Origin of the sequence: Variovorax sp. UC74_104 (genome assembly GCF_044055375.1) — a bacterium.
Classification (GTDB): domain Bacteria; phylum Pseudomonadota; class Gammaproteobacteria; order Burkholderiales; family Burkholderiaceae_C; genus Variovorax.
Map to the genome: position 1 here is coordinate 2,709,218 of NZ_CP171978.1, position 56,760 is coordinate 2,765,977.

Genomic DNA, 56,760 nt, shown 5'->3' on the forward strand with positions numbered 1-56,760 from the left:
GGAATCACCGGAATTTCCCGAGTTGCGCGAAGAGTTCTTCGTGGCTTATGAGCGCCGCATGCTGCTCAACACCCAGGTGTTCGACGGTATCCAGGCGCTGATCGAGGCGCTGCGCGAGCGCGGGCTGCTGTGGGGAGTCGTCACCAACAAGTCGATGCGCTTCACCGATCCGCTCACGCGGGCCATTCCGCTCTTCGGGAGTGCGGGTGCGGTGGTGAGCGGCGACACCACGCCGTTCGCCAAGCCCCATCCCGAGCCCCTGCATGAGGCTGCGCGTCGGCTCGGGGTGTCGTCCGAGGCCTGCATCTATGTCGGCGACGACGAGCGCGACATCATCGCGGGCCGCGCGGCGGGCATGCGCACGGTCGCGGCGACATACGGCTACATGGGCACCCAGGCCGATTCGACGCTCTGGGAAGCCGATGCTTCGATAACTTCACCCCTCGAACTCTTGAAGTTGCTCGATAGCGCCTAAAATACTCTCCCTTGGGGCTGCACTGGTTTCGACGTGGGTTCGGAGTCGCAGCGGGGCATGTCGAGCTGAATGCGCTCGTAAAACAGATTCAAACAAACTAACTGCAAACGACGAACGTTTCGCACTCGCTGCTTAATTGCCAGTGAGCCTTGCAACAGTTGGCCGATGGGCTGGGCAAGGGGGTCTGGAGCAATCCTGACCTCCCGGCTGCAAGGATAACTACATGGGCTGGCTCCGATCCGGGTACCTTGGGTCGGGGCGAGAAAATAGGGTGCTGGCGTCCGGTTTAGCGTGTGACTGCGCGACTCCGGAAGCGAGACTCAAAACAGATCACTAAACATGTAGAACTGCGCGATGAAGGCTTGCGGACGGGGGTTCAAATCCCCCCAGCTCCACCAACATAACGTCCGAGGGCGTTCACTGAAGTCCGGTGAACGCCCTTTTTCATTGGGAAATCGCCAGTCCACCAGTCGGGAGCCCAGTGATTTCGACGGAGTCCACTGGCAGCCAACGCACAGCCGGGGAACGCCCGGCTTCAACTCAATAGCACTGGAACAGCACGCCTTGTTCCGCAGGAGCCCTGCCAAGCCAGCGCGGCGTCTTGTCGCGCGCATCGCAATAGTCGGAGGCTTGGACATAGGTCGTGGCGCGCAGCACGCCTTCGCGGACTTGCATCACTTCGTTGGGTGGGGTCGAACAGCCGGCCAGGACCAGGAGAGCAAGCGGAAGCAGTGTGCGCCAAATCATCGGGGCATTCTAAGACTGCGGATCGTTGGAGCTGCGCCCGCGCTCGGGGTAGAGATACTTGAAGTACTCGCCTGACCGCCCGAACAATTGGCGCGCCAGCTGGACCGGGTCTTCGCCCTTGTGCTTCTCGTAGAGCACGGGTCCCCAGATGATGAAGCCGTCGATGCTGAGGCTCTTGGGGGAGGGCTCGATCGCCTTCCAGGCATGCGCGAACTTCGAGATCCAGGCCAGCGCATCCTTGAGCGCATGATTGGGTGGGGCGGGTGTTTCTTCGGTTGGGGACATGGCGGGCATCCTTGCTGAAAAGACTGTACAAATATACAGTAAACTATGCCCGTGGAAAACAAGCCGTGCACGAGCGGGCCCCGCGGCTCGATGACTGTCCGGCCTGTCCATCCGGTTTTCTGATTTCTCCTTGACGGGTAAACCGTCCCCCGCTGGTCAACCTGTGCGGGGGCCTTGATGCATTGCCAAGCAGATAGGCTTTTCAAGCCCAGCCTCGTGCTGGGCTTTTTTTATGCATGCGGTTGTCGCGATGCCGCCCCGTGCAGCCGCGCTTCTTTTTGCCTGGGGGCAAGGCTATAGTCGGCGGGCACTGTCACATTGCAGTCACTGCAATCTCCCGCTCTTGCCGCCTGCCCAGATCCCGAAAAGGACGCCCGTGCCGGATTCCCTGACCTCCGAGTTGACGAATTACTACGACGCGGTGCCCTATGACTCGCATCCGTTCCCTCAGTCGGCGATGGAGCACCTGGAAGCGCTGGCTTTTCTCTTCGGTCTCGACGTTCCTCCTCCCGCAACAGCCCGTGTGCTGGAGCTCGGCTGCGCGGCCGGCGGCAACCTGATTCCCTTTGCGGCACGCCACCCTGACGCGCGCGCGATCGGCGTCGACCTGTCGACGGTGCAGGTGGCCCAGGGAATGGCGGCCATCGGGCGCGCCGGCCTGTCGAACATCGAGCTCAAGGCCTTCAATCTCGCCGACATCGACGCCTCGTTCGGCGAGTTCGACTACATCGTGTGCCACGGCGTCTACAGCTGGGTGCCGGGGCCGGTGCAGGACGCGATCCTGCGCATCTGCCGCGAGAACCTCGCGCCGAACGGCGTGGCCTACGTGAGCTACAACGTGTACCCCGGCTGGAAGGCGCGCGAGATCGTGCGCGACGCGATGATCCTGCGCGGCGGCCCGCGCGACACGCCGGAAGAAAAGCTCTCCTACGCGCGCGGCATGCTCGACTTCCTCGAGCAGTCGGCCCGCGCCGACAGCGTGCTCAAGAAGACGCTCGAAGAGGCGATGCCCATCGTGCGCAGCGCCAACAGTTCGTATCTGCTGCACGAGTTCCTCGAGCCCTGCAACGCGCCTTGCTACTTCAAGGAATTCGTCGCACGCGCGGAGGCCCGTGGCCTGGTCTACCTGTGCGACGCCGAACCGTCGACGATGTTCGTGCAGAACTACGGCGACAAGGTGCGCGACCCGCTGCTGCGCGAATGCGGCGGCAGCCAGGTGATGATGGAGCAGTACCTCGATTTCCTGGTCAACCGCACCTTTCGCCAGACCCTGCTCGTCAGGCAGCCGCTGGCCGGGAGCATCCGCTACAAGCTCGACCCCGTGCGCATCCGGCAGCTCGAATTCGCCGGCATGTTCAAGACCGACGATGGCGCCGCGTTCACGCTCGATGCCCGCGAGCAGCCCTGCACCGCGATCCGGAACCTGAAGGTCACGATGCGCCTGCCCGTGCAGAAGGCCGTGGCGCACCTGCTCGACACGCGCTATCCCGCCTCGATGTCCGTATCGGCCCTCGTCGAGGCCGCCGCCGGGCTGACAGGGCAGCCGCTCGCGGCCGCCGAACAGGTGGTGATGGGGATGGTCGAGGAACTGCTGATCCTCGGCGCCCTGCGCATCAGGCGCTCGCCGGTGCCCGCTGCCGATGCGGTTTCCGGCCTGCCTCGGGCGCTGCCCGCGGTGCGCAACACGGTGGGCCTGGTGCAGGGTTCCGCCGCCACCGTCAGCACCTGCAACCAGTGGCACGAGCACGTGACGGTGTCGCTGCTCGAGCGAAGCCTGCTGCCGCTGCTCGATGGAAGGCACTCGCACGAGGCACTGGCCGAGCACCTCGAGGCCGAAGTGCGCAGCGACCGCCTGCGCTTCGTCAAGGACGACAAGCCGCTGACCGAGCCGTCGGCGATCAGGGAATTCGCTCGCGGGCAGGTCGCCCTGGCGCTCGACGCCCTGCGCCGCAAGGCACTGCTCACGGCCTGAACCGCGGTCGCCTGTCGGTCTTTCTTTCATTCATTCGTTCGTCCGCTCACCTTCACTTCATCACGTTCTAGAGGAGACTCTTACATGCAACAAATCCACTGGACTCCCAAGCTGCGCACCGCCGTCGCGGCAGTGCTCGCGCTGGCGGCCGCCGGCGCGTCGACCGCGGCGTCGGTGGCGCCCGTCGCCGCCGAGAACGGCATGGTCGTGAGCGCCCAGCACCTGGCCACCAAGGTGGGCGTCGACGTGCTCAAGCGCGGCGGCAACGCGGTCGACGCGGCGGTGGCCGTGGGCTATGCGCTGGCGGTGGTCTACCCTGCGGCGGGCAACCTCGGCGGCGGCGGCTTCATGACCGTGCAGCTGGCCGACGGCCGAAAGACCTTCCTCGACTTCCGCGAGAAGGCCCCGCTGGCCGCCACGGCCAACATGTACCTCGACAAGGACGGCAACGTCATCAAGGGCCTGAGCACCAAGGGCCACCTCGCCGTGGGCGTGCCGGGCAGCGTCTCGGGCATGGAATACGCGCGCGAGAAGTACGGCACCATGAAGCGCGGCGAGCTGCTCGCCCCCTCGATCCAGCTGGCGGAGAAGGGCTTCGCGCTGCAGCAGGGCGACGTCGACCTGCTCGCCACCGCCACGGCCGACTTCAAGGAAGACCCGGCCACGGCGGCCATCTTCCTGAACAAGGGCGAGCCCTACAAGGTGGGCGACAAGCTGGTGCAGAAGGACCTGGCCAAGACCCTGCGCGAGATCAGCGCCAAGGGCACCGACGGCTTCTACAAGGGCTGGGTCGGCAGCGCCCTCGTGGCCTCCAGCCAGGCCGGCAAGGGCCTGATCACGCAGGCCGACCTCGATCAGTACAAGACGCGCGAAATGGCCCCCGTGGAATGCGACTACCGCGGCTACCGCGTGGTGTCGGCGCCCCCGCCGAGCTCGGGCGGCGTGATCATCTGCGAGATGCTCAACATCCTCGAGGGCTATCCGCTCAAGGACCTGGGCTACCGCTCGGCACAGGCCGTGCACTACCAGATCGAGGCCATGCGCCACGCCTACGTGGACCGCAACAGCTACCTGGGTGACCCCGACTTCGTGAAGAACCCGCTCGACCGGCTGCTCGACAAGGGCTACGCCGAGAAGATCCGCGCCGCCATCGACCCGAAGAAGGCCGGCGTCTCCAAGGACATCAAGCCCGGCGTCGCGCCGCATGAGGGCAGCAACACCACCCACTACTCGATCGCCGACAAGTGGGGCAACGCGGTGTCGGTGACCTACACGCTGAACGACTGGTTCGGCGCCAAGGTCACGGCCGCCAAGACCGGCGTGCTGCTGAACGACGAGATGGACGACTTCACCTCGAAGGTGGGCGTGCCCAACCTCTACGGCCTGGTGCAGGGCGAGGCCAACAAGATCGAGCCGGGCAAGCGCCCGCTGAGCTCGATGAGCCCCACCATCGTGTCCAAGGACGGCAAACCGGTGATGGTGGTCGGCACGCCGGGCGGCAGCCGCATCATCACCGCGGTGATGCTGACCATGATCAACGCCATCGACTACGGCATGACCGTGCAGGAAGCCGTCGACGCGCCGCGCTTCCACCAGCAGTGGCTGCCCGACGTCACCAACGTCGAAACCTATGCACTGAGCCCCGACACCCGCAAGATCCTGACCGACATGGGCCACAACCTGGGCGTGCCGCAGCCGGCCAACCACCTGGCGGTGATCATCGTCGGCGCGCCTTCGCTGGGCGGCAAGCCGGTGGGCAACAATCGCTTCTACGGCGCCAACGATCCGCGCCGCAACACGGGCCTGGCGGCAGGGTACTGATCCTGCGGCAAACTCGAAGGCGGCCGTGCCCCTGGCGGCGCGGCCGCTTTTTTCTTTTCCCATGCATCTGCAAGACATCCTCTATACCCAGGGCTTCGGCACGCGACGCGTGTGCGCGGGGCTGGTCCAGCAGGGCCACGTGGTCATCGGCGGCAAGGCGGTGGACGACCCGTTCGCCGACATCGACCCCGAAGGCCTTCAATACACGGTGCAGGGCACCCCGTGGGCGTACCACGAGAAGGCCTACCTGATGCTGCACAAGCCCGCCGGCACCGAGTGCTCGCAGAAGCCCTCGACCTATCCGAGCATCTACACGCTGCTGCCGTCGCCGCTGCGGCTGCGGCCCAACAAGGGCGCGGTGCAGGGCGTTCAGGCCATCGGCCGGCTCGACCAGGACACCACCGGCCTGCTGCTCCTGACCGACGACGGCCAGTTCATCCACAAGATGGGCTCGCCCAAGCACCACGTGCCCAAGGTCTACGAGGTGACGGCCAAGCACCCGGTGGACGAGGCGCAGATCGCGAAACTGCTGGCCGGCGTGGTGCTCGACGACGATCCGAAGCCGGTACGCGCCGCCGCCTGCGAATCCGACGGCCCGCTGCACTTGCGGCTGACGCTCACCGAGGGCAAGTACCACCAGGTCAAGCGCATGCTGGCGGCGGTCGGGAATCGGGTGGAGGGGCTGCACCGCTCGCGCATCGGCGACCTGGCGCTGCCCGCCGACCTCGCGCCCGGGAAGTGGCGCTGGCTGACGGCCGACGAGGTCGCGGGCCTTCGCGCCCCGGCCAAACCCGCCAAGGCCTTGAAATAGAAGGGAAAAACGCAGGGAAACGAGGGAAAAGGGCACGACTCCGGTCAGCCAGTCTTAAGGGCCGGCCGTTAACATTCCGAACTCTCTCCCGGAATCTTCACTTGCGACTCCCTGCCCGACCGAACGGCCGCATCGCGGCTTTCCTGCTTGCCTGCATGACGGCCTTCGCGGCCCATACCGCCGTCGCGGCGCCGGCCGAACCCCCACCGATCTTCGTGCTCAACTCGCTGGACGCGAACGTGAGCGTGATCAATCCCGTCGACTGGACGGAAAAGCTGCGCATTCCCACCGGCAAGGAGCCGCACCACATCTACATGACGCCCGACGAAAAGTCGGTCATCGTGGCCAATTCGGCGGGCGACTCCCTGACCTTCCTGAACCCCCGCACGGCGGAAGTCCAGCGCGTGGTCTACGGGATCATCGATCCGTACCAGCTGCAGTTCTCGCGCGACATGAAGTGGTTCGTCACGGCCGGCAACCGGCTGAACCACGTCGACGTCTACCGCTGGGACGGCAAGGACCTGAAGCTGGCCAAGCGCATCGCCAGCGGCAAGACGCCCAGCCACATCTGGATCGACAACACCAGCACCATCGCCTACGTGACGATGCAGGACAGCGACGAGATGATCGCCGTCGACCTGCCCACCCAGACCATCAAGTGGCGCACCGCCACCGGCCCCATGCCGGCCGACATCTTCGGCGTGCACAACGACAAGACCCTGCTCGTGGGCCTCACCGGCAGCGATGGCGTGCAGGTGTTCGACGTGGCCGGCGCCGAGCCCAAGCTGGTCGGCAAGATCCCCCACCGGCAAGGGCGCCCACGCCTTCCGCTCCGCCGGCGACGGCAAGACCGTGTTCGTGAGCAACCGCGTGGCCAACTCCATCAGCCGCATCGACCTGACGACGCTGAAGGTGGTCGCGACCTACCCGGTGCCCGGCGGCCCCGACTGCATGGACGTGTCGGCCGACGGCAAGACGCTCTACGTGACCTCGCGCTGGGCCAAGAAGCTCAGCGTGGTCGACCTGGCCAGCAACAAGGTCGTGCGCCAGGTCAACGTCGGCCGTTCGCCGCACGGCGTGTGGACCCTGGACCATGCGAAGCGCATCTAGGCGCGCCGGCCTGGCCGCCGCGGCCTCCATGGTCGTTCTGGCGGCGGCGCTCGCGCCCGGCGCCTGGGCGGCGCGGGAGCCGGCCGCCTGCGAGAAGCCTGTTTACCTGACCTTCGACACCGGCCACATGGGCATCGCGCCCCTGGTGGCAGACGTGCTCAAGCGGCAGGACGTGCGCGTCACCTTCTTCGCCGCCGCCGAACGCACCCAGACCGACGGCGACAGCCTCGACGACCATTGGGCGCCCTGGTGGAAGGCGAGGGCGGCCGAAGGCAACGAATTCGGCTCCCACACCTACGACCACGCCTATTGGCGCGGCGACGTGAAGGGCACGCCGCCCAGCTTCCGCATCAAGCCCTCCGCCGGCCCCCAGAACGGCAAGGAATCGACCTGGAGCGCGGCCGAGTACTGCGCCAACATCAGGAAGGCTTCCGACCGGCTGGCGGCGGTCACCGGCAAGAAGCCGCTGCCGCTGTACCGCGCGCCGGGCGGCAAGACCTCGCCCGTGCTGCTGGCGGCGGCCGAAGGCTGCGGCTACAAGTACGTGGGCTGGGCGAGCGCCGGCTTCCTCGGCGACGAACTGCCGAGCGAGAAATTCAGCAACGCGAAGCTGCTGACGCAGGCGCTGGACACCATCCGCCCCGGCGACATCCTGCTCGCGCACCTGGGCATCTGGTCGCGCAAGGACCCGTGGGCGCCCGCCAACCTCGAGCCGCTGATCGTCGGCCTGAAGGCCAAGGGCTTCTGTTTCCGCACGCTGCGCCAGCATCCGGACTTCAAGGCCTGGATCGCATCCCACCCCTGAACGACTGAACGACGAGTTTCCCGATCGTGATCGACTGGCTGACAGACGCCTTTTCCGCCTTGCAGGGCTGGTTCTTCGAAACCGCCGTGCAGCCGCTCGTCTATGCCGTGGGCCTGGGCGGCTGGACCGAGGACGCCTTCGACGCCACCGGCTGGCTGCTGGTGGGCGTCATCCAGATCCTGGTGCTGATCGCGGTGATCGGCCCGCTGCAGCGCTGGCGCTCGGTGGAGCCGGTGGTCGACCGCCACGCGATCCGCATCGACGTGCTCTACACGCTCATCCACCGGCTGGGGCTGTTCCGGCTGGCGATTTTCTTCACGCTGCAGCCCTTCTTCGACGACGCCATGGGTGCGCTGAGAACAGCGGGGTGGAGCACTTTCCACCTCGACGAGGTCTGGCCCGGCGTCACGGACATCCCGTGGGTGGCCTTCGCCATCTACCTGGTGGTGCTCGATTTCGTGGGCTACTGGATCCACCGCGGCCAGCACCAGTTCAACTGGTGGTGGGGCCTGCATTCGCTGCACCACTCGCAGCGCCAGATGACCATGTGGAGCGACGACCGCAACCACCTGCTCGACGACATCGTCCACGACACGCTGATCGTCATCGTGGCGCAGCTCATCGGCGTGGCGCCGGGGCAGTTCATCGCCTTCGTCGCCTTCACCCAGCTCAGCGAGAGCCTGCAGCACGCCAACTTGCGGCTGAGCTTCGGCGCCATCGGCGAGCGGCTGTGGATCAGCCCGCGCTTCCACCGGCTGCACCACAGCATCGGGCTGGGCCACGAATCGAACGGCCGCAGCACGCTCGGCGGCCACAACTTCGGCGTGCTGCTGCCCTGGTGGGACATGCTCTTTCGCACCGCCAACTTCGAGGACCGCTACGACCCGACCGGCATCCGCGACCAGGTCGAGCCCGGCGCCGACGGCCGCGTGCGCGAGTACGGCCGGGGCTTCTGGGCCCAGCAGTGGCTGGGTCTGAAGCGGATGGTCGGCCGCGGCTGAGGGGTTACGGGCCCTGGACGGCCCGCCCGAGGCGTTATCCTCGCTGCTTCATGCGCCTGCTCCTCGACTCCTTCTGGCGCGCGGTCGCCTACTGCATGCTGCCGCGCGTGATCGTGCTGTCGCTGCTCCCGCTGGCGCTGATGATCGTGCTGGCCTCGGTGCTGGGCTACTTCTACTGGGATGCGGCCGTGGTCTGGACGCGCGGCGCGCTGGACGCCTGGCCGCTGCTGTCGAGCTTCTGGTCCTGGCTCGGCCGGCTTTTCTCCGGTGACGTCACTTCCGTGCTGGCTTCGCTGGTCGTGGTGTTCGCGGCCACGCCGGTGATCGTGGTGGTTTGCCTGCTGATCGTCGCCGGATTCATGGCGCCCGCGCTCACCAAGCTGGTGGGCGAGCGGCGCTTTCCGGGGCTCGAGCAGAAGAAGGGCGCCTCCTTCTTCGGCAGCGTGGCGCGCTCGCTGGGCGCGACCATCCTGGCGGTGATCGCGCTGGTCGTGTCGATGCCACTGTGGCTGATTCCGCCGCTGGTGCTGATATTGCCGCCGCTGATCTGGGGCTGGCTCACCTACCGCGTGATGAGCTTCGACGCACTCGCAGAGCACGCCAGTCCCGAGGAGCGCGCCGCCCTCATCCGCGCGCACCGGGTGCCGCTGCTTTGCATCGGCGTGCTGTGCGGCTACCTGGGCGCCGCGCCCAGCATCGTCTGGGCCTCGGGCCTGCTGTTCGCCGCCGCTTTCTTCGTGCTGGTGCCGATCGCCATCTGGATCTACACGCTGGTTTTCGCCTTCTCGGCTGTGTGGTTCGCTCACTACTGCCTCGATGCGCTCGCGCAGCTTCGCGCCCAGCGCGCGGCGGCCGAGGCAGCGGCTGTGGGCGGCGGCACGCCGGCCATCGAGGCCGACGAAGCCAGCAAGGCCGCTCTTTCCCAATGGGGTTCTCCATGACACGCGCATTCGGTCTCATCGTCGTCGGCGACGAGATTCTTTCCGGCAAGCGTGCCGACAAGCACATGGCCAAGGTCATCGAGCTGCTTGCCGCACGCGGCCTTCAACTGAGCTGGGCCGAGTACGTGGGCGACGAGCCCGATCGCATCACGGCCGCGCTGCAGCGCGCCTTCGCCTCGGGCGACATCGTCTTCTCGACCGGCGGCATCGGCGCCACGCCCGACGATCACACCCGCCAGTGCGCCGCCAGGGCGCTTGGCGTGCCGCTGGCGCTGCACCCCGAGGCCGAACTGCTGATCCGTGAGCGCATGCAGGACACCGCGCGCGAGCAGGGCCTGCCCTACGAGCCCGACCGGGCCGACAACGTGCACCGACTCAACATGGGCGTGTTTCCGCAGGGGGCCACGCTCATCTACAACCCGTACAACAAGATCCCGGGCTTCAGCGTCGGCGACGTGCACTTCGTGCCCGGTTTCCCCGTCATGGCCTGGCCGATGATCGAATCCGTGCTCGACGGCCGCTACGCCGGGCTGTTCGCCACCAAGGCCGTCGCCGAGAAATCCGTGATCGTTTTCGGTGCCATGGAGGCCACGCTGACGCCGCTCATGGAGGCGATCGAGGCCAATCATGCCGGCATCAAGGTGTTCAGCCTGCCCAGTGTCGACCATCCGACTTACGGGCGGCACATCGAACTGGGCGTCAAGGGCGATGCCGAGCGGCTCGACGCCGCCTATGCCCAGCTGATCGAAGGCCTGCACACTTTTGACGCCAAGCTAGGCCCTGAATTGGTGCGATAAAAATCAATGCACCAAAATAGTGAGTTTCTGCCTTCATTTGGGTCCTGAGGCGGTCATCGAAGCCTCATCCGGTGAGGCGACAATGGCACAGAAACTGCATCCCACGTCCCTGTATTCCTAACCACCATCCAACTCAGGAGAAACTGATGGCAAAGACCGTCGCCGATGTACTCAAGCTCGTCAAGGAAAACGAGGTCAAGTTCGTCGACTTCCGCTTCACCGATACCCGCGGCAAAGAGCAGCACGTGACCGTGCCGGTCTCGGCTTTCGACGAAGACAAATTCACCTCGGGCCACGCATTCGACGGCTCGTCCATCGCCGGCTGGAAGGGGATCGAAGCTTCGGACATGCAGCTCATGCCCGACCCGAACACCGCCAACATCGACCCGTTCTTCGAAGAAACGACGCTGATCCTGACCTGCGACGTGATCGACCCCGCCGACGGCAAGGCCTACGAGCGCGACCCGCGCTCGCTCGCCAAGCGCGCCGAAGCCTACATGAAGGCTTCGGGCCTGGGCGACACCGCCTACTTCGGTCCGGAACCCGAATTCTTCGTGTTCGACGGCGTGCGCTGGAAGAACGACATGTCGGGCTGCTTCGTGAAGATCGAATCCGAAGAAGCCTCGTGGAACACCGACAAGGAATACGAGCACGGCAACACCGGCCACCGTCCCGCGGTCAAGGGCGGCTACTTCCCGGTTCCCCCGGTCGACAGCTTCCAGGACATGCGTTCGGAAATGTGCCTGGTGCTCGAATCGCTGGGCATCCCGGTCGAAGTGCATCACCATGAAGTGGCCAACGCCGGCCAGATGGAACTCGGCACCAAGTTCAGCACGCTCGTGCAGCGCGCCGACTGGGTCCAGCTGCAGAAGTACGTGATCCACAACGTGGCCCACGCCTACGGCAAGACCGCCACCTTCATGCCCAAGCCCATCGTCGGCGACAACGGCTCCGGCATGCACGTGCACCAGTCGGTCTGGAAGGACGGCAAGAACCTGTTCGCCGGCGACGGCTACGCAGGCCTGTCGGACTTCGCGCTGCACTACATCGGCGGCATCATCAAGCACGCCCGTGCCCTGAACGCCATCACGAACCCCGGCACCAACAGCTACAAGCGCCTGGTGCCCGGCTTCGAAGCCCCGGTGAAGCTGGCCTACTCGGCCAAGAACCGCTCGGCCTCGATCCGCATTCCGTTCGTGGCCAACCCGAAGGGCCGCCGCGTCGAAGCACGCTTCCCCGATCCGCTGATGAACCCGTACCTGGGCTTCGCCGCGCTGCTGATGGCCGGCCTGGACGGCGTGGAAAACAAGATCCATCCGGGCGAAGCCGCCAGCAAGGACCTGTACCACCTGCCGCCGGAAGAAGACGCGCTGATCCCCACCGTCTGCCACAGCCTCGACCAGGCCCTGGAATACCTGGACAAGGATCGTGCGTTCCTGACCAAGGGCGGCGTGTTCACCGATGCCTACATCGACGCGTACATCGAACTGAAGATGCAGGAAGTCACGCGCTTCCGCATGGCGACCCATCCGGTCGAGTTCGACATGTACTACTCGCTGTAATTGGCTCGCCCCCCAGGCTTCGCGCACTTCGTGTCGCTTCGCCAACCCCCCTACCGGGGGGCGATACCTGCGGCCCGGCAGAGCCGGTTCCGCGGTATCTCCCGCGAAGAGGTTTTGGGGCTTGTAGGCCTGATGGGTTACGAAGGACGGCTTGGCCGTCCTTTTTCTTTGGGGTGGAACATCTGGTCACTTTTGCTGTCGAATTGCACGAAAATGCCCCTTTGTCGCCGCTTCCCACCGATACACATGAAGACAGCTTCCCTCATCTTTTTGGCCGGTTCACTGATCGCGCTGCCGGCGCTCGCGCAGGAGCGTGTCTGGCGTTGCGGCAACGAGTACACGAACAACTCCACCGTCGCGCAGCAGAAGGGCTGCAAGATCATGGAAGGCGGCAACGTCACGGTCGTGCAGGGCACGCGGGCGTCGGGTGGCGGTTCCGCTTCTTCCCCGTCGGGCGGTTCGTCCGCCGCGCGTTCGCCGGCGGGCAGTCCGAGGGTGGAAGGCGTTGACCAGCGTGCCCGCGACGGCGAGGCGCGATCGGTGCTCGAGGCCGAGCTCAAGAAGGCCGAGGCGCGCCAGGCCGAGCTGCAGAAGGAATACAACAACGGCGAGCCCGAGAAGCAGGGCAGCGAAGGCCGCAACTACCAGAAGTACCTGGACCGCGTCGCCGAGATGAAGGCCGAACTGGCGCGCAACGAGAGCGACATCGCCGGCATCCGCCGCGAGATCGCCCGGCTGCCGGCCAAGCAGCCCCAGTAAGACGCCATGGTGTTCGGTAAGAAGGCGGCCGGCGCCAATTCGCGCTTTCAGTCCTTCGACCTGCTGTCCACGATGATCGCCGTGGTCAACAGCAACGGCTCCGTGCTGTTCGCCAACGCAGGACTCGAAGACGCACTGGGCACCTCGCGCCGCACGCTCGAGGGCTCGCAGTTCGGCGCATGCTTCCATGAGCCGCAGGTGCTGCGCACGGCCATCGACGGCGCCAGCAGCAACGACTTCGCAACGCTGCGCTACGAGGCGTTCCTGCGCCGCGTGAACCACGAGCTGATGCCGGTGCAGGTTACGCTCGCTCACGGAGAGAAGAAGGGCGAACTCATCATCGAGATGTCGCCGCTCGAGCAGCAGGTGCGGCAGGACCGCGAGGAGCGGCTCATCGACCAGGCGCAGGCGAACAAGGAACTCATCCGCAACCTGGCGCACGAGATCAAGAACCCGTTGGGCGGTATCCGTGGCGCAGCGCAGCTGCTGCAGATGGAGGTCGAGTCGCGCGACCTCATCGAATACACCCAGGTCATCATCCACGAGGCCGACCGGCTGCAGACGCTGGTCGACCGCCTATTGGCACCGCACCGCCGCCCGCACGTGGTGGGCGACGTCAACATCCACGAAGTCTGCGAGCGCGTGCGCTCGGTCATCCTCGCGGAGTTTCCGCGCGACCTGCACATCGAACGCGACTTCGACGTCTCCATTCCCGAGTTCCGCGGCGACCGCGAGCAGCTCATCCAGGCCACGCTGAACATCGCGCACAACGCGGCGCAGGCGCTGGCCGAGCGCCGCGCGGCGGGCGACGCGCAGATCACTTTCAAGACGCGGGTGGCCCGTCAGGTGATCTTCAACAAGCAGTGGTATCGACTGGCACTGGAATTGCATGTAATCGACAATGGACCGGGTGTGCCGGACACGATCAAGGACCGCATCTTCTATCCGCTCGTATCGGGCAGGGAAGGCGGGACAGGGCTGGGATTGACGCTCGCACAAACTTTTGTGCAACAGCATCACGGCGTGATCGAGTGCGACAGCGTCCCGGGCCGAACCGATTTCAAGATATTGATACCGCTGCCCTAGCGCAGCCACCGGCAACAGAGGAGATGCATGAAGCCGATCTGGATAGTTGATGACGACCAATCGATTCGCTTCGTGCTCGAGAAGGCTCTGCTGCGCGAAGACCTGCCCACGCGCAGTTTCACCAACACGCGCGAGGTGCTCGCAGCACTCGAACAGGCCGCCGACGACGACCAACTCGCCCCCCAGGTCCTGGTGAGCGACATCCGCATGCCTGGCGGTTCCGGACTCGACCTGCTCGACAAGATCAAGGCCATGCACCCGGGCCTGCCCGTCATCATCATGACGGCGTTCTCCGACCTCGACAGCGCCGTCTCGGCCTTCCAGGGCGGTGCCTTCGAATACCTGCCCAAGCCTTTCGACCTGCCGCGCGCGGTCGAGCTCATCCGCCGCGCGGTCGACGAAAGCCAGCGAGAGGAAGTGGCCGAGGAGCGCATGGTCGCCGCGCCCGAGATGCTGGGCCAGGCGCCCGCCATGCAGGACGTGTTCCGCGCCATCGGCCGGCTCTCGCAGAGCAACGTCACGGTGCTCATCACCGGCGAGTCGGGCTCGGGCAAGGAGCTGGTGGCGCGCGCGCTGCACAAGCACTCGCCGCGCGCCAATGGGCCCTTCGTGGCCATCAACACCGCCGCGATCCCCAAGGACCTGCTGGAGAGCGAACTCTTCGGCCACGAGCGCGGCGCCTTCACCGGCGCACAGACCATGCGCCGCGGCCGCTTCGAGCAGGCCGAGGGCGGCACGCTCTTCCTCGACGAAATCGGCGACATGCCGTTCGACCTGCAGACGCGCCTGCTGCGCGTGCTGAGCGACGGCCATTTCTACCGCGTGGGCGGCCACAACTCGGTGAAGGCCAACGTGCGCGTCATCGCGGCGACCCACCAGGACCTGGAGCAGCGCGTGAAGCTCGGCGGCTTCCGCGAAGACTTGTTCCACCGCCTCAACGTGATCCGCCTGCGCCTGCCGGCCCTGCGCGAGCGCGGCGAAGACGTGCCCGCGCTCACGCGCCACTTCCTGCAGGTGAGCGCGCGCCAGCTCGGCGTGGAGCCCAAGCGCATCTCGGATGCGGCACTGGCGAAGCTCGCGGCATTCAATTTCCCCGGCAACGTGCGCCAGTTGGAGAACATCTGCCACTGGCTTACGGTGATGGCGCCGGCCCAGTTGATCGAGGCGAAGGACCTGCCGCCGGAGGTGATGGCGGGCGGCAGCGTCGCCGAGGCGCATGCGGTGTCCGAGGCACCGGCCGCTGCGTCGGCCGTGACGGCACAGCCCGTGCCCTCGTTCCCGACGTCGGGCGGCGAATCGGTGGCGCCGGGGCATGCCGTTTCCGAGCCTGCCGAGGCTCATGCTCCCGCAACCGGCGCCAGCAGCTGGGAAGGCGGCCTCGAGGCCGAAGCCCAGGCCCTGCTGGCGGCCGGCCGCACCGACGTGTGGGACGTGCTCTCGCGCCGCTTCGAGTCGAGGCTGATCCTCACCGCGCTGGCCAACACGCGGGGCCGCCGCATAGAGGCCGCCCAGAAGCTCGGCATCGGGCGCAACACCATCACCCGGAAGATCCAGGAACTCGGGATCGAATGAAAAAGGCCCTCTTCGGGCCTTTTTTCTTTTCAGCGGCTTCTCTGGCCCTGGGTCAGAGAATCGATCTGGAACTTGTCGCTGCGGTCCCAGAGCCAGGTGTCCACGTAGGTATGGCCGCCCAGCTTGCCCGGGTTGGGCAGGGGAGACGCGGCCTTGATCATCTCCGCGATCATCGGCGCCACCTCCGGCGCGTGGCTCGGCGTGCGGCTGAAGGTGACGTTGACCACCTTGCCCGTCGCGTCGATGTCGGTCTCGACCACCACCACGGCGTACACCAGCGGCGGCAGCTTGCCCTTGTAGATGCGGTTCGCGTACTTGTTGTAGAGGTGGCGTGCGCCGATCTTGCGGTAGGTGCGCACGGCGGGCGTCTGCGCGGTGATGAGCCTTACCGTCGGCACCTCGCGGCCGTCCGTCGCGGTCTCGCCGGCGGGTGTGGTCGCGGTGCCCTTGTCGCCTTCCTCAGCCTTGTCGGCGGGCTTCAGCAGCGAGCATGCCGCGAGCGACAGCGCGGCTGCTGCAATCGCCAGGCGGCGGCCGGTCCGAAGGAACGTCGAGCGCATGGCGTCAGGCACCACGGTCGAGGTCGAGCACCACGGGCGCATGGTCGCTCGGCTTTTCCCACTTGCGCGGCACGCGGTCGATGACGCAGCCCTTCACGTGCGGCACCAGGGGCTCGCTCACCAGGATGTGGTCGATGCGCAGCCCGCGGTTCTTCTGGTAGCCCAGCATGCGGTAGTCCCACCACGAATAGCTCTTCTCGGGCTGCTCGAACATGCGGAAGCTGTCCTTCAGGCCCAGGTCGAGCAGCGCCTTGAAATGGTTGCGCTCCTCGGTCGTGTGGTGGATCGTTTCCTTCAGGCCCACGGGGTCGAAGCTGTCGCGGTCCTCAGGCGTGATGTTGAAGTCGCCCAGCAGCACGAGGTCGGGGTTGGCCGCCAGCTCCTGGCGCAGCACGTCGCGCAGCGCATCGAGCCACTTCATCTTGTATTCGAACTTGTCCGTGCCCGGCGCCTGCCCGTTCACGAAGTAGCCGTTGACCACGCGCAGCGGGCCCGAGGGCGTCTCCACCGTGGCCGCGATCACGCGCGACTGGTCGTCGCTGAAGCCGGTGATGTTCTTCACCACGTCGCGCACCGGCGCGAGGCTCAGGATCGCGACGCCGTTGTAGGTCTTCTGGCCGAACACGGCGGCTTCGTAGCCTGCCGACTTGAGCACGTCGAGCGGGAATTTGTCGTCCGTCATCTTGAGCTCCTGCAGGCACAGCACGTCGACCGGGTTGGCGATGAGCCAGTCGAGCACGTGCTGCAGGCGCGCGGTGAGGGAGTTGACGTTCCAGGTGGCGATTTTCATGGTTCGCTGTGCTTTGGCGATGGATGCAGAGCGGGGCAGCTTAGCAAAAGCCCGGGCAACCCTCGTAGCAGGAGGCAACCGGGCGGGCAGGCCGGCGTCGGCCAGGGCCCGCCTGGCCACTCAACCCTGGCCGGCCTCGGGTGCTTCATGCCTGCGGGCGGGCTGCTCGTGCCCGCGCCTGCGGCGTTCGGCGCGCGTGCGTTCGAGCGTGACGTGGCTTTTCCTGGCCGCGGCTTCGCATCTTTCATGCAGGATCGTCAATTCCTGGTCGGTGAGCTTCTCGATGCCGATGAATTCATCCTGCGCGTCGGACGAGCGGATGAGTTCGTCGAGCTTGGTCTGCAGCGCCACGCCGTCGCGGTTCTGGGTGTTCTGGATCAGGAACACCATGAGGAAGGTCACGATGGTGGTGCCGGTATTGATGAGGAGCTGCCAGGTTTCCGAGAAACCGAAGAACGGGCCGGCCACGGCCCATGCGATCACCAGGCTCACGCAGGCAAGGAAGGTGATGGGGCTCCCCGCGATATGCGCGATCCTGTTGGCGAAGCGGGCGAAGATCTGGTCCATTGGGTGAAGCTCTCCTGCCGTGGAGATTGGCCGAAGCCGCGGCGTCCGCGCGTCGGTCATCGCCGCGAGAAGCCTGCAGCAAAGCTTCGAAGATGCTTCAGCGCGAGCCGGGTGGAGGCCGTTCTCCATCGGCTTCGATCCAGCCGAGCTACGAACTACCCGACCCCTCAAGCCGTCTCGCGGCGCTTGCGCGCCGGCAAGCCCAGAAGCCCCGTGCGCTGCGCCGCCAGCAGGCCCATGGCGCCGAGTCCGAGCAGCGTGAGCCCCAGCACGTTGCCCGATGCGGCCCGTCCCATGTCGAGCGCGATCTCTCCGCTGCGCGGGCCCACGAGCTGCAGGCGGCGCTTGGTCATGCGCATGCCCAGCTCGCCCAGCTGGTCGGCAAGAAGCCGCTCGGCCTCGGGGATGACTAGCGTTTCCTCGTCGGCCACGTGGTGCATCACGTCGCGCATCAGGTTCGCGACTGTTTCGTCGTAGTCGTGCGCCTCGGGCTCCATCTGCCGCAGCAGCTCGATCTGGCGCCGCATCTCCTGGTGCTCTTCCAGCGACTTGGCGATGAGCTCGCTCTGCGTGACCGCGCGCACCGCCGGATAGAAGATCTCTTCCTCGAGCTGCGCATGGACTTCGAGCGCGGTGCACATGGTGTTGACCAGGCCTTTCTTCACGCGCCTCGGCGCGCTGGCCTTGTACTGGTGGAAGGTGGAAAGCACGTGCGTGTGATCCAGCCGGATCATGTTCGTCGCGCTCGGGAAAAGTCGGGAAAGAAGTCCGGTCACGAGGGCCTCCAGAACATCAGGGCAGCGTGAAGCTGGGTGAATGGACCCGAAGACGCGTGGCCGGCGTCTTCGGGCGCGGGCGAACTCAGGCCGTGGCGCCGAGTTCCTCCATCAGTTCCTCCTTGCGGGCGGCCAGCTGCTCGCGCATGGCGACGAGGTCCAGCCCCCGGGCGGCGCGCGCCTTCACGAAGATCTCGTTGCGCTCTTCCTTCACGTGGTGGTCGATGTACTCGCCCAGCACGATCACCTTGGCATCGAACTTGTCGTCGACCTCGGTGGCTTCCTGGATCTGTGCGATCAGGTCCTTGGCGCTCGCGTGCTCCACCTCGGCCTCGTCGAGCAGGTCGGTTTCCTTGATGGCCTCGCGCAGGGCGGGATAGAAGATCTCTTCCTCGATCTGCGCATGGACGGTGAGCTCCATGCAGATCTCGTTGGCGAGCTCGCGCTTCTTCTGCTGCGCCGAAGCGGCGCGCGAATGGGTGAGTTCCTCGTACTCCTTGAACATCTTCTTGACGTTGCGATGGTCGGCATCCAGAAGGCTGCAGGCATCGGGTTCGGCGCGTCGGGAAGTTGGCATCGTGGGCTCCGTTGGTTTGGGTCGATCTTTGGGTTGATCGGGTTGTGGAATGCCGAACGTTGAAGCGGCGATCGGGGCCCTCGCGTAGGAAAGCACCGTTTCCGCATAGCAGAGCGGGTGAGACGCGGCAGCGTGGCAACACTCCGAGGGCGGACGCATTCGACCGCGAGTACCGCGGGCGCCACACCGGCCCGCGATGGGCCCAGCCCGAGCTCACCGGCAAGCAGGCGCTGCCGTCACTGGCGCAGCAGGACTTCGGTGCCGTCCGCGGCCACCATGACGCCCGGCGAACTCTCGTCGACTTCGATGCGCACGCCCATGTGCTTCTCGGGCAGGGTGACCGTGCGGCCCTGGTTGCCGGTCATCCAGCCGAGGCACTTCAGGTATTCGTCGCGCAGCGCCGGCGACAGCACGAACTTTCGCGGATAGACGTTGCGGTGGGCTTTCCAGTGCTCGGAGAGCTTCTCGGTCATGGTGAGGTAGAGCGTTGTCATTTCCCCTGCGGCATCGAGGACTGATCCTGATCGTCGTTGTGGCGCAACCCACGCGGTAAGCCGCGCTGGATCTCTTTCGGTTGTGCGCGCAAAACTATATCGGCGGTTCGACCTCGGCGCGAGCGGGTCCCGGCGAGCACCGGGCTCCAGATGTCGGATTCGTCCGACATCGGCAGGCCGCCGCCATGTCGTAAATTTCCGCTCCTGCGGTCTCCCGCAGGCTTGCTGTAAACCTCAGCCCGGCCCTTGCGGCCGGGCTTTTTTTCTTGTGGCCCGCATGCCTTGCGCATGAGCCCGGGTGTCGAAAAATTCCCTCTTGAAATCGGCGGCGCGCGGCCTATCTTCACCTCCGTCGGAAATTGGTCGACCGAAAAGGAGGTACTGCAATGACCATGAACTTGCTCAAGCAAATCGCCGGCTCTCGCCTACCCGTCACGTTCTATCGCACGCAGGACATCGATCAGGTCCGGCTGTTGCGCGCCGCCGGGCTCGTCGTCGCCCTGGTGCCATCGCCGTCGAACCCGGTGTCCCTGTCCGGTTCCGCACAGGCCGCGCAGGTCCTGGCCATCACCCAGAAGGGGCGCGAGGAACTGGCGAGATTCAACTATCCGGAGTCACGACCTCCGCGCTGGCGAAACCGTTTGCCGCGCATCACCGCACGGCTTCGCTCCTACGCGGGCGGCTCCTCGCAGCCGGCCGGCGTGCACAACCTGCCCCAGTAAGGGCTGCGGCCCATTCCAGGTTTCGTTCGTTCCATGTTTTTTGGAGGTTCAGCCATGTACCGATCTTCTTCCCTCGCGACATGCTCGCGGAAATGGATCGCCTGCAGCGGGACATGCGGCAGGCGTTCGATCTGGCCCCCACCATCCGCGGCTTCGGCAGCAACGGCTTTCCGGCGCTGAACGTAGGCGCGACCCCGCAGGCGGTGGAAATCTACTGCCTTCGCGCCCGGCGTCGACCCGGCCACGCTGGAGGTCCATCTCGAGCGCGGCCTGCTCACCATCGCCGGTGAGCGCAAGAGCGCGCTGCCCGAGGCGAATGCGAAGGCGGCCGTGCACATCAACGAGCGCTTCGAGGGGCCGTTTCGCCGCATGCTCACGCTACCCGACGATGCGGACCCCGAGGCGGTCGACGCCAAGCTGCGCGACGGCGTGCTGCACATCACCGTTCGCCGCCGCGCGTCGGCACAGCCGCGGCGCATCGCCGTCCAGTGAGTCCAGTGAAACAAGGAGATGAACACCATGAGCAACGATATCCAGACTCGTTCTTCCGGTGCTCCGGGAAGCACCGATGCCAAGCAGAAGGAGAAGGCGCCGCGCTACGGCAGCGCCGCGCTCACGCCTCCGGTCGACGTGATCGAGGACGCGGGCGGCATCACCCTCTATGCCGACCTTCCGGGCGTCTCGCGCGAGAACCTGAACCTCCATGTGGAAGCGGAAACCCTGACCATCGAGGCGGAGTCGAGCCTGAGCGTGCCCGATGGCCTGAAGACCAGCCACACGGAAGTCGGGCTCGGGCGATTCCAGCGCGTCTTCACGCTCAGCAAGGAACTGGACACCGAGAAGGTTTCCGCCGAACTCGCGCAGGGCGTGCTGAAGCTGCGGATACCCAAGGCTGAGCACGCGAAGCCGAGGCGGATCAACGTCGAAGTGGCCTGAGCGGCGGGAAATGAGCGGCAGCGTGCCTGCGGGGTGGATGACACCGCCCTCGCGGCACGCTCTTCTTCTACGGCGTGCGCAAGCCGGAGCAGGGCCGCGAAACCGCTGCGGGACAACTGAATGAAGTTAGGCGGTCAGCGCTTGCGCGCCCGCGCGGCGGGCAGGCGGATGCGGGAGCCGGAAGTGGTCGCGATGCCGAAGACCGTGGCGCATTGCTCCAGCAGCATCGCGTGGCGCCGGGCCGTCTGCGTGGCGGTGCAGTCCTTGGGCAGCACCACCTCGAGGCCGTGCATGCGCGCGTCGTTGGCGGTGCTCAGCACGCACTGGTCGCTGGCGACCCCGGTCACGATGAGGCGGCGCACCTTCAACACGCCCAGCAGCTGCTCGAGCGGCGTGGCGACGAAGGCCGATTGCTGCGGCTTGAGCACGAAGTAGTCGTCGTTGTCGGGTGCCAAGCTGGCGGTGACGGTCGCGCCGGGTCCGCCCCCGGCCATCGACAGTTCGACCAGCGCGCCGAAGTCGGAGCGCCAGCGGCCCCGGTTGTCGTTGGCGTAGATCGCCGGCACGCCGCCGGCCTTGCATCGCCGCTTCAGCGCGGCGATGGAAGGGGTGACCGCCACGGCCGCGGGCAGCAGTTTGTCGGCGTCGGGAAAGTCCCAGCAGCTGATCATGTCGACGATGAGCAGGGCGGTGCCGCCCTTGGCCTCCTCGACGGCCAGCGCGCCGCGCGAAGGCGAGGCGCTGGCGGAAAGGGAAAGGCGGCGGGTCGAAGGCATGCTCGTGGAGGACCTTTCCAGCAGGCACCATCAGCAAGAGCCGCATCGCGGGGCTGCTGGCAACCCCCGATCGCTCAGAGGCCGTAGTACTTGTTGATGCTGGCGGTGTAGCTCTCGTCGTAGTCCGGAATGCGGGTGTCGTCGTACTTCGGCGCGCCTTCGAGCGTTTCCTTCCGAAGCGGAACCACGTAGCCTTCCTGGGCGGTGTCGTACTTCAGCATGCTCCAGGGAATGGGATAGCGGTCGGTGCCGATGCCGAGGAAGCCGCCGAACTCCGTCACGGCGTAGCGCACCTGGCCGGACAGCTTGTCGATCATGAGGTCGTCGATGCTGCCGAGCTTGTCGCCCGCGGTGTTGTAGACAGTCGTTCCCTCGACCCGATCCGACGAGATGACGTTTGCCGGAATGGCCATGGCTTTCTCCTTGTCGATGCATCTGGGAGGCATCGACGAATGCTTCAGAGCCCAGGCCACCGGTCTCCCTCTTATCGGGGCCGCGTCTCATCGGCAATGCTCGGCTCGGGTTGTAGGAGCGCTTCCGTTTCGTCCGCGATTGCCGCGTCATGACATCCGGCGGTGCGACGACCGGGGCGCCGCGTCAGCCGCCCGGCTGCTCCACCGGCCGCAGCAGGTGCGTGAGGATGTCGGTCATCCGCTCGACGTCCACCGGCTTGGTCAGGTGGCTGTGGAAGCCGGCCTCGTAGCTGGTCTCGCGGTCCGCGGCCTGCCCGTAGCCGGTGACGGCAATCGCCACGGGCGGATCGACCAGCTCGGCGCGCAGCCGGCGCACCACTGCATGGCCGTCGAGGTCGGGCATGCCGATGTCGATCAGCATCACGTCGGGCCGCAATTCCTTCGCCGCCTCGATCGCGGCGAGTCCGCCGTGCACCACCTGCGTCGCGTAGCCCAGCGACTGCACCAGCAGCGACAGCGTTTCGGCCGCGTCCTTGTTGTCGTCCACCACCAGCACCAGCCTGTCCTCCGGCGAGCGGGACAGGCCGCCGCCGGGCTCGGGCGGCGCCGCGGCGGGCAGCTGCACCAGGAACTCGCTGCCCTCGCCGGGGCGCCCGCTGGAGAACACACTCACCCGTCCGCCGTGCAGCGACACCAGCTGCTGCACGAGGCTCAGTCCCAGGCCGAGCCCGCCGCTGCTGCGCGCGACGTCCTGCTCGCCCTGCACGAACAGGTCGAAGATCTTCTGCAGGTCCTGCGGCTGCACGCCCATGCCGTTGTCGCGCACGGAGATCTCCGCCTCGGGCATGCCGGTGGCGGCATCGGCCGCGCCGGCAGCCAGCGTGACTGTCACCTGCCCGCCGATGGGCGTGAACTTGCAGGCGTTGTGCAGCAGGTTGCTCACCACCTGCACGATGCGCGCGCGGTCTCCGGTGATCCACGGGTCGGCGGCGTCCACCTGCACCTCGAGCCGCTGCTCCTTCTGCGCCGCCAGCGCACGCACGGCGTCGGCCGCGTCCAGCACTGCGTCGCGCAGCCGCACCGGCTTGGCCTCGAGCTGGATCTTGCCGCTGGTGATGCGGCCCACGTCGAGCAGGTCGTCGATCAGCCGCGTCATCTGCCTGAGCTGGCGGTCGATGATGTCGCGGGTGTTGCGCAGCACGCGCGACTCCGTCTGCTCGCGCTTGAGCAGCGCCACCGCGTTGGAGATGGGCGCGAGCGGGTTGCGCAGTTCGTGTCCCAGCATGGCCAGGAAGGTGGTCATGCGCCGGCCCTCGTCCTCCAGCGCGGTGATGCGGCGGCGCTCGGTGAGGTCGCGCGTGACCTTCGCGAAGCCCCTGTGGCGCCCCGCGCGGTCATACACGGCGGTGATGACCACGCTGGCCCAGAAGCGGCTGCCGTCCTTGCGCACGCGCCAGCCCTCGTCCTCGAAGCGCCCGTCGCGCAGCGCATTGCGCAGCTCCTCGGCAGGCCAGCCGCGCGCCGCCACCTCCGGCGGATAGAACTTCGAGAAATGCTGGCCGATGATTTCCTCGGCCGCATAGCCCTTGGTGTGCTGCGCGCCGAGGTTCCAGCTCGCCACGTGGCCGCCGGGGTCGAGCATGAAGATCGCGTAGTCCTTCACTCCCTCGACGATCAGGCGGAAGCGCTCCTCGCTCGCGCGCAGCAGTTCCTCCTGCTGGCGGCGCTCGGTGAAGTCGCGCGTGATCTTCACGAAGCCGCGCACGGTGCCGTCGGGGCCGTCGAGCCGCGTGATGACGGTGTCGCCCCAGAAGCGGGGGCCGTTCTGCCGCACTTCCCAGCCCTCGCCGTGCACCCGGCCGTTCTCGCGCGCCTGCTGCAGGTCTCGCGCCGGCAGGCCTTCATCGAGCGCCTCCGGGGTGTAGAACAGCGAGACATGCTGCCCGACCGCCCCGGCACGGCCGCAGCGGTACAGCGCCTGCGCTCCCGGGTTGCAGTCCACGATGGTCCCGTCGGGATCGAGCATGACGATCGCGTGATCGCCGACGGCTTCCACCATGAGGCGGAAGTCCGCATCGGTCAGGGTGTCGGGGGAGAGCCGCCGCGAAAGAGCCGCAGGAGAGGCGGAAGCAGGAGGAACGGGCGTCTCAGCGGCCATGGCGGATGGCCTCTGGGCCGGGGTTGTGGTGGTTCTTCGGCATCTTCGGGGGCATGGCCGAAAAATGTAGCAAAGCGGGCCCCTCGCGCGTGTCGGTTTTCTTCCCGCGCTTCAGGCATGGGCGCCGGGATGGGCGCCGGGAGGGCGTCGTCAACGATCGCGCTCCGGGGCTTCCTTGCGGCTGCGGTCGGCGTAGGGCGAACTGCCCTGGTTGTCCGATTCGCCGACCGGCGCGTCGCCCGCCGAAGGGGGAGGGCGCGCGGGCGCCGTTCCGGCGGTGCCTTCCGGCTCGCCGCGCTCGGCCGGCGTCTTCGAGAACTGCTTCATCGCCTTCTGCGCGGGAGTCTGCGGCTGTGCCGGATCCTGGTTGGACTCCGGCGTCAGGTCCTCGTGCAGGCCGAAGGCGTCGGAGCCATCGTGCCTGGTGGCTTCCACGTCCTTGCGCTTGTCCTGCATGCGCTCCCTGGGCGCGGGACCGGAGACCTCCTCGCCCTCGGCGTTGCGCCGTTGCGTGAACCGCTCCGCGCCGCCGATGTTGTCGACGCCTCCGCTGGTGGTGGGGCGCGTGCCGTCGCCGCTGCCCGTGACGTTGTGTGTGGCCATGTCGGTTCCTTCGGTTGAATCGGGAGGCGATCGGTGCCGCGACGTTGCGAGCGCGTGACTGCCTGTGCTTGTGCTGTGGCTGCGGTGCTGCCAATGCGAAAAGCCACGCTACGAACAGCGTCGGGCTCCGGGGTGTAGGAGAGGGCGCTGTCGGTCTGCGCGCATTCCGCTACCCGCTACGCCGCGCCGTTATTCGGGTGCCTCGCGTGCCTTGGGCGCATGAAGTTGCTCTGTACAAGCTCAGGGAACACCACCGCGAGTCCGATGGAGGCGCCCATGCGATGTCCTGTGCGCCGGGTCCTACGAACGGAGGAGCGTTGCTTCCCGTTCCGCGGGCGCGGCGGGTGCCCGACGATTCGCATCGATGGAGCGATCCATCCCCGCTTTCCTCCCTGAGCGGGTGCCTGATGCGCGAAAGCATGAGGTTTCGAGCCCGGCCACGCCGGGCTTTTTTTTCGTCCGTGCGGCAAGACGGGCGTGCAGACGGGCGTGCGCTGTGCGTCATGTCCTACCGCGGCGAGCCGCGGCCGCTAGCGAAATCCCGATTCATGTCGAACCGATTGACCCAGGCGTTGCTGGTCCTGCAGCGACTGGCCTACGCGCGCATCCTCTGCGAGTTCCATCGCCAGAGACAGGTGCATGCGGGCAGCGCCGTGTCGCCGCCCGAGCTGTCCACGGCCTGTCGTCGGCTGCGGGGCTGCGAAGCGAGCTGGGAGCACTGCCGTGCCGAACTGGTGAACCCGGAACTGGCGACGGCGGTGCGCGTCGCCCGCGCGCTGCACCTGCGCCGGATGCTCGAAAGCGCGGCCGCGCGCCTGGCGCCGTGGGACGACCGCAGCGACCTTGCCCACATCCCGCCATCGCACCTGTTCGAGTGGGTGGCGCACGACTGCGAGCGCCTGGAGTTGGCCGAACTCGAGGACGCGATGACGCCCGAGGAGACGGCCTTCTACGCGCACTCGCTGGAAAGCCTGCACCGGTGAGGCAACGAGACGGGGCGGGCGGCACAACGACCGCCACAACGACTGCCACAACGACCGCATCACTGCGGGAAGTCCTACAGGCGCGAGCTTGCGGTGGCTCTAGCTTGGCCCGGCGCTCTTCTTTTCCGTCTCCTTTTTTGTCTCCTCCTGCTCTCGTCTCGCACCGCCTCGTCCGGTCCTGTCCTTCCCTCCCGCAACCTCACGAAAGCATCCATGCCCAAGACTTCCCGAACCTCCAGCCGAAACCCTGCAGCCGCCGCTCCATCGTCCACCGCCACGCCTGTCGCCATCGACGCCGCCCGCGCCGCGGCGCGCAACACCGACAGCGGCCCCGCCCATGCGGCACCGCCGGAAGCCGGCAGCGGCGACCTGCCCGCGCGCAAGGCGATCGAGACCCAGGCGCTGGCCGCCGCCATGCCGGCCAATGCCAGCAAGCCGGCGGAGCACGGCGACGCGAATGCGCTCTCCGCGCCGCAGGGCCAGCACGCGCAGCCCGCATCGCGGCTCGCCACCGCCAGCACGCCTTCGGAAGCCAATGCCTCGGCCAAGACCGGCGGCATGGCGCCGGAGGGCACCGATCCCACGGTCGGTCCGCTCGAGCGCGTGCGTGTCGATTCCAGCGGCCAGCGGCTCACGACCAACCAGGGCGTGCCCGTGGCGGACAACCAGAACTCGCTGAAGGCCGGCGCCCGCGGCCCCGTGCTGCTCGAGGACTTCATCCTGCGCGAAAAGATCACGCACTTCGACCATGAGCGCATTCCCGAGCGCATCGTGCATGCGCGCGGCTCCGGCGCCCACGGCTTCTTCGAGTGCTACGAGCCGCTGACCGCCCACACCAGGGCGGCGCCGTTTCGCGAGGCCGGCAAGATCACGCCCGTGTTCGTGCGCTTCTCCACCGTGGCCGGCGAGCGCGGCTCCAAGGACACGGCGCGCGACGTGCGCGGCTTCGCCGTCAAGTTCTACACCGACGAGGGCAACTGGGACCTCGTGGGCAACAACATGCCGGTGTTCTTCATCCAGGACGCGATGAAGTTCCCCGACCTCGTGCACGCCGTGAAGCCCGAGCCGCACCACGCCATGCCCCAGGCCGCCTCGGCGCACGACACCTTCTGGGATTTTGTCTCGCTGATGCCCGAGTCGACCCACATGCTGATGTGGCAGATGAGCGACCGGGCGATTCCGCGCAGCTACAGGACCATGCAGGGCTTCGGCGTCCACACCTTCAGGCTGGTGAACGATGCGGGCGAGTCGTGCCTGGTCAAGTTCCACTGGCTGCCCAAGCTCGGCACGCATTCGCTCGTGTGGGACGAGGCGGTCAAGATTGCCGGTGCCGACCCCGACTTCCACCGGCGCGATCTCTGGGAGGCCATCGATGCCGGCGAGTACCCCGAGTGGGAGCTCGCGCTGCAGATCTTCACCGAGGAGCAGGCGGCAGGGTTCAGCTTCGACGTGCTCGACGCCACCAAGATCGTGCCCGAGGAGCTGGTGCCGTTGCGCGTGGTGGGGCGGCTCGTGCTGGACCGCAATCCCGACAACTTCTTCGCCGAGACCGAGCAGGTCGCGTTCTGCACGGCGCACGTGGTGCCGGGCATCGACTTCACCAACGATCCGCTGCTGGCCGGACGCATCCATTCGTATGTCGACACGCAGATCAGCCGGCTCGGCGGCCCCAACTTCCACGAGCTGCCGATCAATGCGCCGGTGGCCCAGGGCCACAACAACCAGCGCGACGGCATGCACCGGCAGGCCATCCACCGCGGCCGCACGGCCTACGAGCCCAACTCGCTCGGCGGCGGCTGCCCGTTCCAGGCCGGCGCCGCGCAGGGCTTCGTCAGCGTGGCACGCCGCCTCGACGCGAAGGAGTCGAGCGACAAGGTGCGCATCAAGCCCGAGAAGTTCGCCGACCACTACACGCAGGCGTCCCTGTTCTACGAAAGCCAGTCGCCGGCCGAGCAGGCGCACATCGCAGCCGCTTTCCGCTTCGAACTTTCGAAGGTGACGGTGCCCGCGGTGCGTGAGCGCATGGTCGCCGGGCTGCTGAATGCCTCGCCGGAGCTGGCGCAGCAGGTGGCGACGGGGCTGGGCATGGAACTGCCCGCGCCGCTGCCGCGCGTGCTGGACGTGCCGACCGCGCCCGAGGTCGACCGCTCGCCCGCGCTGTCGCTGTTCGCGCGTCCGGGCGAGGGCGGCATCCGCACGCGCAAGATCGCCGTCCTGATTGCCGACGGGATCGAAGGCGCTCCAGTGGCCGAGCTGGTGTCGGTGCTCGTGCGTGCCGGCGCCGTGCCGCGCCTCGTGGCGTCGCGTCTGGGGCGCTGCACGGCGGCGGACGGCACCGTCTTCGAGGCCGATGCCAGCCTGGAGAACAGCCCCGGCGTGCTCTTCGACGCCCTGGTGCTGCCCGACGGCCTGCACGGTGTGGAATGGCTCGCGCAGGACGGGCACACGATGGAGTTCGTGAAGGACCAGTACCGGCACTGCAAGACCATCCTGGCCTTCGGTGCATCGCAGGCCTTGCTGACCGAGGCCGGCATTCCGGCGATGCTGCCCGACGGCTCCCCCGATCCCGGCCTGATCATGGCCGACGCGGCGGATGCCACCGATGCGGGCCTGGCGTTCATCGCCGCAGTGGGCATGCACCGGCACCTGGCGCGCGAAACCGATCCGCCGCTGGTATGAACCGAGCCGGCGCCTGGAGCCGCCGCATGACGAATTCGCCGGCTGTCGGCCTGCCACCAATAGAGGGTGGGGCTGGTCAACACCGGCCTGGAAAGTAGCCGGGCCTTGCGAGGCCCGGGCAGGTTCCCGCTACCAGGCCGAGAAAAGACCTTTGAGCAGAAAGAGCACGCCGAACAGCCCGCCCAGCACCATGAAGTAGGCCAGCGGCGCACCCGCCATCGTCTCCACCACCTTGGCGGACCCGAGAGCCTTTGCGGCTTCTTCGCGAAAGCCATCATCTTTTCCTTTCGAGAATCCTCTGCGGCCTTTCGGCTGGACACGCCGGGAATCCGCGAGCGGTTCCGTCCGGCGTGCCATGGGCTCTCCTCATGGCATGGGCCGGGAGTTTTTTTCCGAAGGCGCCGCAGCCACGGGGACGGCCGCGCCCGTGGTCTCGCTCCATCCGCCACCCAGCGTCTTGTAGAAGGTCACGAGGTTGGTGAAGCGCGACAGCCGGGTGCCGATCAGGTCCTGCTGCGCGGTGTAGAGCGAGCGTTGCGAGTCGAGCACGCTGAGGTAGCTGTCCACGCCGCGGCTGAAGCGTGCCTGCGACAGCCGGTAGCTGTCTGCGGTGGCATTCACCAGCGACTGCTGCGCATCGAGCTGGCGCCCGAGCGTGTTGCGCTGCGCCAGCGCGTCGGAGACTTCGCGGAACGCCGTCTGTATCGCCTTTTCGTACTGCGCCACCGAGATGTCGCGGCTCACCGTGGCGATCTTCAGGTTGGCGCGGTTGGCGCCGCCGTCGAAGATGGGCAGCGAGATCTGCGGCGCGAAGCTCCAGGCGCCCGAGCCGCCCTTGAACAGGCCCGAGAGCTCGCTGCTCGAAGAGCCCGCCGAGGCCGTGAGGCTGATGCGCGGGTAGAAGGCCGCGCGCGCCGCGCCGATGTAGGCGTTGGCCGCCTTGAGGTCGCGCTCGGCCTGCAGGATGTCGGGGCGGCGCTGCAGCAGCTCCGAGGGCAGGCCCGGCGGAATGGTCGCCAGCGGGTTCGTGGCCGCCGTCGCGCCGTCGGGCAGGGCCTGCGGAAGCAGTTCGTCGGGCACGTCCGCACCCACGAGCAGCACCAGCGCATTGCGGTCCTGCGCGACTTGCGCGGTGTAGCGCTCGACGTCCACGCGCGCGCTGTCCACGCTGGTCTGCGCCTGGCTCAGCGTGAGCGCAGAGGCCGTGCCCAGCTCGAAGCTGCGCTGGTTGAGCCGGTAGGCGTCGCTCTGGTTGCGCAGCGTGTCGCGCGCGAGCTTCAGCCGGTCCTGGTCGGCCGCGAGCGTGAGATAGCTGGTCGCCACCTCGGCCACCAGGCTGATCTGGGTGCTGCGGCGCGCCTCCGCCGTGGACAGGAATTGCTGCAGTGCCTGTTCGCCCAGGCTGCGCACGCGGCCGAAGAGGTCGATCTCGTAGGAGCTGAAGCCCAGCGAGGCGCTGTACTGATGCGCGATGAGCGTCTCGCCGGTGGACGACAGGCTGGCCGGCGTGCGGCTGCCGCTGCCGCCCGCGCTCGCGTTCACGGTGGGGAAGAGCGCCGCGTCCTGCACGCGGTACTGCGCGCGCGCCTTCTCGATGTTGAGCACCGCGACGCGCAGGTCGCGGTTGTTGGCGAGGCTCATCTCGATCACGCGCTGCAGCGACGGGTCGGTGAACACGTCGCGCCAGCCGAGGTCGGCCACGGGAGCGGATGCGGAGCCGGCGTCCGTCGTGTCGCCGGCGAACTTGCCGGGCACCGGCGCTGCGGGTTGCTGGTAGGCGGGTATCAGGCTGCAGCCGGTCATCAACGCGGCGAGCGAGACGGAGAGGGACAGCGGCGCAAGGCGAAAGGAATTCATGGCGTGTGCCTCGTTCAGGATGCGGCCGTGGCCGGTTGTGCATGCGCGATGGGTTCGGCAGGCTCGGCGGAACCGCTCTTGAAGAGCCCGCGCACCAGCACGAAGAAAAGCGGCACGAAGAAGATCGCGAGTACGGTGCCCGACAGCATGCCGCCGATCACCGCGGTGCCCAGCGCGTGCTGCGCACCGGCTCCCGCGCCGCTGCCCAGCACCAGCGGCAGCACGCCGAGGATGAAGGCCAGCGAGGTCATCAGGATGGGTCGCAGCCGCAGCCGCGCGGCCTCCAGCGCCGACTCGACCAGCCCCTTGCCCTGCGCGTGCAGGTCCTTCGCGAACTCGACGATCAGGATGGCGTTCTTCGACGCGAGGCCGATCGTGGTGAGCAGGCCCACCTGGAAGTAGACGTCGTTCATCTTCCACGTGAGGAAGGCCCCGAGCAGCGCGCCGAACACGCCCAGCGGCACCACCAGGATCACCGACAGCGGGATGGACCAGCTCTCGTAGAGCGCGGCCAGGCACAGGAACACGATCAGGATCGACAGCGTGTAGAGCAGGGTGGTCTGGCCGCTGGAGGCCTTCTCCTGGCGCGAGAGTCCGGTCCACTCGTAGCCGATGCCCGCGGGCAGCTTCGAGACCGCCTCCTCGACGATGGCCAGCGCCTCTCCGCTGGATGCGGCTCCCGGCATCGCCATGCCCAGGATCTCGACCGACGGAACGCCGTTGTAGCGTTCCAGGCGCGGCGAGCCCGAGCTCCAGCCGGCCTTGGCGAAGGAGGTGAAGGGCACCATCGTGCCGGCGCTGTTGCGCACGTACCAGCGGTCGATGTCCTCGGGCAGCATGCGGTACTGCGCGTCGGCCTGCAGCATCACCTTCTTCACGCGGCCCTTGTCGATGAAGTCGTTGACGTAGCTGCTGCCCCAGGCGGCCGAGAAGGTGTCGTTGATGTCGCTCATCGAAAGCCCCTGGGCCTGCGCCTTGTGCGGGTCGATCTCCAGCCTGAATTCGGGCGAGTCCTCCAGGCCGTTGGGGCGCACCGCCACGAGGCGCTTGTCCTTGCCCAGCGTGGCGAGCAGCTGGTTGCGCGCCTGCATGAGCGCGTCGTGCCCGAGGTTGGCGCGGTCCTGCAGCATCAGGTCGAAGCCGGTGGCGTTGCCCAGTTCGGCGACGGCCGGCGGCGCGAAGGCGAACACCTTCGCGTCGCGGATCGTGTTGAAGAAGGCGCCGGCCTTTGCCGCGACGCCGTTCACGCTCAGGGCCTCGCCCTTGCGCTCGTCCCAGGGCTTGAGCTTGACGAAGGCGAAGCCCGTGTTCTGCCCGCTGCCCGCGAAGCTGAAGCCGGCCACCGTGAAGAGCCCCGAGACCGCGTCCTTCTGGTCGACCAGGAAGTGGTGCTCCATCTGGCGCATGACCTCTTCCGTGCGCGCGTTCGTCGCGCCCGGCGGAAGCTGCACCAGCGCGAACATCGTGCCCTGGTCCTCGTCCGGCAGGAAGCCCACCGGCAGCTTCATGAAGCCGACCACCACCAGCGCCAGCACCACCGCATACGCGGCCATGTAGCGCCAGCCCTTGCCGATCATGTGGCGCACGAACCCCTGGTAGCGGCGGTTGCCGCGGTCGAAGCTGCGGTTGAACCAGCCGAAGAAGCCGGTGCTCGCCATCGCATGGCCCTTGGGTACCGGCTTGAGCAGCGTCGCGCACAGGGCGGGCGTGAGCACCATCGCCACCAGCACCGACAGCGTCATCGCCGAGACGATGGTGATCGAGAACTGCCGGTAGATCACGCCGGTGGAACCGCCGAAGAAAGCCATCGGCACGAACACGGCAGCCAGCACCAGCGCCACGCCCACCAGCGCGCCGGTGATCTGGCCCATGGACTTGCGCGTGGCCTCCTTGGGCGAGAGACCTTCCTCGGTCATCACGCGCTCGACGTTCTCCACCACCACGATCGCGTCGTCCACCAGCAGGCCGATGGCCAGCACCATCGCGAACATCGTGAGGGTGTTGATGGTGAAGCCGAAGGCCGCGAGCACGCCGAAGGTGCCCAGCAGCACCACCGGCACCGCGATGGTGGGAATGAGCGTGGCGCGGAAGTTCTGCAGGAAGAGGTACATCACCAGGAACACCAGCACCACGGCCTCGACGAGCGTGCGCACCACTTCCTCGATGGAGATGCGCACGAACGGCGTCGTGTCGTAGGGCTTCTGCACCTTCATGCCCTGCGGGAAGAACTTCTCCAGCTCGGCCACGCGCGCGTCGATGGCCTTGACCGTGTCGAGCGCGTTGGCGCCCGCGGCCAGCTTGATGGCCAGCCCCGCGGCCGGCTTGCCGTTGTAGCGGCCGACCGTGTTGTAAGACTCGCTGCCGAGCTCGATGCGGGCCACGTCGCGCAGGCGCACCTGGGCTCCGTTGGTCTGGGTGCGCAGCAGGATGTCCTCGAACTCCTGCGCGGTCTTCAGGCGCGTCTGCGAGGTGATGGTCGCGTTGATCTGCTGGTTGGCGGCCGCCGGCATGCCGCCGAGCTGGCCGGCGGACACCTGCGCGTTCTGCGCCTGGATCGCGGTCTTCACGTCCAGCGGCGTGAGGCTGAAGTTGGAGAGCTTGTTCGGGTCGAGCCACACGCGCATGGCGTACTGCGAGCCGAAGAGGGTGGTGTCGCCCACGCCCTCCACGCGGCTGATGGCCTCCTGCACGTTCGCGGCCACGTAGTCCGACAGGTCGGAGCCGTTCATGCTGCCGTCCTCGGAGGTGAAGGCCAGCACATTGAGGAAGTTGGTGGCCGACTTCGTCACGGTCACGCCCTGCTGCTGCACTTCCTGCGGCAGCAGCGGCGTGGCCAGCGAGAGCTTGTTCTGCACCTGCACCTGCGCGGTGTCGGGGTCGGTGCCGTTCTCGAAAGTGAGCGTGATGGTGACCGAGCCCGACGATTCGCTGGTCGAGGCCATGTAGCTCAGCCGGTCCAGCCCCTTCATCTTCTGCTCGATGACCTGGGTGACGGTGTCCTCCAGCGTCTTCGCTGAAGCGCCGGGGTAGTTGGCGGTGATCGCGACGGCGGGCGGCGCGATGCTCGGGTACTGCGCGATCGGCAGCGTGGCGATGGACATCGCGCCGCCCAGCATCACGATGATGGCGAGCACCCACGCGAAGATGGGGCGGTCGATGAAGAAGCGTGCCATGAGGGTCTCTCCCGATCGATCAGTTGGCCGCACCGGCGGCGCCGGCCGGGGCCGCGCTGGCCGTGTCGGTGCCCGTCTTCGGCTTGGGGCTCCACTGCACCGTCTTCACCGCGACGCCGGGCGCCGCGCGCTGCTGGCCGTCCACCACGAGCTTGTCGCCGGCCTGCAGGCCGCCGCGCACCAGCCACTGGTCGCCGATGGCGCGTTCGGTCTCGAGCGAGCGCCGCTGCAGCTTGCTCTGCGCATCGACCACGTAGGCCGTGGGCTTGCCGGCGCCGTCGCGCGACACGGCCTGCTGCGGCACCAGCAATGCCTGCTCCTTCACACCTTCCTGCAGCACGGCGCGCACGTACATGCCGGGCAGGAGCACGGCGTCGGGGTTGGGGAACACCGCGCGCAGCGTGATGGCGCCGGTGTTCTGGTCCACGGTGACGTCCGAGAACTCGAGCTTGCCTTCGAGCGCGTAGGTGCTGCCGTCCTCCAGCAGCAGCCGCACCTTCGCGGCGTTGGCGCCGCTCTTTTGCAGGTCGCCGCGCGCCATCGCCTGCCTGAGCTGGAGCATCGCGGCGCTGGGCTGCGTCACGTCGACGTAGATCGGGTCGAGCTGCTGGATGGTCGCGAGCGCGCTCGACTGGCTGGCCGTGACCAGCGCGCCGGGCGTGACCGACGACTTGCCGATGCGCCCCGAGATCGGCGCGTCGATGCGCGCGTAGGCGAGGTTGATGCGGCTGGTCTCGACATTCGCCTTGGCCGCCGCGACGTCAGCCTCGCCCTGCCGCAGCGAGGCCGCGGCGTCGTCGTAGTCCTGCTGGCTCACGGCCTTGATGGCCACGAGCTCCTTGTAGCGCTCGGCCTTCAGCCGCGTGGTGCCCAGGCTGGCCTGCGCCTTGGCGAGCGCGGCGACGTTGCTGTCGTAGGTTGCCTGGTAGGTGGCGGAGTCGATCTGGTAGAGCGCCTCGCCGGCCTTCACGTCGCTGCCCTCGCGGAACTTGCGCGACTTCACGATGCCGCCGACCTGCGGTCGCACGTCGGCGATGAGGAAGGGCACGGTGCGCCCGGGCAGCTCGGTCGTGATGGCCACGCGCTGCGGCTGCACGGTGACGATGCCGACCTCGGGCGTGCCTGCCGCCGGGGGCGGGCCGCCCGGGGGCTTGCCGCAGGCGACGAGCATGAGGGTGGACACGACGGCCGCGGCAAAGGTCAGGCCGTAGGTGAGAGGGGGGCGCATTGCGGTTCTCCTGGGAAAACGACCGGACGCAGGTAGGTTCAGTCGGCGTTTAAATAGACAGTGCTGTACTGAAATGTATTTTGACTTGAATGGGCTGTCAATTAAAATAGTCAGGCGTGTACAGAAATAAGGAGGGACACCGTATGCGGGTAAAGACCGAAGCGAAGCGCGACGCCATCGTCCAGGTGGCATCGGAAGTCTTCAGGGAGCTGGGATTCGAGGGCGCCTCCATGGTGGAGATCGCCGCGCGCGTGGGCGGCTCGAGGGCAACGCTCTACGGCTACTTCGCCTCCAAGGAGGAACTGTTCGTCGCGGTGATGCTCGGCGCGGCGAAGAGCCACTTCGATCCGATCTTCGAGGCACTGGGCCAGGAAGCCGACGACGACCTCGAACGCGTGCTGCAGCGCTTCGGCGAGAAGGTCCTGGCGGTGGTGTGCTCGCAGGAAGTCATCGAGTCGCAGCGTGCCGTGATCGCCGAGTCCGGCCGCAGCGACATCGGGCGTCTCTTCTACGAGGGCGGCCCCAGGCAGGGGCTCGCCGCGATGGCGGGCTTCCTGGAGCAGCAGATGCGCAAGGGCCGGCTGCGCACGGCCGACCCGACGGTGGCGGCGCACCACCTGCTGGCGTTGCTGGATTCGGAGACCGTCAAGCCGCGCCTCTTGGGCATCCAGGGGCCGATGACCCGCAAGGAATTGCGCGAGGCGACCCAGCGTGCCTTGCAGGTGTTCCTTGGCGGCTATGCGCCGGCGGGCAAGGCCGCAGGGTGATGCGACGCTTTGGGGCCTTGGAGGCCCTCGGGGGGCTTACTGCTTCGGCAGCATCCCGGAGGACGGCGATGCCAGCATGCCGTGCCTCAGGCTCCACACGCAGGCGCCCAGCCGCAGCAGCCTTTCGACGTTGCTGTCGTAGTAGGGGCTTTGCGCGTCCTCCTGCTCGATGAGCTCGGAGATGCAGGCGAGTGCGTCGGTGGGCGTGAAGCCCAGGCCCGATCGGGCCATTCCCATCACTGTCACGAGAACATCGGTCTTCTTCATTTCGTCCTGCTTCCGGTGGGCGGGTGGAGCATTGTTCGCCGGTGACGATCGCCCTCAGCGCGCACCGGCGATGAGCCGGACTTCGCTGCAAAGCCGGGGACCGTAGTCCTCGCAGCGTACCTCGAAACCGTACGCCGCGGCGCGCCGCAGCGCGAAGGCGGTCACGTCGCGCAGGTAGGTGCACCCCGGCTTGCGGCCCGCGGCGGCCCGGGCCTCGAAGTCGGCCTGGAAGTCGCGCGCCCATTCCTCGTAGAGCCTGTAGCGTTCTCCATGAGGGTCGATGAAGCCCGCGCGCGCCAGCGTCTGCGCGATGTCGACCAGCGGCACGGTGATGGGAATCCCGGCGTTGCGTTCATGCATGGCCGGCTCCTTCAGAACTTGCCCAGCACGTTCAGGAACCACCCCTTGCTGCGGTAGCTCATGTCGGTGAGGTTGTCGGAGTAGTCGGTGAAGTTGTAGCCGATGCCCACCTTCAGGTTCTCGTTGACGTGGTAGTACGCGGCCGTGACCCAGCCGCTCTTGCGGTCCTTGAGTTCCTTCGCGCGCAGCGTGCGCCACTCGAGCATCCAGTCCCAGTTGCGCACCAGCTTCCAGTCGACGCGCAGCACCGCGAGCTCGGCCGAGCTCTTGAACCACGGCGCGGAGCTGTCGCGGCTCGCGCGCAGCTCGCCCAGCCGCCAGGCGTACTTGCCGCCGATGGTCCAGCGCGGGTCGATGTCGTAGGTGGCGTCGATGGCGAAGACGTGGCTGCGCTGCTGGTAGTCGATGCCGGTGGTCGAGACCGTGCCCAGCGTGGAATCGACACCGCCGGAGACCACCTGGCCCGGCGACGAGAGGTCGTACAGGTAGGTGTACTTGAACAGCAGGTTGAGCTTGTCGTTCAGTGCCGGGCGCAGCGCGTAGCCCAGCATGGCCTCGGTGTACTTGGCCGCGGCCAGCGTGCCGGTGGTGCTGTCGCTGTCGGCCCAGTTGAACTTGCCGATCCAGCGCGAGTCGTCGTCCACCTTCCAGCTGAAGGAGTTCTTCACCAGCCAGCTGGTGCGGGTCTCGGCGGTGGTGCGGTCCTTGCGGTATTCGAGGCCGCCGCTGTACTTGAGGCGTTCGCTCGAATAGCCGCTGGTGAAGGCCACGGCCTGGCGGCGGGTGGCGCCGAGCGTCTCGGCGCCGACCCAGCCGTTCTCGAAGTTGACGCCGAAAGTCCAGTGCGTGTCGGGCGCGTACTGCACGCCGTAGGCATGCGTGAGGCCCGGCTGCGCGCCGGTGGCCTGGCGGTGCTCGGTGAACATGGTGAGGCCGTCGCCCACGCGCGAGCGCAGGCCGGTCACCAGGCTGCCGCCGCGGCCGATGAGGTTCTCGTCGGTGCGGCCGGTGTCCGACACGTAGGTCATGTAGACGCTGGAGCGATCGTCGTACTGGTAGTCGACGCCGGCCTTGCCCGCGAAGCCGCCGTCGCCGGTGGAGAGCTCGCCGCGCAGCGCGAGCTTGTCGTTGACGCGGTAGCGCCCGCCGAAGCCCAGCCGGTCGTTCTCCAGCCGCGTGCCGGTGCGCCGCAGCGTCTTCTGCGCGAAGCCGTAGGCGCTCCAGCGGTCGGCGCCGGTGTATTCGAGCTGCACGGCGGCGTCGGCGCGCTCGCCCGATACCGCCTGCGTGGTCGGCAAGGACGGGCTGTTGATGAGCGCGTCGCCGGTCTTGTCGTCGTAGCGCAGGCCGAGGCCGAGCTTCCACTCGGGCGACAGCGCCAGCGAGTACTGCGCGTCGAGCACGCTGCTGTTGTAGCCGTTCTGTTCGTCGCGGCGGTCGGCCTTCAGGCGCAGCTCGCCGTTCTCCGCCTTCTCGCCGAAGGGCACGGTGGCCTGCACGCCGACCTGGCGCGTGGCGTTGCTCGCGTACTCGCCCGGTGCCGAGAAGCCGGCGTCGCGCGACTGCGCATAGGCGCTCACGCGGCCGCCGCCGCGGATGTCGAAGTCCCCCAGGTCGGCTTGGCCTTCGAGGCGCCATGCGTTGGCGTTGCCGGTGGGGCCGTTGCCCAGTCCGTTGGTCAGGGAACCGTTGCGGCCTGTGAAGCTGAAGCCGCCGTCCGTCGAGTCGAGCTGGCTGGTGCCTGGGCCCTTGCTGCGCGCGAACTCGCCCTTGACGTAGGTGTTCTCGGTCTTGCGCAGCGTGAGGTCGACGCCGGCCAGGCGCTGGTCGCCGCCGATCTGGTCCTGCCGCGAGGCGGTGACGCCCACGCCGACGTTGTCGTTGGCCCACCACGAGACGCGGCCGCCCACGGCCAGCGTGTCGAGCGAGGTGGCCAGCGGCGTGTATTCGTAGTCCACCACCAGGTAGGTCGGCATGCCGGTGAAGCCGCCGGCGCGCACCAGCGAGCCGTCGTCCGACAGGCTGGGCAGCGGCGCCGACAGCAGCACGCGGCCCTGCAGGTAGTCGATCTCGTAGTCGGTGGTGGGCACGAGCTGCGTGCGCTTGAGCACCAGGCCGGAGTCGCGGTCGCGGATTTCGAGCGTCACGCGCTCGGCGCCGCGCGTGATGTCCTGGTTGCGCAGGTAGTAGAGCGAGCCGCCGGTGCCGCGGAACTCTTCGCGAGCGGCCAGCGTGCCGGGCTCGGCGGCGAAGGCGTCGACCTTCAGCCGCGCCTCGCCGAAGGAGGTCGATTCCTCGCCCAGGTAGCGGCCGTGGAAACCATAGAGGCCCCGGCTCACGCGGGTGAGTTCGGTGTCGCCGAAGTTGAGCTTGAAGTTGCCCCACATCGCCTGCGAGCGGCCGTCGTCCACGCGCAGGTAGAAGCGGCCCTGGGTGGGCGCGTCCTCGACGGTGGTGGAGTCGTCGCCGAAGGTGCTCCACGAATCCTCCGGGTCGAAGCGGCGGAAGAGGGAGGTCGGGTCCTTGCGGTCCATGTTGCGGAACAACTCCTTCAGCGGACGCTCTTCCGTGTCGACGCTGGCGGTGAGCGTCCAGCGGTCGTTGAGCTGGCCTTTGGCGTAGCCGGCGATGCGGCCTTCGCTCCAGCCGCCACCGCCGTAGCGGTTCTTGTCGTTGGTCATGATCGCGGCCGGGCCGCTCACGCTGTTGCTGCCCACGGTGAGGTCGGCCTGGCCCACGAAGAACCAGTCGCTGGAGGGCAGGTCGAAGTCGCGCCGGTAGGCGCGCGTGGCGCCCTGCGCGTCGGTGACGGCGATCTCGCCGGTCTGCACGCGGCGCGGCACCAATTGCTGGAACACGAAGCGCCCACTCTCGTCCACCGGCACCGCGAAGCCCAGCGCGCGCACGCTCTCGCCGGGGCGGATGGCCGCGCCGCTGGCGGTGACGGTGCCCGCGCTCAGCGGAATGTTGGCGATGGCGATGTTGTTCTGGCCGTAGCCGCGCAGCAGCTCGCGCGCCGCATCGGGCGGCGTGCCGGTCTCGGGCTTGTGGCGCTTCACGAGCGTGAGCGAGAGGTCGTCGGTCTCGTCGAAGCGGCCCTGGCGGTCGTACACGCGCACGCGGTAGTAGAGCTTGCCGGTCGCGCTTTCGGGCATGCGGTCGAGCAGGCCCTCGGGCACCTGCCATTCGCCGCGCAGGCCGGCGTCCAGCGGCACGGTGGCCAGCAGGCGGCGCTGCATCGCCTCGTTGGCGGTGTACACGCGCAGCTCGGCCTTCGAGGTGAAGAGCAGGTAGTTGCTGTAGCCCGCGAAGCGCACCGTGTCGCCGGCCACCACGGTGGTGGGCCAGGCGCTGGCGCTCAGGCGGCGTGGCTGCGAGAGGTTGTCGTACTGCAGGCGCAACTGGTTGCGCTCTAGCTGCACGTCGACGCAGCGCTGGCGGTCGGCGCTGGTGGTGCCGTCCGCCGAAGCCTGCTTGCCGTCGGGCGACAGCAGCTGGCCGTCCACGCTCAGGCGCAGCGGCGCGTCGTCGGTGCCGAAGGCGGTGAAGGTGCGGCACACGCCGGGGTCGGCGGGCGCGGCGACCGGGGTTGCGGCGACGGGCGCGTCGCGCCAGTACACGCGCACCTCCACGCGGCGGTTGGCCGCCCAGTTGGCGGGGTCGGTGGCTGGCGTGGCGACGGGCGCGTCGGGGCCGCGCGAGCTCGCGGCCGCGGCGGTCTCCGGCAAGCCGAGGCGCTGCGTCAGATAGCGCGCGGCCTGCTGCGCGCGCGCCAGGCCCAGCGCGTGGTTGTCGGCGAAGCGCTCGCGCGACTTCGCGCTCATCGCCTGCGTGTCGGTGTGGCCGACGATCTCGAAGCGCAGGCCGTCGCGGCCCTTCACCTGCTCGGCGATGCGGTCGAGTTGCGCGCGGTCGGCGGGGGAGAGTGCGTCGGCGCCGGAATCGAAATGCGGCGTGCTGGCGTCGCTGCGTTCGGCGGGCGTGGCGACTGGCGATGAAACCGGGGCGGCCGCTGCCACGCGCTCGTCGCCGAGCACGAAGGTGGCCTTGGGCAGCTCGCGCTCGCTGCTGCGCGGCAGGTGGCGCGCGCCGTCGATGTCGATCGCGCGCGGGTCGGCCGCGGCGCGGTCCAGCATGCGGCCGCGCACGGCGCTTTCCTGCGCGGCGGCCAGACCCATGCCCAGGCAGGCGGCGGCCACGGCGCCCGCGAGGGCCATGCGCTTCGGAAGCGCCTTCTTCTTCTTCTCATGTCGGCTCGCTCGATCGGGTTCGGTGTCTGTTGTCGGGTCATGGCGGCGGTGTCTTTTCCTCGCGTCATGGCTTGACCTCTTCGGAAGAGGCGGCGGCAGGCACCAGCTCGATCTCGACGTCCAGGTTGAAGAGCGGCGGCTCCTTGCGCGAGGCGCGCTGCTCGCCGAGCTGCTTCCAGCGCGAGAGCACCGCGGCCTTCACCGCGTCGGTGCGGTCGCGGCCCAGCGATGCGGGCTCGCCCGGCGCGGCCTTGTAGGCCAGGCGCAGCACCGAGGTCTTCTCCGCCAGCACGGCGACCGTGCGGTCGAGCTCGCCTGCGAAGGCGGCGCGCAGCGTGGCGGCGCCGTCGTCGAAGGCCGCGCCCTGCAGCGCGAGGCGCACCACGCGGTGCACGGTGGCGCCGAAGTTGATCTTCAGCACCTTGCCGCGCGTGGCGCGCTCGGCCGCCGGGTTCTCGCTGGTGGTGCGATAGCCCGAGGGCAGGGTGCGCTCGTCGAGCTTGAGCACCAGGTTGCTGCCGGTGCCTTCCTTCGGAATGGCGGCGCAGGCGATGTGGTAGCGGCCCTCGGCGTCGGTGGTGGCCAGCACGCCGTTGACGGTGGCGATGCGCACGTTGGCCACGCCCGGCTCGCCGTCGTCCTGGTAGCCGTTGGCGTTCCTGTCGTCGTAGACCTTGCCGATCACGTCGGTGCAGTCGAAGAGGGCGTCGGGCACCACGCGCACGGCGGCGGTGGCCAGGTTCGAGAGCGTCCGGCCGCCCACGCCCTGTGTGGCGACGACCTGGTTGACGAACTCGCCTTCGCCCACGCCGACGCCCACGCCCGCGACCATCAGGTATTCCTTGGTCTCGTTGGGCGCGAAGTTCTGGCCGGGCACCACGACCTGGCGGCCGTTGACCTGCGGGATCACCGGCAGCGCCACGCCGCCGGGCAGCGTGCGCACGCTGAGCGAGCCCTGGATGTAGCGGAAGCCCGGCGGCAGCGTGTCGACCACGGCCACGCCCGGCACCGTGGTGCTTCGCGTGTTCCGCGCCGTGATGCGGTAGGGCAGCAGCTCGCCCTTCTTCACGGTCAGCTTCGAGGTGGTCTTGCGCAGCTCGATGAGCGTGGCGTTCGACGGGTCGAGCGGGATGTTGTTGGCCACCACGTGCTGGCCGCCGCCGCCCGGCATGTTGAACACCAGGTAGTAGCCGGCACCGGTCACCAGTGCCGCGCCGGGGCTCACCACGCAGGGGTTGGTCTGCGCGGGCGCCGGTCCGTTGGCGGGCGCCGCGCACGACTGCGTGCCCAGCGCGCCGGCCGCGGGCGGGTACATGGTGGAGGGCAGGTAGGCGCCCGGCGGGGTGATGGCCAGGCGGTACTCGCCGGCCGGCGCGCCCGGCAGCACGAAGAAATCGTAGTAGCCGTTGGCGCCGGTGGTGTAGCTGTCGCGTCCGTCGAGCAGGTGCTGCGCGGGGTCGAAGCCCGGCGGGCCGACCAGCTTCACCACGGCGCCGGGCACGGGCGTGCCGCCCACGCTGTCGTACACCACGCCACCCGGGTCGTAGGGCAGGTCCTGCTTCTGGATGTTGGCGCCCGCGGTCACGCGCACCTTGATGCTGAAGCGCGGGTCGCTCGCGGCCGGCGTCGGGTAGGGACCGTTGGCGCCGTTCTGCGCGGCATCGGTCGGCCACACGCCGCCCACCACGCGGCCGTCGGGCGAGCGGAAGCGCACGCGGTATTCGCCGGGCGTCAGGTCGCCGAAACGGTAGCTGCCGTCGGCGTTGGTGGTCACGGTGTAGAGCACGGTGGCCGCGTTCTCGGCGCAGGCGTTGCCGCCGTCGGCGCAGCGCATCAGCTCCACCGTCCAGCCTTCGCCCTGGCCCTCGCCCGATTCGCGGCTGCGGTTGTGGTTCTGGTCGAACCACACGGTGCCGGTGAGCGACGCGGGCTGGTTGCTGTGCTCGGTGAAGTCGTAGCCGGTGCCGTTGGCTTCCAGGCCGGTGAAGCTCACGCGGATCTGGTTGGTGCCCTGCGCGGTACCGCCCAGCGTGCCGGGGATGGCGATGCCTTCGTCGTAGCCGCTCGGCTGCGTCTCGGTGACGGTGTAGCCGCCGCTGCCCGGAAGGGGCAGGCCGGGCAGCTCGTAGCGGCCGTTGGCGTCGGTGACGGCGGTGCGCGTCACCGGCTGGCCGGCTGCGTCGGTGCCGGTGAGCGTGATGGTCACGCCGGCGATCGGAAGGTCCTGCGGCTCGCGCTTGCCGTTGCGATTGGCGTCGTTGTAGACGGTGCCCGCCAGCGATGCGCCGCGTTCGCCGAAGTTGTAGTTGTCGCCGTTGCCGCCGCGGTAGGCGATGGCGCTGACGACGTCGTTGCCCAGCGTGCCGGTGGCCGCGCCCTCGACCGTGCCCACGGCGTCCAGGCCGTCGGCGTAGGTCACGGGCTGCGTCTCGCGCAGCGTGTAGCCCGCCGCGTCGGCCGGCAGCAGGCCGGTGAAGACGTAGCGGCCGTTCGCATCGGTGACCACCGTGGCGTTCACCGCGAGGCCGCTGGCGGAGCGGCCGGTGAGCGTGAGCGTCACGCCCGCAATGCCGGCCTCGGTGGGCTGGCGCACGCCGTCGTTGTTGGTGTCGACGTACACCCAGCCCGCGATCTGGCCGCCGCGTTCGCCGAAGTTGTAGTCGATGCCCGCGTCTTCCGACACCAGCGCGAGGCCGCCGAAGCGGTCGTTGGTGCCGCCGGGGTTGGCAGTGCCGCGCGGCGCGCCTCCCACCGTGCCGAGCGACTCGGGGCCGTCGGCCACGCCGGCGGGTTGCGTCTCGTCGATCTGGTAGGTGCCGGGCGTGAGCGCGTCCACCAGGTAGCGGCCGTCTGCGGCGGTCTGCACCGTGCGGTCGACCGCGTTGCCCTGGAAGTCGGTGCCGGTCACGCGGATGGTGGTGCCTGCGATGCCGGGCTCGCCGGTGTCGCGCGTGCCGTTGGAAGGCGCCACGTCGGCGTAGACGTAGCCCGAGAGGCTCGCTGGCTTGACGGCAGAGAAGTTGTTGCCGGCGGAGCCCGCGCCCGCGGCGCCCAGCACGATGTTCTGGATGACGTTCGCGGTCGAGCCGTTGGGGCCGTTGGTCACGCCGCTGCCGCTGGTGGGCACCGAGCCCGGCGTGCTGCCCGCGCCGCTGACGGTGCCGGCGCGCGTGATGCCGGGCAGGTAGCCCGCGGGCCGCGCCTCGGTCACGGCGTAGCTGCCCGGCGCGAGGTTCGGGAAGCTGTAGTCGCCGCTGGCGTCGGTGGTGGTGGTGCGCGACACCGCCTGGCCGTTGACGTCGGTGCCGGTGAGCGTGATGGTCACGCCAGCCAGGCCCGGCTCCGTGGCCGGTGCGCCTTGCGCGCCGTTGCCGTCGCGGTCGTAGTAGACGCGGCCGGAGATGCCGCCGGGCAGCAGCTCGCCGAACCAGTACTCGCCCTGCGTCGACGGTACGTTGGTGCCCGAGACGGTCACGCCGGTGATGACGTTGCCGCCGCCCTGGGGCGTGCCGGGCTGGCCGTTGTTGTTGGCCTTGCCGGGCGCGAAGTTGGCCGGCTGCGTCTCGGTGATGGTGTAGCCGCCAGCGCCCGAGGGGGGCACGTTGCGGAACTCGTAGGCGCCCGTCGTGCCTGTCGCCACCGCGAGGAGGTTCACCGGGTTGCCCGCGGCGTCGGTGCCCGTGAGGCGCAGTTCGACGTTGGGAATGCCGGTGTCGCCGGCCTGCGGGACGCCGTCGTTGTTGCCGTCGACGAACACGCGCGTCGTGATGCGGGTGAGCTGCTCGCCGAAGTTGTAGCCGGTGCCGTTCACGTTGGAAGCCAGCGTGATGGCGCTCACCACGTCGTTGCCCGCGGTGCCGCCCGCGGAGCCTGCCGCGTCGGTGCCGTCGACGAAGCCGGCCGGCTGCGTCTCGGTCAGCGTGTAGTTGCCGGGCGTGAGGTTGTTGAAGGCGTAGTTGCCGGTGCCCGTCGCCGTGGTGGTGGTCAGCGACACCGGGTTGCCGTACATGTCGGTGCCGGTCAGGGTGACGGTCACGCCGGCGATGCTGGGGTCGCCCGCACTGGAGGAGCCGTTGTAATCGGCGTCCTGGTAGACGCGGCCGGCCAGGCTGGACGCGCGCACCTCGCCGAAGTTGTTGGCGCTGGAGGCGCCGCCGGTGCCAAGCACGATGTTGTCGATGCGGTTGGCGTTCGAGCCGTTCGGGCCGTTGCCGGTGCCCGGCGGCACGGTGCCGGGCGTGCTGCCCGCGCCGCTGACGGTGCCCGCGCGGGTGATGCCGGGCAGGTACGCGGCGGGCTGGTCCTCCACCACGCTGTAGGTGCCGGCGGGCACGGTGAAGCTCCAGTTGCCGCCGGCATCGGTGGTGGTCGTGAGGGCGATGGGGTTGCCCGCGCTGTCGGTGCCGCTCAGGCGGATGGTCACGCCGGCGATGGCGGGTTCGCCGCCGTCGATCAGGCCGTTGCCGTTGAGGTCTTCGTACACGCGGCCCGAGAGCGCGCTGTTCTGCAAGGTGACGCTGCCGTCGTTGAAGTTGTTGCCGCCGTCCGGATCGGTGCCGCCGTTGGTGTCGCCCGAGCCGGTGGTGACGATGTGCGCGCGGTTGGTCAGCACGGTGCCGTTGGCCGGTGCCGCGCCGCTGAAGCGCACCGGAATGCGCACGGTGGCCGTGCCGTTGGCCGGCATCGAGGTGATGGCGCAGCTCACGGCGGTGCTGCCGGCCGTGCCGGTGCAGGTGGGCGCGGCGGGCGTGAAGCTGCCGCCGGTCACGGTGAACACTGGGGTGCCCGCCAGCACCAGCGGTGCGGGCAGGGTGTCGGTGAAGCTGGTGGTCTCGGCACTGTCGGGGCCGTTGTTGCGCAGCTGCACGAGCCAGTCGAAGGGCACGGCCGAGGACGCGGTGGTCACCGGCGCGGCAGTGCCGGAGGAGACGGCGGCCTTGGAGACCACCTGCACGTCGGCCTTGAAACGGAAGGTGGTGTTCTCGGCCACCGCGTTGTTGCCCTGGACGGTGTCGAAGGCGTTGCGCGCGGCGTCGAAGAAATCGACCTTGGCGTTGTTCTGGAAGGTGCCGCGAGAAAACGCCGCGCAGCACGACGCGGAACTGCAGCGTGTTGAGGTCGCCGGTGGAAGTGGCGCCGGTGCCTCCCAGCGTGGGAATGGTGAACACGATCTGTCCGCCGGCCGAGCCTATGGCCGCGCCGCTGGCCAGCGCGAAGGTCGTGCCTGCCGGTGCATTCGCCGGAATGCTCACGGACACCAGCGTGGGCGGCGCCTCGCCGTTCGGACCTGGCAGCGGCAGCGTGTCGACCATGCGCACGTCTTCCGCCGTCGAGGCGCTGTTGTTCGACACCGTGATGGTGTAGCCCACGTCATCGCCCACGTTCACCGGGTCGACGTCGTCGCGTTTGGTGACGACCAGGTCGTACACCGGTGCGGTGATCGTGGCGGGCACGGCGGCGCTGTTGTTGGCCGTGTTGATCTCGGGCGTGGCCGTGGAGACCTGCGCGGTGTTGGTCACCGTGGAGCCGTTGAGCACATACAGCGGCCGCACCTGCACCGTCACGGTCTGCTGCACGTTGCGATCGAGCGAGGTCCAGGCGCACTCGAGCTGGTTGTTGGTGGTGCCGGTGCCCGTGGGCTGCGTGGTGTTCGGCTTCGTGCTGCAGTTGCCGCCGCCCGAGGCGGTGGCCGAGATGAACATCAGGTTGGCCGGCAGTGTGTCGACCACGTGCACGTCGTAGGCGCGGCTGAGGCTGCCCTGCGCGAGGCTCTGGTTGCGCGCCGTCAGCGTGTAGGTGAGCAGCTGGCCCACGGGCACCGAGGCGGGGCTGGCCGACTTGGTGACCGTCACGTCGGTGCGCGCGAGCAGGAAGGCGGAGGCGCTGCCATTGTTGTTGCCCAGGTCCGGATCGGCCGGCGTGGTCGCCAGTGCATTGGCGGTGTTGTTGATCTGGAAGCCGTGGTCGGTGGCCGAGGCGCCATCGCCGTAGTGCTTTGCGACAACCTGGATGACCGGGCACAGCGGCAGGGCGCTGGCGGGGTCGGTGCTCGCGCGGCAGACCGGCAAGGTCGACAGCGTGCAGTTCGACAGCGACGCCTGGCCGAAGCCGCTGCCGTTGGCCGGCAGCGCGCAGGTGCCCGCGAAGGTGCCGCCGTTGGGCGTCTGCGAGACGCTGCCTGCGCCGATGACCTGCGCGAAGGCGTCGGTGACGACCACGTTCTGCGCCTCGGATGGGCCGGTGTTGACCACCTCGATCTGCCAGGTGACGTCCTGGCCCGCGATCTGGCGGTTGCCAGCGCTGTCGCCGATGCCCACCACGCGCTTGAGCACCTTCACGTCGGCCGCGGTGGCGCCGTCGTTCGCGCCGGTGCCAAGGCTCACGCAGTCGTTGCCGGTGTTGGCGTCGGGGTCGGCGCCGAGCGTGGGGGCGCCCGCGGGCAGCGCCACGTTCACGCACATGCTGTTGACGATCTGGCCGCCCGGCGGCAGCGACGGGATGGTGGCGTTCACGATGATGTAGCCGCCGTTGCGCGCGCTGCTGCCGTTGGATGTGTCCACGCTGATGTCGGCCGAGAGCGTGCGTGTGCAGGTCACGGTGGCCGGGCCGGGCACCGGCGTCGCGGGCGTCGGCACGACGGTGGCGCCGCCCTTGGTCACCGTGCAGGTGTAGCCGTCGCGCTGCGTGACGCTGTTGATCTGCACGCCGGCCGGCAGGTCGTCCACCAGCTGGATGGTGCTGCCCGCCAGCAGGCGGGTGCTGCCGAGGTTGGTGCTGCCGACCTGGTAGTCGAAGGCCTGGCCCAGCGGTACGTTGTTCTGCGGCCAGCTGCGGCGCTTGTCGGCGCGGAAGTCGGTGGCCGACACCGCCACGTCGGCCGGTACGCTGCCGGTGGCCGAGTTGGAGATGGGGCCGGTCGCGCTCACGGTGGCTTCGTTGACGATGCCGGTGCCGGCCGTCATGGCGATGACCGGAACCACGACGTCGCCGAGCGCCACGTTGGCGCCGCCGCTGCCGCCGATGTTGCTGCGCGTGCAGCTCACCGTCTGGCCGCTGACGGAGCAGGTCCAGCCGGTGGACTGCGCGGGCAGCGGCTGGATCGCGAAGTTGGCGGGAATGGTGTCGGTCAGCGTCACGCCCGTGGGAGCGGTGCCGCTGAAGCTCGGGCTCAGCCTGAAGTTGAAGTGCTGGCCCACCAGCAGCTGGCCGCCGTCATGGCTCTTGGCCAGCGCGAGCACGTAGCCCGCGGTCACGGTCGTGTTGGCGGTGGCGCTGTTGTTGGTGGAAACGCCGTCGCCCACCGAACCCGCGGGCGCCACGGCCGGCTGGTGCGTGATGGTGGAGCCCGCGCCCGCGGTGACCACGGCGTTGATGCTGTAGGTGCGGGTGTTGCTGCCGGCACCTGCGGGCGTGGCCGGCACGTTGCACGTCAGCTGGCTGCCGCTGATCGAGCAGCCCGAAGGCAGGCCGCTGCCCGAGACCGACAGGCCCGTGGGAATCGGGTAGGTCAGCGTCGAGCCCGTGCTGGTGTCGGGACCGTTGTTGGTGACGGTGAAGACGATCGGCACCGTGGAGCCGCTCGGAGCGGTGGCCGGTGCGCTGATCGACACCGCCACGTCGGCGCCCTGGTTCACGGTGATGATCTTGGTCTCGCTGGAGCCGCCACCGCTGGGCTCGGCCTTCACTGTCAGCGTGCCCTGCGAGACCGTGCGCAGCAGCACCTCGAAATTGCGCTGCTGGTTCGCGGCGAGCGTGATGCCCGAGCAGGTCAGCGTGCCGGGGCCGGCGGCGCCAACGGACACGTCGGCCGAGCAACTGCCTACGGGAACAGTGCCGGTGCCCATGTAGATGCTGTTGGCGGGAATCGTGTACGTGAACGAAGCGCCCGGCGCGCCGATCGGCAGGCTGTCGCTCTCGGCGATGGTGACGGTGCTCGTCACCGTACCGCCGGCGGGAAGGATGTCCGGCGAATGCACCAGGCTCGACACCTGCGGCACCGCGTGCGCGGCGGTGGCGAGCAGCAGCGCCGCAAGAGGCGCTGCGAGCCGCGCGGCAAGGTGCGCCGTGCGGCGGCGCCAATGGCCGTGCCGCGGACTCGCGGCGCTGGAAGACACGTCGCGCCGCGCCTGCGCGTGCGACAGATTCGATGGGGTCCTGAACATCCCGTCCCTCGTGATGGCTCTGTGTTGGCCGGGCACCGTTTCTTGTGGCGCCGCGAAGGCGGCAGGTGCTCCGGAAAGGGCGGGATTCTTCGGCGCCACCCCGAGAGGCGCCTTTGCGATTCAGGACGAAAGCTTTGCCAGTGATGACATTTGTTTACTAATGCAACATAATGTGAACCAAATGTGAACTAATTCACGCTGCGTTTCGGCGACGCACTTCTACGCTCGACGCCCATGTCCTACTGGTCGACAACGCCGCCCCGGCGCGCGCACATCCTCGTCATCGACGACAACATCGAAGAGCTGCAGTTGCTGCTCGGCGTGTTGCGCGAGGCGGGGCACCGCATCAGCCTGGCGTTCGATGCGCTGGAGGGCTATCGCAGGGCGACCGCATTGCAGCCCGACCTGGTGCTGCTCGACGTGCGCATGGGCGCCACCGACGGCTTCGCGACCTGCCGGTTGCTGAAGGCCGACCGCACGACGGCACGCATCCCGGTCATCTTCGTGACCTCTTCGAGCACGGTGGAAGAGCGCCTCACGGGCCTGCGCGAAGGCGCGGTCGACTACATCCTCAAGCCCTTCGAGCCGGCGGAAGTGCTCGCGCGCGTGGCCGTGCACCTTGCGCTCGCAAGCTGCAGGCACCAGGCGCAGGCCTGCATGGAAGAGGCCGACAGCGCGCTCGAGCACGCCAGGGGCGAACCTGGCGCCGACCATGCCGACCATGCTGACCATGCTGACCATGCTGACCGTGTGCTCGCGCAGGCGGTCGAACGGCTGATAAGGGCCGACCTGGCCAAGGTGCCCACGTTGCCCGCGCTGGCCGCGAGCGTGGGCACGCACGAGAAGCGCCTGTCGCGCGTGTTCCGGGAGCGGACGGGCCGCACGGTGTTCGAGTTCGTGCGCGAGGCGCGCCTTGCGGAGGCGCAGCGGCTGCTTGCGAACTCGGCGCTCAGCGTGGAGGAAGTGGCGCTGGCCGTCGGCTTCTCGGGCGCAGCGAATTTCTCGACCGCATTCCGCGAACGCTTCGGCAGCACGCCCACCGCCTTTCGCCAGGCGCGGCTGGCCCCGGTCGCGCCGCCGTCGGTGCCTTCGGCCTGACGCGCCACGGCAAAGGCGGTGACCACCCCGGGCCTTCGCGGCACTCGCGCGCTCCTGCTGTTCGCCTTCTTCTGGCTGGTGGCGCTGGCCGCGGCCCGCGCGGACGTGCTGCGCATCGACGACGAGACCCGCTGGCCCATTGCGCTCGACACGCGCGTCGAGGTGTTCGAGGACACCGGCGCGCAACTGACGCTGGACGAGGTCGACGCGCTGCAGGGCGACGCACCCGCCGGCTTCCAGCCCGGCACGCCCGCGCGCATGCGGCCGGGCTTTTCGAAGTCGGCGTTCTGGCTGCGGCTGACCGTGGTGAACGGCACCGACGCGATCCAGCCGCTGCGGCTGGTGCTCGACGCGACATGGCTGCAGCACGTCGATTTCCATGCCCGCCGCGAACTCGCGGGCTGGGCCAGTTGGACGCACGAGCAGGCCGGCGTGTCTGTGCGTCCGAGCAGCGCGCGCGACCGTGACCGCGTGCCCACGCTGAACCTCGACCTGCGCCCCGGCGAGCAGGCGCGCGTGCTGGTGCGCGTGCGCACGGACAGCAGCGTCAAGCTCGTGCCGAGGCTGTATTCGGCGGACGCATGGCGCGCGTCCGAAAGCTGCCGCGCGCTGCTCGACGGCCTGCTCATCGGCGGCCTGCTGGTGCTGTCGGTGTATTCGCTGTCGCTGTGGGTCATCTCGCGCAATTTGGCGATGGCGGTGCAGAGCATGGGATTCGCGCTGGTGGCGCTCTACGAGAGCGCCTACCGCGGCCACGCGCGGCTCGCGCTGTGGCCCGAGAGCATCGAGTGGAGCTACCGCGCGGCGGGCGTCACCGCCGGCTGCTGCGTGCTGTCGCTGATGTTCTACCTGTACACCATGTCGCGCCGCGGCCCGGTGCGCGTGCCCGGGCTTCGCTGGCTGGTGGTGCTCGCGCTGGTGCAATGCGTCGTGGTGCTGGGCACGCTCTTCGGACCCTACGCGCCCTTCGCGACGGCGGGCACGCTGAGCGCGCCGCTGGTGGTGCTGTCGCTGACCGTCAGTACCTTCATCTACATGCGCCGCGCGGGGCCCGGCGGGCGGCTGGCGTTCCCGGTGATGACCATCGTCGCCGTCGGCGTGTGCCTGCGGCTGGTCGAGCTGACGATGCCCTCGCACATGATTCCCGGCTTCGACGCCTACGCGCTGGGCTTCCCGGGCATGCTGGTCGGCCTGGTGGCGCTGGCGGTGTGGGCGCACCACCTCTCGCGCCAGCGGCATTCCGCCCAGCGCTCGCTGGCGCACTGGCAGGCGGAAGAGCAGCAGCGGCTGCGCGAGGAGGTGGAGCGCAAGACGCACGCGCTGAACGCGGCGCTGGAACAGGCCGAGCAGCAGTCGCGCGAGCAGACGCAGCTGCTGGCCTACATCAGCCACGACCTGCGCGCACCGCTGTCGACCATCATCGGCAACGTGCGCCGGCTCAACGACGACGGCTCCGTGCAGCCCGAGCGGCTGCAGGCCATCGAGCGCAGCGCCGCCTACCAGTTCGCGCTCATCGACGACCTGCTCGACTACGCCAGGAGCGAGCTGCTGCCGTTTTCCTTCGAGTCGAAGGCGGTGCACCTGCGCGCGCTGATCGACGACGTCGCGCAGTACGCCGACACCCTCGCGCAGCGCCAGCACAACCGCTTCGAGCTCGATGTGCTGGGCGCGCTGCCCACCGCCGTGTACCTCGACAGCAAGCGCTTCCAGCAGCTGCTGCTGAACCTGCTGTCGAACGCCGCGAAATTCACGCGCGGCGGCAAGATGGGCCTGCGCGTGCAGGCCCGGCCGCGCCAGGATTCATGGCGGCTGGAGTTCGACGTGTGGGACAGCGGCGTGGGCATCGAGAAGGAAGACCTGGCGCGCATCATGCGGGCCTTCGAGCAGGGTGCGGCCAGCTCGAACGGCCACGGCCTGGGGCTGACGATCGCGCGGCGCATCGTGCAGAACATGGGCGGCCGGATGCAGCTGGAGAGCCGCCGCAACCTGGGCACGCGCGTGCGCTTCTCGGTGATCGTGAAGGAGGCGCCGAAGGAACTTGTGCCCTTTGTCGCGAAGCCGCCGCCGCGCCCCGCACAGCCCACGACCGCCCCGGCCCCCGCGCCCAGGCGCGTGCCGGTGCCCGCGATCGCGCCGCTGCCCGCGGCGGTGCTCGACGAACTCGAAACGCTCGCGCGCGACGGCCGCTGGAGCGACCTGCACGAATGGGCCGACAGGCTGGCGGCCGATACGCGCCATTCCGCGCTGGTGGAGGCGGTGCGGCACGCACTCGACCTGCTCGACTTCGAACACATCCGGCTGCTGGCGCGCGCGACGCCGAACGCGAGCCAGTGAGCGGGCTTCGGCCTGGCAGCCGCCGAAGCTGTCGCAGCCGCTGAAGCGCCCGCAGCTATTGCGGCGAGGCCGGTGCCTGCGCTTGCGGCGGTGGTGTCTGTGCCTGCTGCTGGGTCTGCTGCGCGTCCGGCGCATCGGACCCAGCGACCGGCTCGCTTTCGGCGTGGTGCCTTATCGCAATGCCCTTGACGAGGTGGCGGGGCAGGTGGTGAGTCTTGCGCAACTGGGCCAGCGCCTCGCTGCGCGCCGGCTCGCAAACCGGTAGAAACATGTGCAAAACGCTCATGGTGTCGTCCCGTGGAGTAACCGGCGGACATTGTGAGCGCATGAAGTCCGCAACGGGGGAATCGCCCTCCCGGCGCAGATGCTTTGGCCGGGCCCTCGCGGCTGCGGGATTCCACCAAGCTTGCGCTTCCGTGCGCGGGGCGCATACTCCGCCAAAAGCGCCACAAGCCACTCGTCGGCCCCTGCGGGGTTCCGGGCGACAGCCAGGAGACACGTGTTGCAGCGAACGAACATTGCCAACCCGGCCTACTTTCACAAGGTCGTCGATTGCCAGTACGCCTGCCCGGCGCACACTCCCGTCCCCGAATACATACGCATGATCGCGCAGCGCCGATACGGCGACGCGTACATGGTCAACTGGGTCTCCAACGTCTTCCCTGGCATCCTGGGGCGAACCTGCGACAGGCCCTGCGAGCCGGCCTGCCGGCGCGGGCGTGTGGAAGAAAGCAATACAGAGGCGCCGGAGCCGGTGGCCATCTGCAGGCTCAAGCGCGTGGCCGCCGACATGAAGGAGGACGTGCGCGCACGCATGCCCAAGCCCGTACCGAAGAACGGCAAGCGCGTGGCCTGCATCGGCGCGGGGCCGGCCTCGCTCACCGTCGCACGCGACCTGGCGCCGCTGGGCTACGAGGTCACGGTGTTCGACGGCGAGGCCAAGCCCGGCGGCTTCATCCGCACGCAGATACCGCGCTTCCGGCTGCCCGAGTCGATCATCGACGAGGAGACGGGCTACGTGCTCGACCTGGGCGCGGAGTTCCGCGGCGGCGAGCGCATCGATTCGATGAAGGCGCTGATGGGCCAGGGCTGGGACGCGATCTTCGTCGGCTGCGGCGCACCGCGCGGACGCGACCTCGACATTCCGGGCCGCCAGGAAGCGGCGGCGAGCATCCACATCGGCATCGACTGGCTGAGTTCCGTCTCTTTCGGCCATGTGAGCAGCATCGGCCGGCGCGTGATCGTGCTGGGCGGCGGCAACACTGCCATGGACTGCTGCCGCTCGGCTCGGCGCCTGGGCGGCAGCGACGTGAAGGTGATTGTGCGCAGCGGCTTCGAGGAGATGAAGGCTTCCCCCTGGGAGAAGGAAGACGCCGCGCACGAGGGCATCCCTATCATCAACTTCCACGTGCCCAAGGCCTTCGTGCACGACAACGGCAAGCTCGTGGGCATGCGCTTCGAGATCGTCAAGGCGGTGTACGACGACAAGGGCCGCCGCACGCTGGAGCCCACGGGCGAGCCCGAGGCGTACTTCGAATGCGACGAAGTGCTGGTGGCGGTGGGCCAGGAGAATTCGTTCCCCTGGATCGAGCGCGACTGCGGCATCGACTTCGACAAGTGGGGCCTGCCCGTGCTGGATGCGACCACCTTCCAGTCGACCGTGCCCAACGTGTTCTTCGGCGGCGATGCGGCCTTCGGGCCGAAGAACATCATCACCGCGGTGGCCCACGGCCACGAGGCCGCAGTGTCCATCGACAAGCTGCTGCGCGCGGAGCCGATCGAGGTCCGCCCGCCGCCGATGACCAACCTGGTGTCGCAGAAGATGGGCATCCACGAGTGGAGCTACGACAACGACACCTCCAACGACCTGCGCTACAAGGTGCCGTGGGCCAAGGCCGAGGCGGCGCTGGCGAGCATCCGCGTGGAGGTGGAACTGGGCTTCGACGCCGCCACCGCCTTCAAGGAGGCCGCGCGCTGCCTGAACTGCGACGTGCAGACGGTGTTCAACGAGCCCGCCTGCATCGAATGCGACGCCTGCGTGGACATCTGCCCGATGGACTGCATCAACTTCGTCGAGAACGCCGATGAAGAGAGCCTGCGTCCGCGGCTGAAGGCGCCCGCGCTGAACCTGGCGCAGGACCTGTACGTGTCCGGCGGATTGAAGACGGGCCGCGTGATGGTGAAGGACGAAGACGTCTGCCTGCACTGCGGCCTGTGCGCCGAACGCTGCCCGACCGGCGCGTGGGACATGCAGAAGTTCCTGCTGAAGATGACGCTCGCGGGCCAGGAAAATGTCCAGCAGCAAGTCCGGAAGGAGGCCGCATGAAGCAGATCGAGGCGGTCAACGACTTCGTCATCAAGTTCGCCAACGTCAACGGCTCGGGTTCGGCATCGGCCAACGAACTGTTCGCCAAGGCCATCCTGCGCATGGGCGTGCCGGTGAGTCCGCGCAACATCTTCCCCAGCAACATCCAGGGTCTGCCGACCTGGTACGAGGTGCGCGTGACCGAAGAGGGGCACCTGGGCCGGCGCGGCGGCACCGACATGATGGTGGCGATGAACCCGCAGACCTGGGACGCCGACATCGCCGAGCTGGAGCCCGGCGGCTACCTGTTCTACGACAGCACTCGCCCGCTGCCGCCCTCGAAGTTCCGCGACGACATCCGCGTGATCGGCATGCCGCTCACCGAGATCTGCAACGCCGTCTACCAGGACCCGCGCCAGCGGCAGCTGTTCAAGAACATCGTCTACGTGGGCGCGCTGGCCATCCTGCTGGGCATCGAGCCCGAGGTGGTCGAGAAGCTGTTCTCCGAGCAATACAAGGGTAAGGAGAAGCTGCTCGCCTCCAACGTGCAGGCGCTGCACCTGGGCTGCGACTTCGCGCGCGAGAACCTGCGCGAGCCCGTGGGCCTGAAGGTGCGCCGCGCCGACCGGGTGGGCAACAGGATCTTCGTGGACGGCAACAGCGCGGCGGCGCTGGGCTGCGTGTACGGCGGCGCGACGGTGGCGGCGTGGTATCCGATCACGCCGTCGTCGTCGGTGGCGGAGGCCTTCCAGAAGTACTGCACCAAGTTCCGAGTCGATCAGTCCACCGGCCAGCACCGCTTCGCCATCGTGCAGGCGGAGGACGAACTCGCCTCGATCGGCGTGGTGGTCGGCGCCGGATGGAACGGCGCGCGGGCCTTCACCGCGACCTCGGGGCCGGGCATCTCGCTGATGACGGAGTTCATCGGGCTGGCGTACTTCGCGGAGATTCCGGTCACGCTCATCAACGTGCAGCGCGGCGGCCCTTCGACCGGCATGCCCACGCGCACGCAGCAGGCCGACATTCTTTGCTGCGCCTATGCGTCGCACGGCGACACCAAGCACGTGCTGCTCTTCCCCGAGGACCCGCACGAGTGCTTCGAGCACGCGGCAGCGGCGCTGGACCTGGCCGACCGGCTGCAGACGCCGGTGTTCGTGATGACCGACCTCGACATCGGCATGAACCAGCGCCTGTGCAAGCCCTTCGAGTGGGACGACAGCAAGGTGTACGACCGCGGCAAGGTCATGACCGCCGAGGAGCTGGAGGCGGGCCGCGACTTCGGCCGCTACAAGGACGTGGACGGCGACGGCATCCCGTGGCGCACGCTGCCCGGCACGCATCCCACCAAGGGAAGCTACTTCACGCGCGGCACCACGCGCGATGCCTATGCGCGCTACTCGGAGCGCGGGCCGGACTACATCTACAACATGGAGCGGCTGCTGAAGAAGTTCGCGACCGCGGCCACGCTGGTGCCGCAGCCCGTGCTGCGGCCCGCTGCACGGAAGACCGACCTGGGCGTGATCTATTTCGGCTCCACCAGCCCGTCGATGCACGAGGCGCTGCAGGAGCTGGAAGAGCACGGCATCCATCTCGACGCCATGCGGCTGCGGGCCTTTCCGTTGCCCGAGAGCGTGGTGCAGTTCCTGGCCGAGCATGAGCGCGTGTTCGTGGTCGAGCAGAACCGCGACGCGCAGATGCGCAGCCTGCTGGTCAACGAACTGGATGCCGATCCCGCCAAGCTGGTGCGCGTGCTGCACTTCGACGGCACGCCCATCACCGCGCGCTTCATCGTGCAGGCGATAGAGGCGCACGTCGGCAAGGCGAACGCGCAAGGTGCCGCCATCACCGGCGCGAAGGAGCCCGCATGACCTACCTCGCCAAGCCGAAGCTCCGGCATCCGACGCTGGCCACCAACAAGGTCGGCTACACGCGGCGTGACTACGAAGGAAAGATCTCCACGCTGTGCGCGGGCTGCGGGCACGACTCCATCTCGGCCTCGATCATCGAGGCCTGCTGGGAACTCGACATCGAGCCGCATCGCGTCGCCAAGCTCTCGGGCATCGGCTGCAGCTCGAAGACGCCGGACTACTTCCTCGGCGCATCGCACGGCTTCAACACCGTGCACGGCCGCATGCCGAGCGTGCTGACCGGCGCCAACCTCGCCAACCGCGACCTGCTGTA

The 56,760-nt window shown here is 68.3% G+C and carries 47 protein-coding genes, 1 other RNA gene and 4 pseudogenes (2 of these 52 only partly in view); 29 read left to right on the forward strand and 23 right to left on the reverse strand.

Annotated features, from left to right (window positions below; translation table 11 throughout):
- Positions 1–475 carry the 3' portion of an HAD family hydrolase gene (locus ACHMXA_RS12545; RefSeq protein WP_395320823.1) on the forward strand. It extends 194 nt beyond the left edge of the window, so 475 of the gene's 669 nt are visible here — the last part of the coding sequence; the start codon falls outside the window, past its left edge; its stop codon occupies positions 473–475.
- Between the two features lie 13 nt (positions 476–488).
- Positions 489–873: a transfer-messenger RNA gene (gene ssrA, locus ACHMXA_RS12550) on the forward strand.
- A gap of 142 nt (positions 874–1,015) precedes the next feature.
- On the opposite strand, the gene ACHMXA_RS12555 is transcribed toward ssrA, so the two are convergent.
- Together ACHMXA_RS12555 and ACHMXA_RS12560 are read right to left on the reverse strand one after the other, a co-directional pair.
- Entirely contained in the window at positions 1,016–1,150 is a 135-nt protein-coding gene (locus ACHMXA_RS12555; RefSeq protein WP_256098960.1) for a hypothetical protein, read from the reverse strand.
- An 81-nt stretch (positions 1,151–1,231) separates the two neighbouring features.
- The gene (locus tag ACHMXA_RS12560; protein WP_395320825.1) at positions 1,232–1,507 is read right to left on the reverse strand and encodes a hypothetical protein; all 276 of its coding nucleotides are present in this window, start codon (positions 1,505–1,507) and stop codon (positions 1,232–1,234) included.
- Positions 1,508–1,883: 376 nt separating this feature from the next.
- On the opposite strand from ACHMXA_RS12560, the gene ACHMXA_RS12565 reads away from it, so the two are divergent.
- The 12 genes and pseudogenes from ACHMXA_RS12565 (at position 1,884) to ntrC (ending at position 15,744) form a co-directional block, all read left to right on the forward strand.
- Positions 1,884–3,479: a methyltransferase regulatory domain-containing protein gene (locus tag ACHMXA_RS12565; protein WP_395320826.1), complete on the forward strand. Its 1,596-nt coding sequence runs from the start codon at positions 1,884–1,886 to the stop codon at positions 3,477–3,479.
- Between the two features lie 84 nt (positions 3,480–3,563).
- The gene (ggt, locus tag ACHMXA_RS12570; RefSeq protein ID WP_395320828.1) at positions 3,564–5,300 is read left to right on the forward strand and encodes a gamma-glutamyltransferase; all 1,737 of its coding nucleotides are present in this window, start codon (positions 3,564–3,566) and stop codon (positions 5,298–5,300) included.
- A gap of 61 nt (positions 5,301–5,361) precedes the next feature.
- The gene (locus ACHMXA_RS12575; protein WP_395320830.1) at positions 5,362–6,111 is read left to right on the forward strand and encodes a pseudouridine synthase; all 750 of its coding nucleotides are present in this window, start codon (positions 5,362–5,364) and stop codon (positions 6,109–6,111) included.
- Between the two features lie 101 nt (positions 6,112–6,212).
- Positions 6,213–7,221, forward strand: a pseudogene (locus ACHMXA_RS12580) (YncE family protein).
- Positions 7,205–8,026 carry a polysaccharide deacetylase family protein gene (locus tag ACHMXA_RS12585; RefSeq protein WP_395320832.1) on the forward strand — a complete coding sequence of 274 codons (822 nt, stop codon included), beginning with the start codon at positions 7,205–7,207 and terminating at the stop codon, positions 8,024–8,026. Before ACHMXA_RS12580 ends, ACHMXA_RS12585 begins: the two are co-directional and overlap by 17 nt.
- Before the next feature lie 26 nt (positions 8,027–8,052).
- Positions 8,053–9,027, forward strand: a complete 975-nt coding sequence (locus ACHMXA_RS12590) for a sterol desaturase family protein (RefSeq protein WP_395320834.1) — start codon at positions 8,053–8,055, stop codon at positions 9,025–9,027.
- A 50-nt stretch (positions 9,028–9,077) separates the two neighbouring features.
- Positions 9,078–9,968, forward strand: coding sequence for an EI24 domain-containing protein (locus tag ACHMXA_RS12595; RefSeq protein WP_395320836.1), 891 nt, complete (start codon positions 9,078–9,080; stop codon positions 9,966–9,968).
- Complete coding sequence (locus ACHMXA_RS12600) at positions 9,965–10,765, forward strand: molybdopterin-binding protein (RefSeq protein WP_176664688.1); 801 nt, start codon at positions 9,965–9,967, stop codon at positions 10,763–10,765. Before ACHMXA_RS12595 ends, ACHMXA_RS12600 begins: the two co-directional genes overlap by 4 nt.
- A 146-nt stretch (positions 10,766–10,911) precedes the next feature.
- Entirely contained in the window at positions 10,912–12,327 is a 1,416-nt protein-coding gene (glnA, locus tag ACHMXA_RS12605; RefSeq protein ID WP_176664689.1) for a type I glutamate--ammonia ligase, read from the forward strand.
- Between the two features lie 246 nt (positions 12,328–12,573).
- Positions 12,574–13,086 carry a hypothetical protein gene (locus ACHMXA_RS12610; protein WP_176664690.1) on the forward strand — a complete coding sequence of 171 codons (513 nt, stop codon included), beginning with the start codon at positions 12,574–12,576 and terminating at the stop codon, positions 13,084–13,086.
- 6 nt (positions 13,087–13,092) lie between these two features.
- Positions 13,093–14,172 carry a nitrogen regulation protein NR(II) gene (glnL, locus tag ACHMXA_RS12615; RefSeq protein ID WP_176664691.1) on the forward strand — a complete coding sequence of 360 codons (1,080 nt, stop codon included), beginning with the start codon at positions 13,093–13,095 and terminating at the stop codon, positions 14,170–14,172.
- Positions 14,173–14,199: 27 nt separating this feature from the next.
- Entirely contained in the window at positions 14,200–15,744 is a 1,545-nt protein-coding gene (gene ntrC, locus ACHMXA_RS12620; protein WP_395320838.1) for a nitrogen regulation protein NR(I), read from the forward strand.
- A 29-nt stretch (positions 15,745–15,773) separates the two neighbouring features.
- Here the strand turns inward: ntrC and ACHMXA_RS12625 are convergent, their stop codons facing one another.
- The 6 genes from ACHMXA_RS12625 to ACHMXA_RS12650 form a co-directional block, all read right to left on the reverse strand.
- Entirely contained in the window at positions 15,774–16,304 is a 531-nt protein-coding gene (locus tag ACHMXA_RS12625) for a hypothetical protein (RefSeq protein WP_395320840.1), read from the reverse strand.
- A 4-nt stretch (positions 16,305–16,308) separates the two neighbouring features.
- Entirely contained in the window at positions 16,309–17,094 is a 786-nt protein-coding gene (gene xth / locus ACHMXA_RS12630) for an exodeoxyribonuclease III (RefSeq protein WP_395320842.1), read from the reverse strand.
- A gap of 120 nt (positions 17,095–17,214) precedes the next feature.
- On the reverse strand, positions 17,215–17,661 hold the full coding sequence (locus ACHMXA_RS12635) for a low affinity iron permease family protein (RefSeq protein ID WP_395320844.1): 447 nt from the start codon (positions 17,659–17,661) through the stop codon (positions 17,215–17,217).
- 167 nt (positions 17,662–17,828) lie between these two features.
- Entirely contained in the window at positions 17,829–18,437 is a 609-nt protein-coding gene (locus ACHMXA_RS12640; protein ID WP_395320846.1) for a hemerythrin domain-containing protein, read from the reverse strand.
- Between the two features lie 85 nt (positions 18,438–18,522).
- Positions 18,523–19,014 (reverse strand): hemerythrin domain-containing protein, encoded by a 492-nt coding sequence (locus ACHMXA_RS12645; RefSeq protein WP_176664697.1) that lies wholly within the window; start codon positions 19,012–19,014, stop codon positions 18,523–18,525.
- A 236-nt stretch (positions 19,015–19,250) separates the two neighbouring features.
- Positions 19,251–19,508 (reverse strand): hypothetical protein, encoded by a 258-nt coding sequence (locus ACHMXA_RS12650; RefSeq protein ID WP_395320848.1) that lies wholly within the window; start codon positions 19,506–19,508, stop codon positions 19,251–19,253.
- A gap of 386 nt (positions 19,509–19,894) precedes the next feature.
- Between ACHMXA_RS12650 and ACHMXA_RS12655 the strand changes: the two genes are divergently transcribed.
- The 3 genes and pseudogenes from ACHMXA_RS12655 (at position 19,895) to ACHMXA_RS12665 (ending at position 21,166) form a co-directional block, all read left to right on the forward strand.
- The gene (locus ACHMXA_RS12655) at positions 19,895–20,230 is read left to right on the forward strand and encodes a hypothetical protein (RefSeq protein WP_176664700.1); all 336 of its coding nucleotides are present in this window, start codon (positions 19,895–19,897) and stop codon (positions 20,228–20,230) included.
- A 54-nt stretch (positions 20,231–20,284) separates the two neighbouring features.
- Positions 20,285–20,722 (forward strand): annotated as a pseudogene (locus tag ACHMXA_RS12660) (Hsp20/alpha crystallin family protein).
- A 27-nt stretch (positions 20,723–20,749) separates the two neighbouring features.
- Positions 20,750–21,166, forward strand: a complete 417-nt coding sequence (locus tag ACHMXA_RS12665; RefSeq protein WP_395320850.1) for an Hsp20/alpha crystallin family protein — start codon at positions 20,750–20,752, stop codon at positions 21,164–21,166.
- A gap of 134 nt (positions 21,167–21,300) precedes the next feature.
- Here the strand turns inward: ACHMXA_RS12665 and ACHMXA_RS12670 are convergent, their stop codons facing one another.
- From ACHMXA_RS12670 to ACHMXA_RS12685, 4 genes are all read right to left on the reverse strand, one after another.
- Positions 21,301–21,942, reverse strand: a complete 642-nt coding sequence (locus ACHMXA_RS12670) for an isochorismatase family cysteine hydrolase (RefSeq protein WP_395320852.1) — start codon at positions 21,940–21,942, stop codon at positions 21,301–21,303.
- 74 nt (positions 21,943–22,016) lie between these two features.
- Positions 22,017–22,355 (reverse strand): PRC-barrel domain-containing protein, encoded by a 339-nt coding sequence (locus ACHMXA_RS12675; protein ID WP_395320854.1) that lies wholly within the window; start codon positions 22,353–22,355, stop codon positions 22,017–22,019.
- Between the two features lie 184 nt (positions 22,356–22,539).
- A complete protein-coding gene (locus tag ACHMXA_RS12680) occupies positions 22,540–24,513 on the reverse strand; it encodes a PAS domain S-box protein (protein WP_395320856.1) in 1,974 nt (657 codons plus the stop codon).
- A 150-nt stretch (positions 24,514–24,663) separates the two neighbouring features.
- Positions 24,664–25,116, reverse strand: coding sequence for a hypothetical protein (locus ACHMXA_RS12685; RefSeq protein WP_395320858.1), 453 nt, complete (start codon positions 25,114–25,116; stop codon positions 24,664–24,666).
- A 548-nt stretch (positions 25,117–25,664) separates the two neighbouring features.
- Between ACHMXA_RS12685 and ACHMXA_RS12690 the strand changes: the two genes are divergently transcribed.
- A complete protein-coding gene (locus ACHMXA_RS12690) occupies positions 25,665–26,099 on the forward strand; it encodes a hypothetical protein (protein ID WP_176664706.1) in 435 nt (144 codons plus the stop codon).
- Positions 26,100–26,312: 213 nt separating this feature from the next.
- Positions 26,313–28,778, forward strand: a complete 2,466-nt coding sequence (locus ACHMXA_RS12695) for a catalase (protein ID WP_395320861.1) — start codon at positions 26,313–26,315, stop codon at positions 28,776–28,778.
- Between the two features lie 129 nt (positions 28,779–28,907).
- Here the strand turns inward: ACHMXA_RS12695 and ACHMXA_RS12700 are convergent, their stop codons facing one another.
- From ACHMXA_RS12700 to ACHMXA_RS12715, 4 genes are read right to left on the reverse strand one after another with little or no spacing between them, the layout of a single operon-like run.
- The gene (locus ACHMXA_RS12700; protein WP_395320862.1) at positions 28,908–29,135 is read right to left on the reverse strand and encodes a hypothetical protein; all 228 of its coding nucleotides are present in this window, start codon (positions 29,133–29,135) and stop codon (positions 28,908–28,910) included.
- A gap of 9 nt (positions 29,136–29,144) precedes the next feature.
- Positions 29,145–30,635 carry an AdeC/AdeK/OprM family multidrug efflux complex outer membrane factor gene (gene adeC, locus ACHMXA_RS12705; protein WP_395320864.1) on the reverse strand — a complete coding sequence of 497 codons (1,491 nt, stop codon included), beginning with the start codon at positions 30,633–30,635 and terminating at the stop codon, positions 29,145–29,147.
- A gap of 14 nt (positions 30,636–30,649) precedes the next feature.
- Positions 30,650–33,808: an efflux RND transporter permease subunit gene (locus ACHMXA_RS12710; RefSeq protein WP_395320866.1), complete on the reverse strand. Its 3,159-nt coding sequence runs from the start codon at positions 33,806–33,808 to the stop codon at positions 30,650–30,652.
- 19 nt (positions 33,809–33,827) lie between these two features.
- Positions 33,828–35,036 carry an efflux RND transporter periplasmic adaptor subunit gene (locus ACHMXA_RS12715; protein WP_395320868.1) on the reverse strand — a complete coding sequence of 403 codons (1,209 nt, stop codon included), beginning with the start codon at positions 35,034–35,036 and terminating at the stop codon, positions 33,828–33,830.
- Positions 35,037–35,179: 143 nt separating this feature from the next.
- On the opposite strand from ACHMXA_RS12715, the gene ACHMXA_RS12720 reads away from it, so the two are divergent.
- Positions 35,180–35,803 carry a TetR/AcrR family transcriptional regulator gene (locus tag ACHMXA_RS12720; protein ID WP_395320870.1) on the forward strand — a complete coding sequence of 208 codons (624 nt, stop codon included), beginning with the start codon at positions 35,180–35,182 and terminating at the stop codon, positions 35,801–35,803.
- Positions 35,804–35,839: 36 nt separating this feature from the next.
- On the opposite strand, the gene ACHMXA_RS12725 is transcribed toward ACHMXA_RS12720, so the two are convergent.
- The 4 genes from ACHMXA_RS12725 to ACHMXA_RS12740 form a co-directional block, all read right to left on the reverse strand.
- On the reverse strand, positions 35,840–36,070 hold the full coding sequence (locus ACHMXA_RS12725; RefSeq protein ID WP_176664713.1) for a hypothetical protein: 231 nt from the start codon (positions 36,068–36,070) through the stop codon (positions 35,840–35,842).
- Positions 36,071–36,124: 54 nt separating this feature from the next.
- The gene (locus ACHMXA_RS12730) at positions 36,125–36,430 is read right to left on the reverse strand and encodes a hypothetical protein (RefSeq protein ID WP_176664714.1); all 306 of its coding nucleotides are present in this window, start codon (positions 36,428–36,430) and stop codon (positions 36,125–36,127) included.
- Between the two features lie 11 nt (positions 36,431–36,441).
- Positions 36,442–40,647 (reverse strand): OmpA family protein, encoded by a 4,206-nt coding sequence (locus ACHMXA_RS12735; protein ID WP_395320872.1) that lies wholly within the window; start codon positions 40,645–40,647, stop codon positions 36,442–36,444.
- A 97-nt stretch (positions 40,648–40,744) separates the two neighbouring features.
- Positions 40,745–45,670, reverse strand: a complete 4,926-nt coding sequence (locus ACHMXA_RS12740; RefSeq protein ID WP_395320873.1) for an SdrD B-like domain-containing protein — start codon at positions 45,668–45,670, stop codon at positions 40,745–40,747.
- Positions 45,671–45,789: 119 nt separating this feature from the next.
- On the opposite strand from ACHMXA_RS12740, the gene ACHMXA_RS12745 reads away from it, so the two are divergent.
- Positions 45,790–46,044, forward strand: coding sequence for a hypothetical protein (locus ACHMXA_RS12745; RefSeq protein WP_395320875.1), 255 nt, complete (start codon positions 45,790–45,792; stop codon positions 46,042–46,044).
- Here the strand turns inward: ACHMXA_RS12745 and ACHMXA_RS12750 are convergent.
- A pseudogene (locus ACHMXA_RS12750) lies at positions 46,026–47,141 on the reverse strand (hypothetical protein); the annotation flags it as partial. The gene ACHMXA_RS12745 and the pseudogene ACHMXA_RS12750 sit on opposite strands and share 19 nt — an antisense overlap.
- A gap of 376 nt (positions 47,142–47,517) precedes the next feature.
- On the opposite strand from ACHMXA_RS12750, the gene ACHMXA_RS12755 reads away from it, so the two are divergent.
- Positions 47,518–47,922, forward strand: coding sequence for a hypothetical protein (locus ACHMXA_RS12755; RefSeq protein ID WP_395320877.1), 405 nt, complete (start codon positions 47,518–47,520; stop codon positions 47,920–47,922).
- A 77-nt stretch (positions 47,923–47,999) separates the two neighbouring features.
- Here ACHMXA_RS12755 and ACHMXA_RS12760 read toward each other — a convergent pair.
- Positions 48,000–48,314, reverse strand: a pseudogene (locus tag ACHMXA_RS12760) (hypothetical protein); the annotation flags it as partial.
- Here ACHMXA_RS12760 and ACHMXA_RS12765 point away from each other — a divergent pair.
- From ACHMXA_RS12765 to ACHMXA_RS12780, 4 genes are read left to right on the forward strand one after another with little or no spacing between them, the layout of a single operon-like run.
- Entirely contained in the window at positions 48,226–48,528 is a 303-nt protein-coding gene (locus ACHMXA_RS12765; protein WP_395320879.1) for a hypothetical protein, read from the forward strand. The pseudogene ACHMXA_RS12760 and the gene ACHMXA_RS12765 sit on opposite strands and share 89 nt — an antisense overlap.
- Positions 48,529–48,552: 24 nt before the next feature.
- A complete protein-coding gene (locus tag ACHMXA_RS12770; protein WP_395320881.1) occupies positions 48,553–49,029 on the forward strand; it encodes a hypothetical protein in 477 nt (158 codons plus the stop codon).
- A 47-nt stretch (positions 49,030–49,076) separates the two neighbouring features.
- The gene (locus tag ACHMXA_RS12775) at positions 49,077–49,940 is read left to right on the forward strand and encodes a helix-turn-helix domain-containing protein (RefSeq protein WP_395320883.1); all 864 of its coding nucleotides are present in this window, start codon (positions 49,077–49,079) and stop codon (positions 49,938–49,940) included.
- Positions 49,941–49,958: 18 nt separating this feature from the next.
- Positions 49,959–52,274, forward strand: coding sequence for an ATP-binding protein (locus tag ACHMXA_RS12780; RefSeq protein ID WP_395320885.1), 2,316 nt, complete (start codon positions 49,959–49,961; stop codon positions 52,272–52,274).
- A gap of 55 nt (positions 52,275–52,329) precedes the next feature.
- On the opposite strand, the gene ACHMXA_RS12785 is transcribed toward ACHMXA_RS12780, so the two are convergent.
- The gene (locus ACHMXA_RS12785; RefSeq protein WP_395320887.1) at positions 52,330–52,560 is read right to left on the reverse strand and encodes a hypothetical protein; all 231 of its coding nucleotides are present in this window, start codon (positions 52,558–52,560) and stop codon (positions 52,330–52,332) included.
- Between the two features lie 216 nt (positions 52,561–52,776).
- On the opposite strand from ACHMXA_RS12785, the gene ACHMXA_RS12790 reads away from it, so the two are divergent.
- The 3 genes in view from ACHMXA_RS12790 to ACHMXA_RS12800 are tightly spaced (each overlapping or abutting the next) and all read left to right on the forward strand, a layout consistent with a single transcriptional unit that may run on beyond the window.
- Positions 52,777–54,600 (forward strand): FAD-dependent oxidoreductase, encoded by a 1,824-nt coding sequence (locus ACHMXA_RS12790; RefSeq protein WP_395320889.1) that lies wholly within the window; start codon positions 52,777–52,779, stop codon positions 54,598–54,600.
- Positions 54,597–56,447, forward strand: a complete 1,851-nt coding sequence (locus ACHMXA_RS12795; protein WP_395320891.1) for a 2-oxoacid:acceptor oxidoreductase subunit alpha — start codon at positions 54,597–54,599, stop codon at positions 56,445–56,447. The genes ACHMXA_RS12790 and ACHMXA_RS12795 overlap by 4 nt, the downstream gene beginning before the upstream one ends.
- Positions 56,444–56,760 carry the beginning of a 2-oxoacid:ferredoxin oxidoreductase subunit beta gene (locus ACHMXA_RS12800; RefSeq protein WP_176664721.1) on the forward strand. It continues 739 nt past the right edge of the window, so 317 of the gene's 1,056 nt are visible here — the first part of the coding sequence; it begins with the start codon at positions 56,444–56,446; the stop codon falls past the right edge of the window. The genes ACHMXA_RS12795 and ACHMXA_RS12800 overlap by 4 nt, the downstream gene beginning before the upstream one ends.

Coding starts and splice junctions, on each gene's coding strand:
- ACHMXA_RS12555 (WP_256098960.1), bottom strand. CDS start 1,150: ATGCAAGTCCGCGAAGGCGTGCTGCGCGCCACGACCTATGTCCAAGCC.
- ACHMXA_RS12560 (WP_395320825.1), bottom strand. CDS start 1,507: ATGTCCCCAACCGAAGAAACACCCGCCCCACCCAATCATGCGCTCAAG.
- ggt (WP_395320828.1), top strand. CDS start 3,564: ATGCAACAAATCCACTGGACTCCCAAGCTGCGCACCGCCGTCGCGGCA.
- ACHMXA_RS12575 (WP_395320830.1), top strand. CDS start 5,362: ATGCATCTGCAAGACATCCTCTATACCCAGGGCTTCGGCACGCGACGC.
- ACHMXA_RS12585 (WP_395320832.1), top strand. CDS start 7,205: ATGCGAAGCGCATCTAGGCGCGCCGGCCTGGCCGCCGCGGCCTCCATG.
- ACHMXA_RS12595 (WP_395320836.1), top strand. CDS start 9,078: ATGCGCCTGCTCCTCGACTCCTTCTGGCGCGCGGTCGCCTACTGCATG.
- ACHMXA_RS12600 (WP_176664688.1), top strand. CDS start 9,965: ATGACACGCGCATTCGGTCTCATCGTCGTCGGCGACGAGATTCTTTCC.
- glnA (WP_176664689.1), top strand. CDS start 10,912: ATGGCAAAGACCGTCGCCGATGTACTCAAGCTCGTCAAGGAAAACGAG.
- ACHMXA_RS12610 (WP_176664690.1), top strand. CDS start 12,574: ATGAAGACAGCTTCCCTCATCTTTTTGGCCGGTTCACTGATCGCGCTG.
- glnL (WP_176664691.1), top strand. CDS start 13,093: ATGGTGTTCGGTAAGAAGGCGGCCGGCGCCAATTCGCGCTTTCAGTCC.
- ntrC (WP_395320838.1), top strand. CDS start 14,200: ATGAAGCCGATCTGGATAGTTGATGACGACCAATCGATTCGCTTCGTG.
- ACHMXA_RS12625 (WP_395320840.1), bottom strand. CDS start 16,304: ATGCGCTCGACGTTCCTTCGGACCGGCCGCCGCCTGGCGATTGCAGCA.
- xth (WP_395320842.1), bottom strand. CDS start 17,094: ATGAAAATCGCCACCTGGAACGTCAACTCCCTCACCGCGCGCCTGCAG.
- ACHMXA_RS12635 (WP_395320844.1), bottom strand. CDS start 17,661: ATGGACCAGATCTTCGCCCGCTTCGCCAACAGGATCGCGCATATCGCG.
- ACHMXA_RS12645 (WP_176664697.1), bottom strand. CDS start 19,014: ATGCCAACTTCCCGACGCGCCGAACCCGATGCCTGCAGCCTTCTGGAT.
- ACHMXA_RS12650 (WP_395320848.1), bottom strand. CDS start 19,508: ATGACAACGCTCTACCTCACCATGACCGAGAAGCTCTCCGAGCACTGG.
- ACHMXA_RS12655 (WP_176664700.1), top strand. CDS start 19,895: ATGACCATGAACTTGCTCAAGCAAATCGCCGGCTCTCGCCTACCCGTC.
- ACHMXA_RS12665 (WP_395320850.1), top strand. CDS start 20,750: ATGAGCAACGATATCCAGACTCGTTCTTCCGGTGCTCCGGGAAGCACC.
- ACHMXA_RS12670 (WP_395320852.1), bottom strand. CDS start 21,942: ATGCCTTCGACCCGCCGCCTTTCCCTTTCCGCCAGCGCCTCGCCTTCG.
- ACHMXA_RS12675 (WP_395320854.1), bottom strand. CDS start 22,355: ATGGCCATTCCGGCAAACGTCATCTCGTCGGATCGGGTCGAGGGAACG.
- ACHMXA_RS12680 (WP_395320856.1), bottom strand. CDS start 24,513: ATGGCCGCTGAGACGCCCGTTCCTCCTGCTTCCGCCTCTCCTGCGGCT.
- ACHMXA_RS12685 (WP_395320858.1), bottom strand. CDS start 25,116: ATGGCCACACACAACGTCACGGGCAGCGGCGACGGCACGCGCCCCACC.
- ACHMXA_RS12690 (WP_176664706.1), top strand. CDS start 25,665: ATGTCGAACCGATTGACCCAGGCGTTGCTGGTCCTGCAGCGACTGGCC.
- ACHMXA_RS12695 (WP_395320861.1), top strand. CDS start 26,313: ATGCCCAAGACTTCCCGAACCTCCAGCCGAAACCCTGCAGCCGCCGCT.
- ACHMXA_RS12700 (WP_395320862.1), bottom strand. CDS start 29,135: ATGGCACGCCGGACGGAACCGCTCGCGGATTCCCGGCGTGTCCAGCCG.
- adeC (WP_395320864.1), bottom strand. CDS start 30,635: ATGAATTCCTTTCGCCTTGCGCCGCTGTCCCTCTCCGTCTCGCTCGCC.
- ACHMXA_RS12710 (WP_395320866.1), bottom strand. CDS start 33,808: ATGGCACGCTTCTTCATCGACCGCCCCATCTTCGCGTGGGTGCTCGCC.
- ACHMXA_RS12715 (WP_395320868.1), bottom strand. CDS start 35,036: ATGCGCCCCCCTCTCACCTACGGCCTGACCTTTGCCGCGGCCGTCGTG.
- ACHMXA_RS12720 (WP_395320870.1), top strand. CDS start 35,180: ATGCGGGTAAAGACCGAAGCGAAGCGCGACGCCATCGTCCAGGTGGCA.
- ACHMXA_RS12725 (WP_176664713.1), bottom strand. CDS start 36,070: ATGAAGAAGACCGATGTTCTCGTGACAGTGATGGGAATGGCCCGATCG.
- ACHMXA_RS12730 (WP_176664714.1), bottom strand. CDS start 36,430: ATGCATGAACGCAACGCCGGGATTCCCATCACCGTGCCGCTGGTCGAC.
- ACHMXA_RS12735 (WP_395320872.1), bottom strand. CDS start 40,647: ATGGCCCTCGCGGGCGCCGTGGCCGCCGCCTGCCTGGGCATGGGTCTG.
- ACHMXA_RS12775 (WP_395320883.1), top strand. CDS start 49,077: ATGTCCTACTGGTCGACAACGCCGCCCCGGCGCGCGCACATCCTCGTC.
- ACHMXA_RS12785 (WP_395320887.1), bottom strand. CDS start 52,560: ATGAGCGTTTTGCACATGTTTCTACCGGTTTGCGAGCCGGCGCGCAGC.
- ACHMXA_RS12795 (WP_395320891.1), top strand. CDS start 54,597: ATGAAGCAGATCGAGGCGGTCAACGACTTCGTCATCAAGTTCGCCAAC.